The 43560-nt window shown below is 43.1% G+C and carries 42 protein-coding genes and 3 pseudogenes; 30 read left to right on the forward strand and 15 right to left on the reverse strand.

Annotated elements, in window-relative coordinates:
• Positions 1 to 1159, reverse strand: a pseudogene (locus AC55NX_RS16920) (MFS transporter); the annotation flags it as partial.
• Positions 1160 to 1258: 99 nt separating this feature from the next.
• Here AC55NX_RS16920 and AC55NX_RS16925 point away from each other — a divergent pair.
• The 6 genes and pseudogenes from AC55NX_RS16925 to AC55NX_RS16950 all read left to right on the forward strand — a co-directional run bounded on the left by AC55NX_RS16925 (position 1259) and on the right by AC55NX_RS16950 (position 5119).
• Positions 1259 to 2026 (forward strand): AraC family transcriptional regulator, encoded by a 768-nt coding sequence (locus AC55NX_RS16925; RefSeq protein WP_496996803.1) that lies wholly within the window; start codon positions 1259 to 1261, stop codon positions 2024 to 2026.
• A gap of 156 nt (positions 2027 to 2182) precedes the next feature.
• On the forward strand, positions 2183 to 2710 hold the full coding sequence (locus AC55NX_RS16930) for a Crp/Fnr family transcriptional regulator (RefSeq protein ID WP_496996804.1): 528 nt from the start codon (positions 2183 to 2185) through the stop codon (positions 2708 to 2710).
• Between the two features lie 197 nt (positions 2711 to 2907).
• Positions 2908 to 3381 (forward strand): annotated as a pseudogene (locus AC55NX_RS16935) (cysteine hydrolase family protein); the annotation flags it as partial.
• A gap of 179 nt (positions 3382 to 3560) precedes the next feature.
• Positions 3561 to 4034 carry a dual specificity protein phosphatase family protein gene (locus tag AC55NX_RS16940; protein WP_496996805.1) on the forward strand — a complete coding sequence of 158 codons (474 nt, stop codon included), beginning with the start codon at positions 3561 to 3563 and terminating at the stop codon, positions 4032 to 4034.
• 51 nt (positions 4035 to 4085) lie between these two features.
• Positions 4086 to 4298 (forward strand): annotated as a pseudogene (locus tag AC55NX_RS16945) (riboflavin-specific deaminase); the annotation flags it as partial.
• Between the two features lie 563 nt (positions 4299 to 4861).
• The gene (locus AC55NX_RS16950; RefSeq protein ID WP_496996806.1) at positions 4862 to 5119 is read left to right on the forward strand and encodes a hypothetical protein; all 258 of its coding nucleotides are present in this window, start codon (positions 4862 to 4864) and stop codon (positions 5117 to 5119) included.
• Positions 5120 to 5242: 123 nt separating this feature from the next.
• Here AC55NX_RS16950 and AC55NX_RS16955 read toward each other — a convergent pair whose 3' ends face one another.
• Entirely contained in the window at positions 5243 to 5668 is a 426-nt protein-coding gene (locus AC55NX_RS16955) for a VOC family protein (protein WP_496996836.1), read from the reverse strand.
• 336 nt (positions 5669 to 6004) lie between these two features.
• Here AC55NX_RS16955 and AC55NX_RS16960 point away from each other — a divergent pair, with 336 nt between their 5' ends.
• Positions 6005 to 6418 (forward strand): GFA family protein, encoded by a 414-nt coding sequence (locus tag AC55NX_RS16960; RefSeq protein WP_496996807.1) that lies wholly within the window; start codon positions 6005 to 6007, stop codon positions 6416 to 6418.
• A gap of 210 nt (positions 6419 to 6628) precedes the next feature.
• On the opposite strand, the gene AC55NX_RS16965 is transcribed toward AC55NX_RS16960, so the two are convergent.
• Positions 6629 to 7255 carry a helix-turn-helix domain-containing protein gene (locus AC55NX_RS16965; protein ID WP_496996808.1) on the reverse strand — a complete coding sequence of 209 codons (627 nt, stop codon included), beginning with the start codon at positions 7253 to 7255 and terminating at the stop codon, positions 6629 to 6631.
• A gap of 315 nt (positions 7256 to 7570) precedes the next feature.
• Between AC55NX_RS16965 and AC55NX_RS16970 the strand changes: the two genes are divergently transcribed.
• Entirely contained in the window at positions 7571 to 7999 is a 429-nt protein-coding gene (locus AC55NX_RS16970; RefSeq protein WP_496996809.1) for a GNAT family N-acetyltransferase, read from the forward strand.
• Positions 8000 to 8001: 2 nt separating this feature from the next.
• Here AC55NX_RS16970 and AC55NX_RS16975 read toward each other — a convergent pair whose 3' ends face one another.
• Positions 8002 to 8667, reverse strand: coding sequence for a phage repressor protein CI (locus AC55NX_RS16975; protein ID WP_496996810.1), 666 nt, complete (start codon positions 8665 to 8667; stop codon positions 8002 to 8004).
• Positions 8668 to 9021: 354 nt separating this feature from the next.
• On the opposite strand from AC55NX_RS16975, the gene AC55NX_RS16980 reads away from it, so the two are divergent.
• From AC55NX_RS16980 to AC55NX_RS16990, 3 genes are all read left to right on the forward strand, one after another.
• Positions 9022 to 9795, forward strand: coding sequence for a hypothetical protein (locus AC55NX_RS16980; RefSeq protein WP_496996811.1), 774 nt, complete (start codon positions 9022 to 9024; stop codon positions 9793 to 9795).
• A 166-nt stretch (positions 9796 to 9961) separates the two neighbouring features.
• Entirely contained in the window at positions 9962 to 11908 is a 1947-nt protein-coding gene (locus AC55NX_RS16985; RefSeq protein WP_496996812.1) for a sensor domain-containing diguanylate cyclase, read from the forward strand.
• A 344-nt stretch (positions 11909 to 12252) separates the two neighbouring features.
• A complete protein-coding gene (locus AC55NX_RS16990; protein ID WP_496996813.1) occupies positions 12253 to 12459 on the forward strand; it encodes a hypothetical protein in 207 nt (68 codons plus the stop codon).
• Positions 12460 to 12533: 74 nt separating this feature from the next.
• Here AC55NX_RS16990 and AC55NX_RS16995 read toward each other — a convergent pair whose 3' ends face one another.
• A complete protein-coding gene (locus tag AC55NX_RS16995) occupies positions 12534 to 14207 on the reverse strand; it encodes a SulP family inorganic anion transporter (RefSeq protein ID WP_496996814.1) in 1674 nt (557 codons plus the stop codon).
• A gap of 183 nt (positions 14208 to 14390) precedes the next feature.
• Between AC55NX_RS16995 and AC55NX_RS17000 the strand changes: the two genes are divergently transcribed.
• Positions 14391 to 15380 (forward strand): 2-hydroxyacid dehydrogenase, encoded by a 990-nt coding sequence (locus AC55NX_RS17000; protein WP_496996815.1) that lies wholly within the window; start codon positions 14391 to 14393, stop codon positions 15378 to 15380.
• Positions 15381 to 15719: 339 nt separating this feature from the next.
• Here the strand turns inward: AC55NX_RS17000 and betA are convergent, their stop codons facing one another.
• The 3 genes from betA to AC55NX_RS17015 form a co-directional block, all read right to left on the reverse strand.
• Positions 15720 to 17375, reverse strand: a complete 1656-nt coding sequence (betA, locus tag AC55NX_RS17005) for a choline dehydrogenase (RefSeq protein WP_496996816.1) — start codon at positions 17373 to 17375, stop codon at positions 15720 to 15722.
• A 95-nt stretch (positions 17376 to 17470) separates the two neighbouring features.
• Positions 17471 to 18211, reverse strand: a complete 741-nt coding sequence (locus AC55NX_RS17010) for a FadR/GntR family transcriptional regulator (protein ID WP_496996817.1) — start codon at positions 18209 to 18211, stop codon at positions 17471 to 17473.
• A 530-nt stretch (positions 18212 to 18741) separates the two neighbouring features.
• Positions 18742 to 18987, reverse strand: coding sequence for a LysR family transcriptional regulator (locus tag AC55NX_RS17015; RefSeq protein WP_496996818.1), 246 nt, complete (start codon positions 18985 to 18987; stop codon positions 18742 to 18744).
• A gap of 117 nt (positions 18988 to 19104) precedes the next feature.
• On the opposite strand from AC55NX_RS17015, the gene AC55NX_RS17020 reads away from it, so the two are divergent.
• The 7 genes from AC55NX_RS17020 (at position 19105) to AC55NX_RS17050 (ending at position 27115) form a co-directional block, all read left to right on the forward strand.
• Positions 19105 to 20433: a 6-phospho-beta-glucosidase gene (locus tag AC55NX_RS17020; protein ID WP_496996819.1), complete on the forward strand. Its 1329-nt coding sequence runs from the start codon at positions 19105 to 19107 to the stop codon at positions 20431 to 20433.
• Between the two features lie 111 nt (positions 20434 to 20544).
• Positions 20545 to 21906, forward strand: a complete 1362-nt coding sequence (gene celB / locus AC55NX_RS17025; RefSeq protein ID WP_496996820.1) for a PTS cellobiose transporter subunit IIC — start codon at positions 20545 to 20547, stop codon at positions 21904 to 21906.
• A 19-nt stretch (positions 21907 to 21925) separates the two neighbouring features.
• Positions 21926 to 22234: a PTS sugar transporter subunit IIB gene (locus AC55NX_RS17030; protein WP_496996821.1), complete on the forward strand. Its 309-nt coding sequence runs from the start codon at positions 21926 to 21928 to the stop codon at positions 22232 to 22234.
• A 77-nt stretch (positions 22235 to 22311) separates the two neighbouring features.
• Entirely contained in the window at positions 22312 to 23484 is a 1173-nt protein-coding gene (locus AC55NX_RS17035) for a mandelate racemase/muconate lactonizing enzyme family protein (RefSeq protein WP_496996822.1), read from the forward strand.
• Positions 23485 to 23537: 53 nt separating this feature from the next.
• Positions 23538 to 23831, forward strand: coding sequence for a PTS lactose/cellobiose transporter subunit IIA (locus AC55NX_RS17040; protein ID WP_496996837.1), 294 nt, complete (start codon positions 23538 to 23540; stop codon positions 23829 to 23831).
• A 328-nt stretch (positions 23832 to 24159) separates the two neighbouring features.
• Positions 24160 to 24678, forward strand: a complete 519-nt coding sequence (locus AC55NX_RS17045) for a GNAT family N-acetyltransferase (protein ID WP_496996823.1) — start codon at positions 24160 to 24162, stop codon at positions 24676 to 24678.
• A gap of 337 nt (positions 24679 to 25015) precedes the next feature.
• Positions 25016 to 27115, forward strand: a complete 2100-nt coding sequence (locus AC55NX_RS17050) for a TonB-dependent receptor (RefSeq protein WP_496996824.1) — start codon at positions 25016 to 25018, stop codon at positions 27113 to 27115.
• Between the two features lie 68 nt (positions 27116 to 27183).
• Here AC55NX_RS17050 and AC55NX_RS17055 read toward each other — a convergent pair whose 3' ends face one another.
• The 7 genes from AC55NX_RS17055 to AC55NX_RS17085 form a co-directional block, all read right to left on the reverse strand.
• Complete coding sequence (locus AC55NX_RS17055; protein ID WP_496996825.1) at positions 27184 to 27996, reverse strand: IucA/IucC family C-terminal-domain containing protein; 813 nt, start codon at positions 27994 to 27996, stop codon at positions 27184 to 27186.
• The gene (locus AC55NX_RS17060) at positions 27977 to 28798 is read right to left on the reverse strand and encodes an ABC transporter ATP-binding protein (protein WP_496996826.1); all 822 of its coding nucleotides are present in this window, start codon (positions 28796 to 28798) and stop codon (positions 27977 to 27979) included. The genes AC55NX_RS17055 and AC55NX_RS17060 overlap by 20 nt, the downstream gene beginning before the upstream one ends.
• 32 nt (positions 28799 to 28830) lie before the next feature.
• Positions 28831 to 29859, reverse strand: coding sequence for a FecCD family ABC transporter permease (locus AC55NX_RS17065; RefSeq protein WP_496996827.1), 1029 nt, complete (start codon positions 29857 to 29859; stop codon positions 28831 to 28833).
• Positions 29852 to 30865 carry a FecCD family ABC transporter permease gene (locus AC55NX_RS17070; protein ID WP_496996828.1) on the reverse strand — a complete coding sequence of 338 codons (1014 nt, stop codon included), beginning with the start codon at positions 30863 to 30865 and terminating at the stop codon, positions 29852 to 29854. Before AC55NX_RS17070 ends, AC55NX_RS17065 begins: the two co-directional genes overlap by 8 nt.
• 1 nt (position 30866) lies before the next feature.
• Positions 30867 to 31832: an ABC transporter substrate-binding protein gene (locus AC55NX_RS17075; RefSeq protein ID WP_496996829.1), complete on the reverse strand. Its 966-nt coding sequence runs from the start codon at positions 31830 to 31832 to the stop codon at positions 30867 to 30869.
• Positions 31833 to 32133: 301 nt separating this feature from the next.
• Positions 32134 to 34554: a flavocytochrome c gene (locus tag AC55NX_RS17080; RefSeq protein WP_496996830.1), complete on the reverse strand. Its 2421-nt coding sequence runs from the start codon at positions 34552 to 34554 to the stop codon at positions 32134 to 32136.
• 5 nt (positions 34555 to 34559) lie between these two features.
• On the reverse strand, positions 34560 to 35168 hold the full coding sequence (locus tag AC55NX_RS17085) for an NADPH-dependent FMN reductase (RefSeq protein ID WP_496996831.1): 609 nt from the start codon (positions 35166 to 35168) through the stop codon (positions 34560 to 34562).
• A gap of 149 nt (positions 35169 to 35317) precedes the next feature.
• Here AC55NX_RS17085 and AC55NX_RS17090 point away from each other — a divergent pair, with 149 nt between their 5' ends.
• From AC55NX_RS17090 to AC55NX_RS17140, 11 genes are all read left to right on the forward strand, one after another.
• A complete protein-coding gene (locus AC55NX_RS17090; protein WP_496996832.1) occupies positions 35318 to 36247 on the forward strand; it encodes a LysR family transcriptional regulator in 930 nt (309 codons plus the stop codon).
• A 20-nt stretch (positions 36248 to 36267) separates the two neighbouring features.
• Positions 36268 to 37200: an FAD:protein FMN transferase gene (locus AC55NX_RS17095; RefSeq protein WP_059122351.1), complete on the forward strand. Its 933-nt coding sequence runs from the start codon at positions 36268 to 36270 to the stop codon at positions 37198 to 37200.
• Between the two features lie 181 nt (positions 37201 to 37381).
• Complete coding sequence (locus AC55NX_RS17100; protein WP_496996833.1) at positions 37382 to 38452, forward strand: NAD(P)H-dependent flavin oxidoreductase; 1071 nt, start codon at positions 37382 to 37384, stop codon at positions 38450 to 38452.
• An 88-nt stretch (positions 38453 to 38540) separates the two neighbouring features.
• Entirely contained in the window at positions 38541 to 38852 is a 312-nt protein-coding gene (locus tag AC55NX_RS17105) for a putative quinol monooxygenase (protein WP_496996834.1), read from the forward strand.
• Between the two features lie 410 nt (positions 38853 to 39262).
• Entirely contained in the window at positions 39263 to 39460 is a 198-nt protein-coding gene (locus AC55NX_RS17110) for a hypothetical protein (RefSeq protein WP_077334990.1), read from the forward strand.
• Positions 39461 to 39811: 351 nt separating this feature from the next.
• Positions 39812 to 40396: a type VI secretion system PAAR protein gene (locus tag AC55NX_RS17115; RefSeq protein ID WP_404820044.1), complete on the forward strand. Its 585-nt coding sequence runs from the start codon at positions 39812 to 39814 to the stop codon at positions 40394 to 40396.
• On the forward strand, positions 40396 to 40971 hold the full coding sequence (locus AC55NX_RS17120; RefSeq protein WP_077334992.1) for a type VI secretion system amidase effector protein Tae4: 576 nt from the start codon (positions 40396 to 40398) through the stop codon (positions 40969 to 40971). The genes AC55NX_RS17115 and AC55NX_RS17120 overlap by 1 nt, the downstream gene beginning before the upstream one ends.
• A complete protein-coding gene (locus AC55NX_RS17125) occupies positions 40953 to 41387 on the forward strand; it encodes a hypothetical protein (protein ID WP_235862860.1) in 435 nt (144 codons plus the stop codon). The genes AC55NX_RS17120 and AC55NX_RS17125 overlap by 19 nt, the downstream gene beginning before the upstream one ends.
• A gap of 496 nt (positions 41388 to 41883) precedes the next feature.
• Positions 41884 to 42081: a hypothetical protein gene (locus AC55NX_RS17130; RefSeq protein WP_077334990.1), complete on the forward strand. Its 198-nt coding sequence runs from the start codon at positions 41884 to 41886 to the stop codon at positions 42079 to 42081.
• A 290-nt stretch (positions 42082 to 42371) separates the two neighbouring features.
• Positions 42372 to 42911 (forward strand): type IV toxin-antitoxin system AbiEi family antitoxin, encoded by a 540-nt coding sequence (gene abiEi, locus AC55NX_RS17135; RefSeq protein ID WP_077334988.1) that lies wholly within the window; start codon positions 42372 to 42374, stop codon positions 42909 to 42911.
• A partial coding sequence (locus AC55NX_RS17140) for a nucleotidyl transferase AbiEii/AbiGii toxin family protein (RefSeq protein ID WP_496996835.1) occupies positions 42904 to 43560 on the forward strand: 657 nt, incomplete at its 3' end. The genes abiEi and AC55NX_RS17140, both read left to right, overlap by 8 nt.

The following is a 43560-nucleotide window of genomic DNA, read 5'->3' on the forward strand; positions in this document are numbered from 1 at the left end:
GGAGTTTTCACTTTCTAGCAATAGTGATCGGCGTGTGTAGTAGGTGATTCGTAAGGCCAAGAGTAGTAAAAAGAGGCTAGATAGCGTCAGAACTATCCCCAGATTCTGCGACAACCCGACCAATATCAAACCACAGCCTAACATCAAGTAATACATCAGGCCTAAGATAGCACCGGCAGTTCCCATACACTCTTTATAATGGCGAAGAGCCCGAGCCAATATGTTCGGTATTGCGATGCCGTATGCCATCACTACTAAAATCATCGGTAGTACAAACCATACAGTTCTTTCAAACAATGCTACCAAGATAGCTCCACTAAGAGAAAGAGTACAAGCCAATGTTAGCTGCGAGGGAAACTGCCAGTTTTTACTGATCAAGAGTTTGTTAAGTGTCGCACCAACACCAACACCAGCAGCCAAAACTAAGCCTGTGTATCCAAACCACTTAGCAGGGAGCCCAAGTGTAGAAAAAAGAAACGGAGCGAGTTGATAGTAACTGAACATGCAAATATTAAACAATGCAACCAACAATGCGCTAATCCAAATATCGTCATCTTTCAACATTCGAACTAAAGTGCTTAAAAATGAATTCGTAGAGACTTGCTTTGGGCGCGTTTCTGGTAGTTGGCAAAATGCATATCCTAAAAGCACTGCCGCTAGAACCGCCAATCCACTAAAAACTCCTTTATATCCCCAATTGTGCGAGTACAGCACCACTCAAAACACCCACCGCTGGGCTTACGGCCATAGCAATTCCCATAATTGAGAAAACTTTTGCCAACTCATGTCCATCAAAACGATCACGCATCGCCGTCTGTGTACCGACAGATCCAACCGATGCTCCAAACGCTGCCAGCATGCGCGAACCTAACAATACGATGAAGCTACCGCTAAGCAAAGCGACGATTGAAGCTATCAAATAGAGTATCAAACCCAACAAAATAGTAGAACGCCTTCCGATGACATCGCACATGCGCCCCCAAAAAACAACTCCTAACGCAAAGGCAAAAAAATAACATGATAACGTTTGTGCTGCCACTTCAGCACTGACATGAAATCCATCAGCAATATGAGTCAAAGCCGGGCTGTATATAGTTTCAACGATTTGAGGAAACATCATCATTGAAGTCGCTAAGGTAAGTGTAAGTCTACGTTTCATAGAAAATCCATATTTAAAAATAAGGCCTATACGGTAGCATCTTACCCACAATGACTATTACAATAAAAAAGACAATAAATTTATAAAATAGGACATCATATGGCATGGCTTCAGGCACAGGATAGTTTTAACCCAGATGAATTAGACAATAGCGTATTAGGAATTGCCGCTGAATTAGGACAGCATGATTCAGGAATTCATAGGCACGATATGGGACAAATGCTATTTTGCAAACAGGGTAGTATGCGAATAACTCTGGAAAAAAGCCTCTGTATGCTCCCTCCGGCAAGGGTAGCCTGGATTCCACCTCAGATGGACCATCGTGTTAAGGTTAACGAAGTTGTGGGCTATCGTTCAATTTACATGAATTGTAAGCGCTATAGTTGTTTGCCTGAACAGCTTACCGTCTTAACTGCTTCACCGCTGTTGCGTGAGACACTGGAACGTATTGCGGTAGCGCCGTTCAACACAGACTGGGAATCTGGTTCTTACGCTAACATTCTAGCCGTATGTCTTGATGAGATCGCATCAGCTCCGCTTGAACTAACCTTACTCCCCCTGCCAAATGATCGGCGTCTACGCCACCTAATTACTCTAGATATGCCCCCACCACTGTATGTGTTGTCACGTGATATCGGAGCTTCCGAAAAAACCATTAGCCGAATTTTTCGGCGTGAAACAGGCCTTAGTTACCAACAGTGGCGACAGCAATGGCGGTTGAACAAGTCTATTGAAATGCTATCAGAAGGCAGGAGCCAATCTGCAGTCGCTTGCAAGCTGGAGTTCTCCAGTGACAGCGCCTTTACAACTTTTTTCAAGAATATGGTAGGCTACCCGCCTAAAGTCTATATGGAAAGACGCAGGTAAACTCATTTTTGTCCCGAAACGAGTTAGAATTATTGCTCATACTATTTTTTGAAATTGGATTATGTATTATTTTATCTTATGTCTAATGTTGAGTTTCTCTCTTAAAGGTCAGATATGGGGTATCCCAAATATAGAGTAGTGTTAAGCGATTTAGGTATGTCTTCTGCTCAGCTTAATCATCTTGTTTCCTGCTTTCGTCCCAGTACGTTAGATAAAGATCAAACAATATTGAATATTGGTGACCAATTTGACGAAGTGCTGATTGTTATGCAGGGGGCAGTTCGTTGCTATTATTTAACACCTGAAGGTGAAGAAAGTAATAAGTTGTTCTTTTTCGAAAATAATATCGTATTTCCAGTTGCTCCGATTGCACGTAACCAGCCGAGTCTGTTTGGGATTGTTACTTGCGAGTCGTCATTGGTATTGCGTATGTCTTTTACTGAATTTAAACAATATTTGGTGGCTATGAATATTTGGCAACCTTTTTATCTGACTTATCTGGAATGGTTGGTAGATAGCAAAGTTCAGCGGGAACATCGACTCCTTACGCTTAATAAAAATCAGTTGATCCATAACATTATTGAAAATGAATCACAGGTAATAGACAGGATTAATGATTACCATATAGCCAGTTATTTGGGAATGAGTCCGGTAACCTATTCTCGCCTGAAACCCCGTTCTTAACATTTGATAAGGCATTACATTTTGCACTGTCTTACACTCTTCCTCAAAATAACTGAGTAAGGAACGAAGACATGGATGAATTACATTCATTCTCAGAAAAGACTGCCTTAGTGTTAATTGAATACCAAAACGAATGGGTGAGTGAACAGGGGTATTTACGTAATCATGTTGTTGTAGATTAGGCACAGTTTGAAGATGCTATTAAGCATTCAAAGACTGTACTCTCATTAGCCAGAGAAAAAGGATTTTCCATTATTCATGTCACATTACAACCAGATGAAAATTATCTCGCTTTTGGTAAAGCTAAGTATGGTATGCGGTATGTCATTCCGGAAAAGAAAACGTGGTTAGGCTTTCAGGGAGAAATACATCCGGATTTTGTACCGTTTTCTCACGAACATTTGATTTCCGAAAGAGTTGGTTCTAGTGCTTTTTCGGGAAGTAATCTTGATATATATCTACGAAATAACGGGATAGTTAATGTTGTACTGATAGGCTTTGCTACCCACGTTTGTGTCGAGTCTACGCTTCGACAAGCTCATGACTTAGGTTATAACACGTATGTTGTTACTGAAGCCACAGGAGCCTTTACTATTGAGCAGAAGCAATATTTTAGTCGGCATGTGATTCAACATTTTGGTAAAGAGATATCAGTTAGCGATTTAGCTTGATGATAAATGACAAGGGTACGACGTTGCAGGGGGAGCTAGCTAAAAGAGGTATGCCCCATTATGGTTTAAAGTAGAAGTTCATACACATTCTGATAATGTGCATTTTCTCTTAGTAAAAGTTATCCGAAGGAGTTTATAAACCTCTTAAGCTGGGAATGAGATAAATAGAGAGATAATTGATGAGAGAGTTGTTTTTCGTTGAAAAATCGGTAGCTGGAAGATGTGGCCCAGACAGTTTCAACTGGGATCTGGATAAACTTGGAGAGAATAACATTGTGGCTATTCTTTCTGTTAATGATGGTGAAATGGTACATGTTTCACGGCTGAATTCTTTGGATATTGCCTATCGTAATATACCTCTCTCAAACAATGCACCAGTTCGAAAGGGGGATTTAGAATTCTGCCTAGAAGTATTACCTCAAATAGTGGAGTTTATTAACGACTATAAAAACAGAGGAATTGTCGTGGTCCACTGTAAATCTGGTAAAGACCGAACAGGTTTAGCTTTAGCAGCATATCTCATGCTCACCAAAAATATCGAACCAAAGATGGCTATTGAAGAAATTAAAGCTGTGCGTAGTATTGCTTTTACCGCTCCGGGATGGGATCTGTTTTCACTGGAAGTTCTAACGGCATTAAATGATGCGTCATAAAATTATATTACATCCCAGGTGGGATGTGCCATTCACAGGAATACGGAATAAATGTCTGAAAAATACATGCTAAGAGTGCTAGCAATTTCTAAAAATGCGTTACCTAATTGTGTTCCTCATCCTCCTGTTGGGTGTGTTTTGGTAAAGAATGAATCCATCATATCTGAGGGATTTACCCAAACTATTGGTGGTAATCATTCGGAGGTTCAAGCACTCAACGCATATTCTGGTTCAATGGATGGTGTAACTGCATTTGTTACTCTAGTTTTCTACATTCCATTTATGTCTTATTCTGATAAAGTTTAAGTAAAACAATTTGTCATGTTCATTACCAAATGTGCAATTACTAATTATATGGAACTACTCTTATATAACGGTTCTGTATAACAACTGTTATTGTGAGGCTTATGCCGACGGGTATGTAATTAATGTGGTGGGCACTTAAAACAAATGACTCTGCAATTAAGTTTTATTTGAATGTAGGAGCTCAAAAATTAGATGAAATCTCAGTATTTCGGTTAAATCAACCTCAAATTGAGAAGTTACTAGAAGATAACAAACCAATGCACGCGACACACGCGTGATTGAAGCGTTATGTTTTTAAGATGAAAAGGGAATTCAGATGAAGATTGCATTAATTTACTTTACTCATACAGATGTCACTGGAAAGTTAGCATCATTGAGTCAGCTAAATCTGTGCTGTCTCATTTGTGCCCCAATACCTGCTAGCAACTAGGAAAAATTCTTTCTGGATGCGTAATCACCTTTGGACGAAAGTAAGTTAGAGTTTTGCTTTAGCTTGAATTGCGCTAATCATTATAAAGCCATTGGTAGTTTCAAAAATACAGGTCACCTTAATCAAAGCTCTTTTGGCTAAGCGTTGTGATGCGATGTTGGCTAATGAACTGGCCATTAATAATTATTTGGAGAAAATGGATTTATCACCAGAGTTATTTAAGATTTATCCCAATATGGATAAGCCCCTTGGTATTGATTGGTCAAATACTTATTTAGCTGAAAATCCTGAATTTCTGGAAACCTTTAATTATTTCGTTAAGCAATATAAAGCAGCTGAAGGTCACTAACGTGCGGATATTTATTTCATAGTTGCTATAACAGTTTTAGCATACTACTGATAATATGAGTTTGATGTTTTTGACAATATACCGAACCGTTCGGGCCCGGTATATTGTTGGTGATTCAGAGCATTAAACCGTACTGTTTCTTTCACTGACCACGTCACTCATATACTCAACAAACTCAACTTCAAATCCTGCCGGGTCAATAAAGTAGATATTTTTCCGGTGGGGGTGTGGCACGCCATCTTTTGCGATTTCAAATCCGGCATCAGTCAGGCGAGAGATGACCGCGTCAAGATTATTGGTGACATAAGCAAAATGAGCTAATCCAACCTGATGACCGGTCAAATCTCGGTTTTCTCCTTCGCCATTGTCACTGAGCGCCAGATACTGATAATCGTCACCAAAATGAAGCCATGTCCGGGGTTTACCATACCAGTCCGAGATGCCCTGATCTCTGATATGCCAGTGGGGGAAAACTGCCTGATAGAACTTCAGCATGGCAGGAATATCGGCTTTTCGGACAACCAGATTAACGTGCTCTAAATGAATCATCATGAACTCCTTATTTATTTTGAGAAATGATTGCCAGATATATGACTCAGCTTGGCATCAACACGTCTCATTACTCATTATTGCTAATCCATGAGAGAATATAAAACCTCAAGCTAACTTGAGGTAAAGTGTTTTTTTAATCTTTTTGATTGAACGGGTTGCAGTTTTTGAGATGGAGCACGTGTTCAGCCGGTTTTGATGGATCAGATATAATGTGATTGAGTCCAATGTACGGTTCTGCGATGATGATTTGGTCTGGCTTCGATAACGTCCGATTTCAATGTATACGTGTTCGTTTGTACCAGAAAATATGAATGAATCGAGGAGCAATTTAAGATGGAATTTCCTATCCATGGTGCCTGCCAGTGTGGTCAGGTGACTTATGAATTACTAGCTGCACCGCAAAGAGTGGCCGCTTGCCATTGTCAAGAATGTCAAAAGCTGTCCAGTGCGCCTTTTAGTGTCACTGTTATGGTGTCTGCTGAAAATATTCGTTTCTCCGGGGAAATGAAAGAGTGGTCTCGGATTGCTGAAAGTGGCAATACCAATATTGCTAAATTCTGTCCCGATTGCGGGGTTCGAATTTATCATGTCAATCCGGCGCAACCGGATGCGATTAAATTAAAACTGAAGCCAACAGGATTAGCCGATGACAGTTTGTTTGCACCGTCACTCCATCTGTGGGTAAGTGAAAAGTTAAGTTGGGACACCATTCCGGAAGGAATGCCAACCTTCGAAAAGCAAGCTTGAACGAATCGGGATTTCGTCTTGAAAGACAATCCTGATTCTTGCTGAATACCGCGAATGAAAGGCAGCCACTGTTCTGGCTGCCATTGTGATTGAAATAAGAGGGTGATTGAAATAAGCAAATTGTTGAAATCAGTCGTTGTTTAGTCTGTGTATGTTCACTTATCAGCCGTTTGGTCTGATTTGGTGTTCCAATCGGCTATGACGGTGAGTTCATCCACGGGACATTCGTAGCACTATTTTCCCGGACACTTTCAACGCATGCTCCCCGACAACCAATGGTGAACCATTAAAATCAATGGCCAGTTGTTGGTCGGGTAACCGCTGAATATCGTTGACCGAATACAGACCGTCGAAATCGATGAGATAAGTTCCGGAAACAGCTTGTTGCGCTTCCTGATCGACAATATAGGTATGACCTTCCTCGCGAATAGCAATCACGTTCGTAATGGACAATTCATCTAACAGAAATTGCTCCAGTGTGATCGTTCCATTTTGAGCCAGCTTGCCATTTTTCAACCAAAAGAGATCAATATCGATCAGCTTTTTGACCTCACTATCTTCTCCCTGATAGGCATGGGTTGCTGCATTCGGATAGGGGGTTCCTTCTCCCAGTAACAGCCACTTTAACGATATACCTTTATGCAAATGAGACCGGATAGCCAGATCAAATGGACATTTTTTACGCTGATGCCAGGTGGTAATGGTTGAAGAAGACATCTCTGCATTTTCTGCCAGAGCCCGTACACTCTTGATATCTAAGACTTCTCGGATTCTATCAGTGACTTGTTTACCAACCTGATAGTCGATTGGTGGTAATAAAACTTGTTTTTTATTCATATGCGATCAATAATGAACTCAATTGAGCATGAAGACAGAAGGGCAAGCCTGTTTCCATGCTGAACAAACAGTGCGAATCAGAATACCATCGATTGTAGGAGGGACGTAGTATCAGGTTAAATTTATTTCATATGCAAATGTGTTCTGCGATCAGTGACAAAGTTTCTGTACCTGAAATGGCGTAATTCACTTGAGTTTTAGATCCTTGATTTTGACTCAGAAAATGGGATGATACCTTGATGTCTTCTCACGTATGACTGCTTCACACAGAAGCGTCGGTACGGTGTTGTCTGATGTTTTTTCAGGGAGGAAAGGATGCAGGGATATTACATCAGCTCAGATAAAAAGGATCTCAATTTTGAGGTTATCTATTCCTATTTATCAACAAGTTACTGGTCTAAGGGCATTCCGAAGTCCGTCCTTCATAAAGCGATTGAAAATGCTTTGTGTTTTGGCGTGTACTTAGATTCCGGAGAGCAGGTTGGATTTGCCAGAGTGATCACGGACCACGCCACTTTCGCTTATCTGGCGGATGTGTTTATTCTGGAAGCGCATCGCGGCAAAGGGTTGAGTAAATGGCTGATGGCAACGGTCCTTGAGGCCCCCGACTTGCAGGGGCTGCGACGTATACTACTTACAACAAAAGATGCGCATGGCCTTTATTCACAATATGGTTTTGTTCAAGTTGAACATCCCGAAAGGTTAATGCACATCTGGCATCCCGATATATACTCAACCACTTGAAACTACACCGCGTCGCCTGTCTCGTAGAGCATCTCGGTCAATGACTGTCTGCGAGACATAAATAAGACAACTTGTCCGGCGACTTTGACGTCAGACTCGTTAACGGTCAAAGCTGAACCATCAAAGTTCAGTGCCAGTTGTTTACCCGGCAGACGTTGTAGAGTGTTAATTGATAACAGGCCATCGACATTGAGCAGATAAGTTCCGCTGACTGCTCGGGTCGCCTCCTGATCAACCAGATAAGTAATATCTCCGTCTCGGACCGCAATGACATTGGAAATCTCCAATTCATCTAAAAAGAACTGATCCAACGTCATCGTTCCGCGATGATTGAGCTGTCCATTCTTCAACGCAAACAAGTCAATGTGTACCAGACGTTTTGGCTCATCATTCACATGATACTCATGAGCGGCAGCATTCGGATAAGGATCTCCTTCATCGAGCAGCAGCCACTTTAAAGAAATCCCCTTATGTAGATGTAATCTTATTGCCAGCTCATAAGGGCAGACATTTCGTTTATGCCATGTCGCGAAAGTCGATGTCGGGACGTTGAGTTGCTCGGATAGAGCGCGCGTACTTTTGACATTTAGTATGTTGCATAGCTTTTCTGTGACCTGCTTCCCAGCAAGATAGTCAAAAGGCGGCAATGAAACTTGTTTTTTACTCATATGCGATCAATAATATCCTCAAATGAGCATGTTATGTAGAAAGGCAAGCCTGCATTACATGCTGAATAAACAATGACTTAACAGGATAACATGATGGCTTTGCTGCAAATAGCCTTAAATACACTTTTTATGAAGTCACTCCATAATCTACGCATTTGAATCAATAAAATGTTCAATTGCTATTTCCTGCGATAAGGAAATCCACAACCCATTTTGCCGAAACTATGCTGAATCGGATGATGACGGAACCCTTTCGCCTATTCCGGTCGTTGTTTTGCCCTCATTTGAGGGCTTTTTTCTTCAGCCCGGTTTCAGCGATAAATGATTGAATGACATTTTGTCTTGGGAATGATGATGATCAATGAATTCGATTTAGATACTGAAACGTCTGCGTGTGTTACCAAGAAAACGCGAAAGGGTCCAATTTACTGGAAACATTCGCCAATTTACTGGCCGGCACTTTCTTCACAACAAGCCGCACGAGAAATTCCGCTGAAGTTCGTCTCCGATAAGGTTGATATCACCATCTTATCTCCGAAGGAATGGTGGGAATTTTTGTCACTGCTGTATAGCAGAAAGCATCGACGGTCGCCTGACCATCGTAAGATGTCGCCTGATCCTCTTGCGTTATGTGCGGAATTGGGTATCACGGCTTACGTCACAACTTATAATCGTGAAACTTATCTGGTGTTACCGGGGTATCGGAAACATCTCATGACTTTACTCGCGGGTGACTACTTTCGTCACCGACATCCACAGATTTTGACTTTAGGGCTGGGCGCTTTAAGTATTGAAGCCGATGTTTCTTTGGCAACACATGTCATCTCATCGGTAGAAATATTAATCGGAGAATCGCTACATATGTTGCAATACCTTATCAACGATGAGCAACTGTTAAGTCAGTTAGGGCTTTGGCATGTATCACTGCTGGCTCAGTCGATCACCACCGCCGGTGCATCGCTATCTCTGGAAGAGTCTTTCCCTGTCTCACTCTGTGTTGGTTTAGGTTTGGTGTTGGTCAGTGTCGCTTCACCGGTATGGGAAACTGACCGTAAAACGATTTTTGCACAAGCAATGGTTGATAAAATGTCAGAGCTCGTGATCAGTGAGGCCGAACTACCGGAGTAGATTATCCCCGTTGTTACCGGTCTGACCGAAAAATTAATCAGATATTGTGTTATTGTGATGATGCACCATACTTAATTTATACGAAAAGCAGTCAATGCTAAATTTTAGGGCTAGGAAGTTTATGGATCATAATTCATAAAAATTCATTCTGATGAGAAGCTCTGAAGTGATACAGAATAAAAAGTTTCCTAAACTACTTTTGCTTTATATTTTATTGGTTGGTTTATTCCTATCATTGCTATCGACTCTTTATCGCGTTGAATTAAATGAAGTTGATACGAATCTGATTAACAATGCAACCAACCAAGTATCCAGTGCTGAAAAAGCGCTGCAAAACGCCCTGAGATGGCGTGTGAGTGATCTGGATTTTTTTGAAAAAACACTCACTCGTGCGGAGTTCGATCAATCCGGGCATCTGAATACTGAAAAACTTGCGTCGTTATGGCGAACATTTATTCAATCCCGACGAGTCTATACAGAAGTAAAATGGGTTAATTTCTCCGGGCAAGAGCAAATTAAAATAAATTATAAGCAGGGGCGACTCTTGGTTGCCCGGGGAGAGAATTTAACCAATATAAGTCAAGCGTCTTACTTTAAAGATATTATGACATTCCCTCGGAAGAAATTATTTATTTCGTCACTCAGTATTAACATCAAAGAGAGTGTCAATGCGATTGATGATGTGCCTGTTTTGGTATTTGGAGAAAAACTAGAACAAATGCCGAAAAATACGCATCTGCAAGGAGTATTGATTGTTAGTTATAAAATCGATGATTTGTTAAGTCGTTTATACAATATTAATGAGGACCTTTGGCTTTCAAATCATATCGGTCAATGGTTTAAAATTGCTTCGGATGATTCACTTGAGAAGAAATATCGACTGAAATACCAAATTAAAATGCTAATCGACCATCTTCAAGTCTGGAAAAATATCAGTACAAAAACATCAGGAACATTTGTTAATGACTATGAGTTCGGGGTTTTTGATACATTATTGACAGTGGAAAAGAGTGGCAAGCTCCAAGGCACTAGATTTTATGTCAGCAATTCAGAACGTTTGTCGCCACATTATCCATGGAAAATTATTTATTACATTGAAAAAGATAAATTGGATGTCTTAAAGAAATCAATCCATCGCTATCATGTCGTGATGATTGGGGGATTTTTCATTTTTTTCATTTTCTTTGGATTTTATATCTTCTTCATGTATTTCAAATCACAGAAGACGATTAATAAGTTATTGGTGGCAAATAAAATTATCGATAATTATGTCATTTATGCTACCGCTGATTTGAATGATCATCTTGAATCTGTGTCTGAGGCTTTTTGTCAAGTCTCCGGGTATACTGCCGAAGAGCTACAGGGTCAGTCATATTACCGACTTTGTCACCCAGATACATCTGAGGAGCTTCCGGTTGACATAAAAGATAGCATTTTGGCAGAACAGCCTTGGAGCGGGGAGATCAAAAAGCGCAGTAAAACGGGTAAGGAATATTGGGTGCTTGCTTATATTGAACCGACTCACGACGTCAATGCGCGTCTGATAGGATATACCGCCGTGGAACAAAATATTACCAACCGCAAGCATCTTGAAGTGTTGTCAGTTACGGATCGACTGACCGGTATGCATAACCGCCTGAAATTGGATGAAGCACTGGAGAAAGAAGTCTCCCGGGCAGACCGTCACCAGCGTCCTTTATCGATCATTATGTTAGATATCGATGATTTTAAAGTGGTGAACGATACCTTTGGTCATCAGGTAGGGGATGAAGTGTTATGCAAAATTGCCGAACTATTAAAACATCATGTGAGGAAGACTGACATTCCCGGCCGGTGGGGGGGTGAAGAGTTTCTGATTGTTTGCCCGGAAACCGATATCTATGGCGTACAGATTCTGGCAGAAAAAATTCGCCAATCGATCATGAACTACGATTTTGATGTTGTGGGGCAGTGTACCTGTAGTTTCGGGGTGGTGAGCCACATAGATCATGAAAGTATCGGGCAAATGATAGAACGTGCTGATATTGCCCTCTATACCGCCAAAGACAAAGGTAAAAACCGAGTCGAGTCAAGGAGCGACCTTGCGGATCTAACGCATCAGCATGATCGCTGATCACGCTACGTTATGTGTATCGTATGACCGGTTGGTTTATCGCGAATTTTGACAGTACAATACGGTCATATATCGATTTTATTGTAATTTAAAGGTCACAAATTTGTGAATGACCGTGTCAGAATGAACATGAAGAGGATAAAAAACACATTGTGATCGGTTGACCATTGCGACTTTAAAATATAAAAATACCTCCATTTGAGAAACGAAACCGCTAGAGTTTTGTACCTTGGCTTATCTTATATGCGTTACGAGTATCGCATTCACATCTATAATTTATTATGAAACTGGCGATACGATCAGTTCACAAAAACCAGTTCACAAAAACGTTGGCAGGTATAAACATGAAAAAAAATTATTCGGAATATTCCGAGCAGGCAGTCAGGAATTTTATGGCTGACCTGTTTGAAACGTTCGATTCGCAGATCAAGGAGAGTCAAGATCCTCGCGTTGAGCTGGAATTCTTCGGTGGAACCATCGAAATCCGCTTACTCTCTTTTGAAGGTGTCTATAAACCTCAGCTTGTCGCTCTTGAACAGGAATCTTCCTGAGCTTCTCCGTTGAGCTGAGAGACTTCAGGATGGAATGTCCTGTCCTGAAGTCTTACCCTGAAATCTTACAAACGTTATGCTTCTGTTGATGGGTGTGATGCAGACTCAATGATTTGTAATGCGGCCTGTAGTGCTGCCTGAAATTCAGTGAAATAATAATCTTCCCCAATCTGTTGGATGATGCCGACTTTTTGTAGTTTGTACGTGACTCGGGCATTGGCCCCGGAGATCATCACCCGGATATTTCGGCGTCTGAAATCCTGAACCATCTCTTCCAGCGTCTGTAAGCCAGTCATGTCCATAAACGGCACCCATTTCAGACGTAAGATCAGAATTTGCGGCTTGTCCGGAATACTATGCATGACCCGTTCAAAAGCATCGGCAGCTGCGAAGAAAAATGGCCCTTCCAGTGCATAAACCGCCAGTTCCGATGGCAACTGAGAGATGCCCTGACGTGCCAGTTCGTCAGCCAGTTCGACATTGGTACTGGCTTTGACTTCGACACTTGTCGCCATACGTTTGACAAAGTGCAAAACCGCAATAATCACCCCGATATTGACAGCAACAACCAGATCGGCAAAAACAGTCAGGAAGAAGGTAATCAGCAGGATCAGGACATCCGCTCTCGGGGCCCGTTTCAGCAGTTTGATAAAATGTCGGGCCTCACTCATATTCCACGCGACTACGAACAGGATCGCACTCAATGTCGCCAGTGGAATGTTCACCGCCAGCGGCGCGAGCAGCAGCAGGATAACAATCAGCGTGGCGGTATGTACCAAGCCAGCCAGCGGACTATTGCCACCGTTACGGATATTGGTCGCTGTCCGGGCGATAGCTCCTGTGGCAGCAATCCCACCGAATAGCGGTGATACCATATTGGCAATGCCCTGACCGATCAGCTCCTGATTTGAATTGTGTCTGGTTCCCGTCATACCGTCAGCAACCACGGCGGATAAGAGTGATTCGATCGCCCCCAACATCGCAATCGCAAATGCAGGGCCGATCAACGGGATCAAGTCGGCAAGGCTTGCCTGTGGCAGCGTCACTGATGGTAACCCCTGAGGAATACCACCAAATGCTGTCCCGATGGTGCGGATCCCATCCAGATGCAGGGTATTTTGTAACAGTGTCACGACCACCAACGCCAATAGCGGACCGGGAACTTTGGTCAGTTTAGGAATCTTTGGCCCGTAAATAACAATCACCAAAGATAACAGAGCGAGCCCGGTTGTTTGCCAGTCCAACTGGGGGAAAGCGTGATAGATCGACAGCAGTTTCTGATGAAAGTGTTCACCATGGATTTGCGGTAAACCGAAGAACTCCTGCCACTGTCCGACCCAGATAATGACACCGATGCCGCTGGTAAAGCCAACGATCACCGGATCAGGAATAAACCGAATGATGCTGCCGAGTTTGGTGATGCCCAACAGCAGCAAGAAGACGCCTGCCATCATGGTTGCGATTTGTAAGCCATTGATACCATAGTCGTGGACGATGCCGGACAACAGCACGATAAAAGCACCGGTCGGCCCTGCGATTTGAATGCGTGACCCACCGAACAACGACACAAGGATGCCGGCAATGATTGCCGTATACAGACCTTGTTCCGGTTTGACACCGGATGCTATTGCAAACGCCATCGCTAAGGGTAAAGCGACCACACCGACAATAACACCCGCACTAATATTCCGTAACCATTGAGAAGGATGAAAGAGCCCGGCTTTATAGGACTCATAACAGGCAATCATGACAATAACCATTAAAAGGGAAAGGAGAACCGATCTTACAACGATGTTTTACACTGTAAAGAGCAACTAGTAATAATTTTATGATTTCGGTATAAAACCAGAGCGGATGGCAAAAGATACTCAACATAAACTCAATACAATAACAACTGCTGCCGTTTATTGTTCAGTCTGAGGAATGAAGTTATGAAAATATCAGTTTTTAGCTCGAAAGCTTATGATCAGGCCTATTTTACCCAAGCTAATCAGGAGCATGGATTCGAGCTTGAGTTTTACGAAGTCCGGTTAGATAAAAAAACCGCCCGGCTCGCGCACAACAGTCCGGTGGTCTGTGCATTTGTGAATGATGACTTGTCTGAGCCGGTGCTACAGACCTTAGCTGCCAATGGCACCCGATTACTGGCAATGCGTTGTGCCGGTTATAACAATGTCGATCTGGAAGCCGCCAAAAAGTACAACATCACTGTAGTTCGTGTACCGGCATACTCTCCTGAAGCGGTGGCAGAGCATACCGTCGGCTTAATGATGACGCTTAACCGGCGGATTCATAAAGCCTATCAGCGCACCCGTGATGCAAATTTTTCACTCGATGGATTAGTCGGGTTCAATATGCATGGCAAAACCGCCGGTATTATCGGGACCGGAAAAATCGGTATAGCAACCCTGCGGATTCTGAAAGGATTCGGCATGCGGTTATTGGTGAATGACCCTTATGAAAACCCAGCGGCACTGGAGCTCGGGGCAGAATATGTTGATTTAGATACCTTATTGCAAGCGTCGGATGTGATTAGCTTGCACTGTCCGCTATTCAAAGAGAATCACCATATGCTGGATGCTCAGGCCTTTGCCAAAATGAAAAAGGGCGTGATGATCATCAACACCAGCCGGGGCGCATTACTCAATGCTCTGGATGCAATCGAAGCCCTCAAACAAGGCGTTATTGGTTCTCTGGGGCTGGATGTTTACGAAGAAGAACAAGAGCTGTTCTTTGAAGATAAATCCAACATTGTCATTACCGATGATGTGTTCCGCCGTCTATCGGCTTGCCATAACGTGCTGTTCACCGGCCATCAGGCGTTTCTGACTAAAGAAGCATTACTCTCCATTGCCAACACCACATTCGATAATGTGCATTGTTTCCAACAAGGCGTTCTCAGTGGCAATGAAGTTGAGTAGTTTTGCAAAATAAAAACAGATTTGCATTTTAAGAATGGCATATGAGTTTTACTGTATTGCGAATAGGTTGATATTTGTACGAGTTATTTAAAATCAAATAGTTAAATTAAAAATAAAAAGTTGGCACGTATACTGCATTAACTAAAGTGACCCTTATTAAGCCGAGGGTCACCTAGCCAACTGACGTTGTTAGTGAACCTAATTTGTTCATATTGATAGCCAATCACAATCTTTGTGGTTGGCTTTTTTTATTGGTGAAGATAGAAGTGACCCCAAGCCAATCACAACTTTTGTGACTGGCTGTATTGATAGAATATGGGTCGCTATGCCATTTAAACGCTAGGCGGCATGTTCTTCTTTCTGATGTCGGTAAAAGTCAGCGTCTGTCGCGGGCTCCAGCGCATTACCCAGAATGATATCCGCGGCTTTTTCTGCGACCATGATGGTCGGCGCATAAAGGTTGCCGTTCGTGATCGCCGGGAAGATGGAAGCATCAACGACACGAAGGTTATTCACGCCATGCACTTTGAGTGCAGCGTCTACGACTGCCATCTCGTCATAACCCATTTTACAGGTACAACTTGGGTGGTAAGCACTTTCACCTTCACGGGCAACAAAATCCAGAATCTCTTCATCTGTCTGAGCACTGGCACCGGGGGCCAGCTCTTCACCGCGCAGATCATCAAACGCTGGCTGAGCAATAATATTACGGGAAACCCGAATCGCCTCAACCCACTCTTTTCTTTCCTGCTCAGTAGACAGGTAGTTGAAGAAGATTTCCGGTTTTTGCTTTGGATCCTTAGATTTGATTTTCACATGACCGCGTACGTCAGTGTTCATCGGGCCGACATGCAACTGAAAACCGTGTCCGGAACGCGGCGCGCTACCATCATAACGAATGGCCAGCGGGAGGAAGTGGAACTGTAAGTTGGGATAGTCCACTTCGTTATTGCTACGGACAAAACCACCGGCTTCAAAATGGTTGGTTGCCGCAGCTCCTTTGCGTTGGAACAACCAGTCAAACCCAATTTTCGGCTGGTTATACCATTTCAGTGCCGGATACAGACTCACCGGCTTTTTACAGGCGTACTGAACATATAACTCTAGGTGATCCTGAAGATTTTCACCGACGCCGGGCAAATGGTGTACCGGGGAGATGCCCAGAGTTTTCAGCTCTTCTTCATGACCAATACCGGACAGTTGTAGTAACTGAGGCGAATTAATCGCACCGCCACAAGAAATTATCTCACCGCCATACACAGTCTTGGTCGAGCCGCGTTTGGTATATTCAACACCAATGGCAGTTTTTCCGTCAAACAGGACCCGGTTTGCGGTTGCACCCGTAATCACCGTTAAGTTTTCCCGGTGCATAACCGGATGCAGGTAAGCTCGTGCAGCACTATAACGACGTCCCCGATAAATATTCTGGTCGAAGATACCAAAACCTTCCTGTTGATAGCCATTTACATCATCAGTCAGTGGATATCCGGCCTGCTGACTCGCTTCAAAAAAAGCATTAAACAGTGGGTTATCGCAATTTGCCGTTGTGACTTTTAGCGGCCCATTTGAACCATGATACTCGTCAGCACCTTGCAAGCGGGTTTCACACTTACGAAAATAAGGTAAACAGTGTTTATAACTCCAGTCTTCCAGACCTTCTGACTTTGCCCATTTTTCGTAATCCATGGCATTACCACGGATATAGATCATACCGTTAATACAACTGCTGCCACCCAGAACTTTCCCTCTCGGCTGAGCAATCTTACGGTTATGCATATATGGTTCAGGCTCTGATTCATACAGCCAGTTATATGTGCCGTCTGTCAGCAAATAAGTCAGTGCTGCCGGCATATGAATACGGAAATCGAATCGGTGATCCGGACGACCTGCTTCTAAGACTAAAACCTTGTGCTTAGGATTTGCACTCAGCCTGTTTGCCAATACACAACCCGCTGAGCCACCGCCCACGATAATGTAATCGTAAGTCTGTGCCATTAAGTATCCTCCATCGCTTTATTTGTTTTTTCCAAGTGCTATCTGCCCGGGCAATATGTGCCCAGAGCGATATGGCTTGGAGTCATATTGATTTCTTAGTTTGAATGCCGATCCAGACATTCCTGCAATAATAAGTAGTGGCGGCTAATCGACGCCTGAAGTTTGAGCGGCTCTCTGTTAATAATCTGCTCGGCGGTATGACGCCAGTTTTCGACCGTCTTACGCAGAAAATCGGGATCGTTGTAGAGGTTGTTATCATAAGAACCAAACCCTTGTTGCATCGCGTGCATGACCCATTCAAAAATGGCGTTATTGGCCATTTCAGCCATGAGTATATTCAGCCTGCGATCAGCTTCTGCCAGTTCACCAAAATCCAGAGAAGGCTGGGCGGCGATATTTTCCAGATGCTCGACGCATTCCAGCATTTGTGATTTCTGCTTTTCTGTCGCACGCGATACAGCGAACAGTGCAATACTCTGATCGACACTTTCCCGGAACTCAGCTATCTCATAAGCATCGATATGCTTTTGTTTCAAAAACAGAGCCAAAGACTCACTGATGTTCGAAACATCGACCTGCTTAATAAATGCGCCACCTTTAGGGCCTTTGCGTATTTCTATCAGCCCTTTTTGTTTCAAAGCTCTGATCGCTTCTCTTATCACGCCACGTCCGGTTCCGAACTGGATCTGCAACTCCCGCTCACTGGGAAGAGAGTCACCGGGAAGTAAAGTCTCATTCAGAATGGCTGATTCGATCTGAAGAGCGATATCTTCACTTGCTCGCCCAACCTGGGCTGGTGTGAACAAATTGTCTGTTGTCGATCTATCTGCTGCCAAATTTCCACCTGCACTATCTTGTTTGCTGTATTCTTATTGGTACTACCAATATACTAGCAATTGTGAGGGTTACTTTGCAAATTCGCTAAAATTCGTTAAATAAACATTGTTTTGGTACTACCTTATGGTTTTATACATGTAACATTTTGATTTATATGCCTAATATCCGGGAATGAATACCACTTTTAATGATTAGAGTTCTGATGAAGATTATTAATGAAATTAATTTTTTACTATAAAAAACAATTAATTATAAATATTTTATAATGTTTAATTCATTAGACACACAAACTAAATATATTTGATATAAGCTTCAGAACATGTGATGAATCGCCATAGTCAATGGCAATATCAACAGGCTGATTTGGGAAATTTAGCTGACTTGCTTTCACGCGTATTTTCACATCGAGGTAAGGATATTATTCTGAAAGTTGGATAAATTTGGCACCAGCCATAAATGCACAAAAAAAGTAGGTGTTACACCTATATACAATTCTCCTCTTAATTCATTGAAGCGAATATCATCAACTTCAGTGAAGATGTTTGATAGCGATTTTCAAGGTTCTAAGTATTCTGTGATCGTCTTCTGTCAACTCCAGCTTTTTTGTTAAACGAACAAAAAGAGTGAAACCGAGATCTGCTTCAAGCTTTTTAATTCTCTGGCTTACAGCTCTTTGAGTTAGGCGCAGTTCTTCGGCAGCTGAAGTGAAGCTCAGCAATTTTGCTACAACGCTGAGAGTATAAAGGTTTGCTAATATATTTTGCTTATCTGCCATCTTCTAGAATGTGCCTATGTATTAGAATTATTAATTCATAAGCACTAAGATTTCGTTTGTCGATGCCGACTTTCTCGTATGAAATTAACACGAGGACACATGAGGGAGTAATTAGAAGTGAATAAGAAATTAAAAATTGTGGTGATTGGTGGCGGCTCTAGTTATACACCGGAACTCATTGAAGGATTAATTAATCGCTATGAAGAGCTACCAGTCGGTGAACTATGGTTGGTAGATATCGAAGATGGTCGCGAAAAGGTTCAGATTATTTCAGAACTGGCTAACCGAATGATAAAAAACAAAGGCTTATGTATCGAGGTTAAAGTAACTCTCGACCGTCGTCTTGCGTTGGAGGGAGCAGATTTTGTTTGCTCACAATTTAGAGCCGGCTGTCTGGAAGGTCGAATTCGAGATGAACGGATTTCCTTAAAATATGGAATGATTGGGCAGGAAACAAATGGTCTTGGCGGCTTTGCCAATGCTTGCAGAACGATTCCAATCACATTGGAAATCTGTAAAGAAATGGAAGAACTTTGTCCTGATGCATGGCTACTTAATTTTACAAACCCATCAGGTATGGTTACAGAAGCGGTCCTAAAGTATACCAATGTCAAAGCTATCGGTTTATGTAATGTTCCCGTCATCATGGAAAAAGGTATCGCCCAAATCATTGGTGCAGATGAAGGTGATTTCATTATGCAAGTGGCTGGATTGAACCATCTAATTTGGGCGAGAAAAATACTCCACGACGGAACAGATAAGCTAAGTGCTGTTATGGATGAGATCCTCAAAGGAAATGATCCATTGGTACCTTCTAATATTCCGCCTTTTAACTGGCCTCAAGATCTACTAAAAGACATGGGAATGATACCGTGTGCCTACTTACGTTATTACTACACCAGTGACGACATTATGCAGCAAGAGCAAGAAGAAGCCGAAGGTGAAGGAACTCGAGGAGAAGTAGTTAAAGCAATGGAGAAACGTCTATTCGATATCTACAAAAATCCAGAGCTGGCAGAAAAACCGAAAGAGTTGGAAAAACGTGGTGGACAATATTATTCAGAAGCTGCATGTGAACTAATGTCTTCAATTTACAACGATAAACGTACAGTTATGCATGTTAATACGCGTAATAACGGAGCTATTAATGGTTTGCCAGATGATTGTACTGTAGAAGTTAGCTCCCTTATTACCAAGAACGGTCCATTACCTTTAAATGTTGAGCCATTCCCATCTGATACACTGCGTCTTATCCAGCTAATGAAAGAATTTGAAACCCTTACTGTTGAAGCTGCTGTGAAAGGTGATTTAGTTGCTGCAAAACGAGGATTAATTTTAAATCCGATTGTTAACACAGGTAAAATTTTAGACGAAGCGCTTAAAGAGACAGTAAAAGAAAACTTAGATTACATGCCTCAGTTTCGTTGGATGTTTGAGAAAAGTTAATTACAAGATTTAACAACGACTAACAAGGCTATTATGTTGAAAAATATATAATATCTCTATTAATAATAACAATAAACATCTACCTCTATCTCTATTATTAAGGACTAAATTATGGCGACGACCATGGATAAATTAACAGCTTTCCTTGATCGGTATTTTGTACCATATGCTGCAAAGGTTGCTAACCAAACACATTTACAAGCAATAAGAGATGGCTTAGTGATGTCTATGTCACTAATTATTGTGGGCTCAGTATTTTTGATCATCGGAAATATTCCTATACCCGGCTATCCAGACTTTATGGCATCTATCTTTGGTAGTGGCTGGAAACAAGCACTATCTATTCCCGTGAATGCAACTTTTGGTCTGCTTGGGTTATTTGTTAGTGTGGGTGTTGCCTATCGTCTAGCTGAAAAATACTCTCTTGACACAATAACATCAGCTATCGCTTCTGTTACCGCATTTATGATCGTATCTCCATATGAAATTCAAGTGTTTATCAAAGAACTTGATAAAACAATAGATGTTACAGGGATAAACCTGAATTATATGGGAGCTAAAGGGATGTTCGTTTCCATCATAATGGCGATTATTTCTGTTGAAATTATGCGATTCTTTGTCAAAAGAGGAATTGTAATAAAAATGCCTGAGAGTGTTCCATCGGCAGTATCAAAATCATTTACGGCACTAGTTCCCATTCTATTCATCGTTCTATTCGCTCTATTGATACGCGTTGGAATCGAAAAAACGAGTTGGGAAAATGTGCATTTATTGATTCAAACATTTGTTTCTAAACCGTTACTACATGCCGGCGGATCATATTGGGGTGCTATGTTAACCACTCTTTTCATTAGTTTACTATGGGCAATCGGTCTACACGGTTCAACTATTGTTCAAGCCGTTATGATGCCAATTTGGTTAACATTAATGGACCAAAACCGAGTAGCTTTTGAAGCAGGTCAAGATTTGCCAAACGTTGTAACCTTTGATTTCTTCTACTTTTCAACCAAAATGGGAGGGGCAGGATCTACTCTGATGCTGGTCTTTTTCATGGCATTTCTGGCTAGATCACAACATCTAAAAGAAATTGGTAAACTTTCGATAGTTCCTGGTATTTTCAATATTAACGAACCAGTAATATTCGGGGTTCCAATTGTCCTTAACCCTCTATTGTTAATACCTTTTATCACGGCTCCATTAGTGGCAACAACAACAACTTACTTTGCCATGGCAACAAATTTAGTACCAAGATTAACAGGTGTAACATTGCCGTGGACAACACCTGTAGGTGTGTATGGTTTCTTAGCAACAAATGGTAGTTTTCTTGCAGTCATCCTGACTGTGTTTAATTTGCTGGTTATTGGTGCTATCTACTACCCATTTTTCAAAGTTTTTGACAAACAAAAGTGTCAAGAAGAAATGAAAAACCAACAAGATGAAACACTTATTCAGCAAGAAGAAGTTAAAGCATAATAATTAATGAGGTGACACGATGAATAAAATTATACTGTGCTGTATGGCTGGAATGTCTACAAGTATGCTAGTGAACAAAATGAAGCAAGCTGCCGTAGAAGCGAATATCGATTGTGAAATTGATGCAATTTCTGCTGACCAAGTTAAATCAAATTTAAAAGGTACAACAGTCGTTTTACTCGGGCCTCAAATTAGACATAAGCTACCAGAAATAAAGAAAATATGTGACGAAGAAAGTATTCCATGTGATCTTATAAATATGATGGATTATGGTGCTATGAATGGTAAAAAAGTTCTAGATTTTGCTTTAAAAATTTCAAAATCATAGACCAGCTATTCAACGAATAGTATATATGAATTAGTCAGTGAGGTTATACAAAGGTATAACCTCATGAGGAACCCTGAATGAAAATAACTAGTATAGATATATTTTGTGCGGACTATGATCCATCATCTCCTAATGAACCTATTTTCATTAGAATTAACACAGACGAAGGCATTAGTGGTTTTGGGGAAGCTGGGGTGGCGTATGGTAACGCCAAACGAGGTGCGATTGGACAGCTTCAAGATTTTGCAAAGTTAATTATTGGTCAAAACCCTTTATGCATTGAAAAAATTTGGGATCAGCTGTATCGAGATACTTTTTGGGGGCAAGGCGGAGGCACAGTAATTTTTTCCGCGATTAGTGCTATTGACATTGCTCTTTGGGATATCAAAGGTAAAGCGTTAAATGCTCCTGTCTATGAACTACTTGGCGGTAAGACTCGCGATACAATCCGAACTTATGCTAGCCAAATTCAGTTTGGTTGGGGGGAGAAAGAAACGCCACTTCCGGATGTTATACCGCTAGCTCAGGCAGCAAAGTGTGCTGTCGATGACGGTTATGATGCAATCAAAGTTGATCCTTTACAAAGAGACATTAACGGCGATAAAAACAAAAGGAATGATGGTTTAATATCAAACGAAAAACTTAAACTTTGTAGAGATAGGTTAGTAGCCATTCGTGAAGCGGTAGGGGATGATGTCGATATTATTTTAGAGCTTCATGCTAAGACCGATTTTAATTCGTCGTTACAAATTAATCGAATTATAAAAGATCTCAATATCTATTATATGGAAGAAGCATGTGGTTCTCTCAATGCTGATCTCGTTAAAGAATTACGCAATCAAGTTGATGTCCCGCTTGCTGCTGGTGAAAGGATTTATACACGATATGGTTTTAGACCATTTTTAGAAAATCGCTCACTTGATGTTATTCAACCCGATCTTGCTACTTGTGGCGGTATTTCCGAAACTAAAAAGATATGCGATATGGCGAGGATATATGATGTGCTTGTTCAGCCTCATATCTGTGGTGGACCGATATCTGCGGCGGCGGCATTACAAATAGAAGCTGTGATTCCTAATTTCTGCATTCATGAACATCATATAGGAAACTTAAGTAGCTTTACTAGAAGCTTAGGTGAATATGATATCCAACCAGTAAATGGTTATATTACAGTACCGAATAGACCGGGAATTGGACAAAGTATCCCTGATCATATCATTAATAAGTGCAACGTTATAAACGTATCTTAATATTTTTAGGAGAGTTAACTTTGGATACTGTTATCGATTTAGAATCTAGTATTATGGAATTAATTATTAATGCAGGGCAGTCCAAAGCTTTTGCATTTGAAGCTCTTACTTGTGCTAAGAAAGGTGAGTGGGATAAAGTCGATGTATTAATTGAACAGTCAAAAGAAGCTGCCAATGAAGCCCATAGGGTACAAACTACATTTATCGGACTAGATGAAGGATGTGGTAAATTACCTATTACTCTTGTAATGGTACATGCTCAAGACCACATCATGACTGCTATGTTAGCTCGTGAACTAATAGAAGAGCTAATAGATATTTATAAGAAAAATAGTACTTCTGATTAAGATATTTTTTAGCATTAAATAGCTTTGTGGATCCCCCAACCTGCTATAAAGTTTATTTAAATGTATTTTTATATGAGCTTAATATCAATTAAGCTCTTTTTTATTTTTAATATTATGATTTTTATCAATTATTATGGTGGTCGTCCTAAAAATATGCTCTCTGCTTACCTATTTGGTAACTTAAGAGGTGTGCTGACCATTCTCGTATATGATGATGTGTCTGTATCTGAGACTAAAAAAGCGATAATCCTACGGCAGGAGTTGTTGACATACAGCCTTCGCTCCCAGTAAAAATATGGTTCCTTTTAAAGATTAAGGAACCATCAAGGTGACGATTCAATTGCAAACCCGACGGTTGAAAATGAGACAAATCAATACAACTGATTGGGATTTTTTTTACTTCCTGCAAACCGACCCCGCAACGATCAAATATAGCTTTGATCGCCGCACGGAGGCTCAAATTCGGCAGCGATTCGAATCTCGTTTACCGCCGTGGACACCGGCATCTGATTTTTGGTTATGCCTGATGTTACAAGAAATCTCCACCGATCAGCTCGTCGGCCTCACCGGATTTTATTTGCATAATGGTGTGGCTGAGCTGGGGTATATGATATCTCCGCATGACATTGGGAAGGGATATGCAACCGAATCTTTGAATGGTCTGCTTGAGTTTGCCAACAACTGCGGTATTCACCGTTTTCAAGCCAATGTCACAGAGGGCAACCATGCATCTGAACGCGTGCTGTTAAAATGCGGTTTTCACTGTGATGAAGTGGTGGCACAAGATGTCGGAATCGGTGGCACGATGTATGACGACCTGATTTATAGAAAGATGATCAGTGACTGACTTTGCCACCATCTTGGGTCGATGAAGTCTGTCTCACTTTCGGTAAAGTGGACAACCCCTAAGATATTTGCAACCTAAGAGGTCCCATTCCATGAAAGATGGAAGAGCGATGTTGGAAAAGACAAAAGTAGGGATGGCTACAGGCCTATGGCCGCTGGCAACTCCCATCAACATAGTGATGGGGCTCCGTGACCGAGAGCCCGGATTTAATTGACCTCTATAAATCACGCAGCTTCATCTCTGTGTATGAATTGATTTTTCTGAAACATTATATATGGAAATAATAATAATTATCATTATAATGCGTATTATAAATAAGATAGTTAGGCAGTTTTAAATGAACATATCGAAAACGAAGCTTTTGTTACCGATTACGGCTTCAATCTTAATGCCCATTTATGCAGTGGCTCAAGACCAACAAACTGAGACTATGGTTGTTAAGTCGAGCCGAACCAACTTGGCTCAGGAAGACTCTTCACAAGTTGTCACGATTATCACACCAGAGCAAATTGAACAGCAATTAGCTATTAGCAGTGATAGTTCGCAGGTATTATCAAGCCTATTGCCGGCCTATTCTCCCAATACCCAAAAGCTCAACAATAGTAGTCAGACATTCAGGGGGCGGTCAGTTCTGTATATGATTGACGGCGTTCCTCAGTCGAACCCGTTGAGGGAAGGGAGCCGTTCAGCACACACAATTGATTTGTCGATGGTCGAAAGGATTGAAGTTATCCATGGTGCCACTGCAATTCACGGACTTGGTGCTACGGGTGCCATTATTAACTTTATCACCAAATCAAATGATACCAGTGAACCACTTAAACAACATTTTGATGTGCAATTAACCACACCGACTAATGATTCAGACACAGATTCACTTGCTTATCGTGCGAGTTATAACGCTAAAGGCTCCAAAGATAATTGGGACTATCTGGTCGGAATGACTGGTGATATTCAGGGTATTTACGAAGATGCCAATGGCAATGATGTCGGCTCAGCGACAGTTCGCGGGGATCTGATGGACTCTCGTAGCTATGATGGATTTGTGAAATTAGGATATTGGTTTAGTGATAGTAAAAACCTGCAGTTTGCTGTGAACCAATATAAAATAAAAGGACAAATGAACTATACCGGAGTATCTGGAGATAGGGAAAATGGTATTGCTACATCCTCTGTTAAAGCTACCCCAGTTGGTGAAGCTCCTTTTAATGACGTGCAAACATACAGTTTGGTTTACACCGACACTGATTTTTCTGGAATGTCATTAACAGCACAAACATATTATCAAAGCTTTGAAGGGCGTTACGGGGCATCAACTTCTTCAAGTTTCCAGGATCCAAGCACAACGGAAACGATTTACGACCAGTCCCAAAATGAATCGGATAAGATTGGGGCCAAGTTCAGTCTATTGAAGGAAGGACTGTTTGATCAAACCGTAAATATTACGGGTGGTATTGACCTTTTAAAAGACACTACGAGCCAGAATCTAATTTTAACTGGCCGTACTTACGTTCCAGAAACCACCTATTACAATTATGCACCTTTCCTACAACTAGAATATAAACCGATAGCGCGTTTGGTTCTACAAGCCGGTGCGCGATATGAGAATGCAAAGCTTAAGATACCAACTTATCAGACGGTTGCCGCCCAAAATGGGGTAACGGTTGACGGTGGTTCGCCGAGCTTTGATAAGACAGTGTATAACGTAGGGGCAGTGTTTAAGTTGACGCCAAGTGTCAGTGTCTTTGCCAACTACTCTCAAGGCTTTGGTATGCCGGATGTCGGTCGAGTACTTCGTGGTGTAAACCAAACCGGGCAAGACGTAGATAATTTGATAGACCTTTCACCGATCATCACTGACAACTATGAAGGTGGTTTCCGTATAAAGAAAAACAGTGTTTATTTTGAAATCAGTTACTACGAATCGATATCAAAGCTAGGAAGCCGTATTGTTGAAAATGACGGTTTATACACGGTCAGCAGGGAAAGAAAAGAGATCAAAGGTGCTGAGGCATCAGTGGGTTATCAGTTAAACGAGCAGCATAAATTTGTGACAGGTTATTCTTATATCGAAGGAAAATCAGACACGGATGGTGATGGCCACGTTGATACCAAACTGACTGGCGCAGACATTCCGCCTAACCGTTTACGAGTCGCTTGGACGGCACAGTGGACAGAAGATCTATCAACCATGCTACAGGCTAATCATAACTTTGACAGAACTTTTGATGACGAGGAACTCAATTTTGATGGTTACACGTTAGTTGACGCATCAATGGGGTACAAGCTACCGGTCGGGACGTTAAAAGTGTCTGTTGCTAACCTTCTTAATGAAGATTACTTCACATACTATTCACAAAGTGCTTATAAGAATGATGATTTCTACTTTAAAGGTCGGGGTCGAACGCTCACGATTGGATATGGTGTAAATTTCTAAGCATTTCATGATCTGACACGCCATCTTCATTCAATTGAAGATGGCGTTTTTTTAGATTTGAGCTCCGGTTACCGCTTTTTTTTACATAGTAACGGACAATTACCACAGAAAATCATTGGATCGGTTGCCTTATAGTAATAACAACAAGTACGCCGAATTCTTACCAACTCTGATTGGTGTTCAGGAATGGACTTATCTGCGTAATAGCGGGCGATAGGATTGGTCGGTGTATTGTATATTTCCGTGGTGCTCTGATTGAGTAAGTAGGACAAATCAGATTGTGCGAGAGCCACTTGTTGGTCTTGGCAAAGGCTAGTCATGATTCGTCTTTCATAAATACCGAAAATACGCACGGCAATGTTTTCCCACAAGACGGCTTGTGGTACTCGGGTTAATCGATGTAACTGTTTGACAAGTAAAGATAAGTTTCCTTGAAAGGCCTGCGTTAACAATCTTTGACGCCAAGAATCTCGCGCTGATGATTGAACGTGAGATGGAAAATCAGACGGAAAGCTGACCTGCACATTTTTAAGTGGCATGTTGGATCGCCACAATCGGTTTTCTAACGGGTATTCAAAAATGCAATTCTCAATCGATACATCTAATCCTTTGTTGTAACAGGACATCGCATAAAGCATTGGCGCTAAGGTGAGAAACGCGATGCGTTTGATGACCAGAGAAGCCGTGACTTTTAAGTCAGGGGCACCAATTTCAGGCTGAATTTGTTTGAGAACGTGAAGGCATGTGTCATCGTTCAATAGCGCACAGGTATCAATCGATGGCAAAGCGACATTGTGACGGTCTCTTAGCCCGAGTTCGCTCAATTTATCCCATTCATCACTGCGTAGGGTATGATTTTCGTTATGCGTGATTGATGTCATCTGAAATACAGCGTCCTTTTCCGTATGGGATACACATTGGGGTACCAAACAGAGGATCTTGCGTGATATGGCATTTCATACCAAACACCGCTTCAACCATCTGCACATCGAGAATCTCTTCGGGAACGCCCTGACGAAAAATTGAGCCATCCTTTATCGCAATCATTTGGTGTGCATAACGGCAGGCTAAGTTGAGATCATGCAGTACCATCAGAATGGTTGTTTGTTGTTTCTGGTTCAATTCATACAACAAATCCAAAATTTCGATTTGATGGGTGAGATCTAAATAAGTTGTCGGTTCATCAAGTAACAAGACATCTGTGTCTTGTGCCAAAGCCATCGCTATCCACGCTCGTTGACGCTGACCGCCAGACAACGATTCTACGGGACGTGTTGCGAACTCCAACATGTGGGTATCTACCAAGGCTTTATGTACCAACCGTTCATCTTCTTCACGCCAGTTTTGTAGCCAGTTTTGATGGGGGTATCGTCCTTGTCTGACTAATTGTTCAACGGATAGCCCTTCTGGCGCAACGGGGCCTTGTGGCAGAATCGCCAGCCGTCGAGCCACTTCTTTACCAGACTGCTTATTCAGGCGCTTATCATAGAGAAATATCTCGCCCGCCTGAGGTTTGAGCAGGCGGGCCAGTGACTTGAGTAAGGTCGATTTACCACAACCATTCCCTCCGACCAGTGCGGTGATCTGATGGGGTTGGATCGCTAAATCAAGCGAGTTGATGATCGGGCTTTTACCATAGCCAAGTAACAGGCTTTCGGTAGTTAATGGCGGTGTTGTTTGCAAAGAAGTCACCTATTTCAGTTGTATTTCTCGTTTTAAAAACGTTGACGGTATAGTAAATAAATGAAGAATGGCGCCCCGATAGCCGACACAAATACACCTGCCGGTATATCTAACGGTTGAAATAAGGTACGGCCACATAAATCAGCCAGCATCACCAGACATGCACCCGTGAAGGCAGTCGTTGGCATTAATAAAGCAAAACTTCTTGTGACAAAACGACGGGCAATATGTGGCGCGATTAAACCCACAAAGCTTACCGCACCCGCATAAGCGATGGCCGGAGCTGCCATTAAAACGCTTAAAAATAACAAGCTGATCCGGGTTGATTGCAACGGAATACCCAGACCGACAGCCGTTTGGTCCCCCAGCTCTTGTGCATTGATTCGGCGTGCAAAAAACAGAGACAGGCTCAGACTGACCAATACCCACATAAAGAGTTCTTTCACGTCACTCCAACTGGCCCCATAAACACTGCCTGTCAGCCAGATATAGGCCGTGAGACTGGTTGACTCCGAGCTGACCGCAATCAGTAAGGTTACAATCGCACCCATCGCGGCCGATACGCCGATACCAACTAAAATCAAGCGCATGGGCGTAACCCCATGACGCCACGACAAAACATAGATCAACAAGCTGGCAGAGAACGCGCCACAAATAGCAAAGACAGGTAACCATTCGATACTCAGTATCGCTTGGAAAAAAGATAGAAAGCATACCGCTGCGGCAGATGCGCCACTGGTAATGCCGATAATATCCGGGGAAGCAAGTGGATTTCGGATCATCGATTGAAGCACAAGCCCGGAACATCCGAGTGCCGCGCCAACCAACGCGGCCATTAGCATACGAGGTAACCGTAATGTTTCTATCACAAATGGTTGTGCAGAGTCAGGATGTAGCAATCGAAGTAAGGCATGGCTGACGTCTACATTCAACGTGCCGATCGATAGAGAACACCACATCACCGATAAAGTGAGTAAGAACGAGAGTAACAGTACGATTAAATCTGAAAACGCTACGGAAAAGGACAGCCAACGATGACGTACTATGAATTGTTTATCCATGTTGATGTCCTTTCCGGGCGAGGAAAATGAAGAACGGGGCACCAAGTAATGCCGTCATCACACCAATAGGTATCACTTGTGGTGCCCAAATTATCCGGCCAACGACGTCGGCCAGCAGTAATAATATTGCGCCCCAAATTGCGCTCAGAGTCAGTAACCACTGGTGATTGTTCCCCACCAGTGCTCGTACCATATGCGGGACAATCAAACCAATAAAGCCAATGTTTCCTGCGATGGAGACACAAATACCGGCAAGACTGACGATCAAGAGACTCAGTGCGATTTTCAGCAATAAGGTATTTTGTCCAAGCCCCGTCGCGATATCGTCTCCGGATAGCAAAATATTGATATGTGGGGAAAGTAAGATGGAGAACAAAATCGCGACATATATATAAGGCAAAAAGGGTGATACGGTGGATAATTCACGCCCGGATACCGAGCCGGCAACCCAAAACAGTACACTGTCTAATCCTTCTTGCCCGATGATCAGGAGTCCCTGAGTGAAGGCCATAAACAGCGCTGAAATGGCAGCGCCGGCAATCACCACCCTCACGGGCGATAAACCATCATGGCCCATACACCCTAATCCATACACGAGTAATCCGGCGAATGCCGAACCTGCAAAAGCGATCCAGATATAGTCATCCAGTGAACCAACACCAAAATATTCTGTAAACAAAACGATAAAGAAGACTGCACCGCTGTTCACACCGAAAACTGCCGGAGAAGCTAACGGATTGCGGGTCAATGACTGCATCAGCACGCCGGACACAGCAAGCCCGGCCCCGACTGAACAGGCAATCACGCTGCGGGATAACCGGGTGGTGGTGAGAATGATGTGATCAATATTGTTGGGGTTGGTTGACCAAAGTGCTCCCCATATCTTGGTAAATGGGATAGGGTATTGTCCCACTGCCATACTGGCTGTGAATGCGATGAAAAGCAACAGGAGCGATAAGGCAACGAGACCTGCGCGATAGCCATAATGCGATGGATTGAATATCATACTATCTCACTGCTGACTTCAGATGATAAAGACTGGCGATTTGATCGAGTATCCGATTGGCACCTAAAATACCGCCAGACAATAACCAGCTCGTTCTCTCTACGGTGTACACCGCATTATTTTTAGGTGCATTGAGAACCTTCCACAGAGGATGGTGACTCCAGATCTGGAAGTTCTGTTTAACGGCTGCACTGTCGGAATGGGGAATGATGAAAAACACATCTGCATTTAAGGCGGGCAAAGCTTCTTTTGATTTCAGCTTGATCCCCCAGTTTGCGGAACCATTTACCTTTGGCAACTGGAATCCAATCGCACGGAGGACCATGCCCGGAAAACTATCTTGTAGATATAAACGTAAATGATCAGCCCTGACATTGATGATGGAGGCTGTTATTGGCCAATTTGGAATGCTCTTCTGTAGCTCGGATCGAAACTGTGTAACCCGGTTTTGCCACTGTTCTAAAAGTTTCTTTCCTTCTGACTCACGCCCTGTCGCTTGGGCGGTCAGTTCCAATGTATGTTTAAAGTCGGAAACATTTTCAGTAAATATTGTGGGTGCGATTTGTGAAAGTTGAGGATAAATTTTCTCATGACGCGATTTCGAACCGATAATCAAGTCTGGGTGAAGGGCGGCGACTGTTTCCAGATTCGGCTGTGTTTCCAAACCAACATGTACGACGTCCTTTAACGGCTCACGTAAATAGCGGTAAGTTGGCTTTTCGGCCCAAGAGTCGACAACGCCTATCGGATGAATACCCAGTGCAACGGCAGAATCTGTCGCTCCCTGAAATAAAGTGATGACACGAATAGCGCGCTGAGGTATTGCAGTGACGCCCATCGCATGGACCACAGACTGAGGTGCAATCTCTCCTGAATAGGAAAAAAAACTGGAACACAGGAATAGGGGAAACAGGAGCGCATAATTCAAAATCATTCTACTCACGACAGCAACACTGCGAATACGCATTGAGAAGGCCTTATCTAATGTTATGGTTATGATAGTGATAAGTATTCCTATTTACAGTTTTTCTGCCCTATAGTCAAATTTGTCACGATTAGAGGGGGAATTCATCGAACGGAATGGATGATTCAAACCGAAGGAATGATAGGGAGTTAACAGGCATTGGTTGTGCGCGACTTTGATGCGTTCAAAGCACGAGAAGGCGGCACGCGAAATGTGGTGAAATGAGAGAGCGAGTATTCGTCGCTCTCTCTGAGTTGCCTGAGCGCGTTGCTTGAACGCAGCGCGGCTGAGTTCATTTCACTGCTTAGTCCATTTCACTCATGGCTGTTTTTCCGGCAATACGGCCGAAAGTAAAGATATCTGCCAGTGCATTACCGCCAAGACGGTTGCCCGCATGAATCCCACCGGCGACTTCACCCGCAGCATACAGGTGCTTGATTGGTCGGTTGTTTTCATCCAGAACTCGCGTGGCGGTATCAATCTTAAGCCCGCCCATTGTATGGTGAACCGCCGGTTGTCTGGGCGTGGCATAGAAAGGCGCTTTTTCCACTTTCAGGCTAAAGGTATCCTTGTGGAATTCAGGATCGTGTCCTGCGTCTACATAGCGATTGTATTTGTTGATGGTTTCCACCAAGACTTCCGGTTCCATGCCAACCTGAACGGCCAGCTCTTCAAGGGTATCAGCTCTGAACAGCGTTCCCGCTTCGACTTGACGGTCAATTTTCTCCTGACTGGTGTTCGCCGCGGTTTTCTTAATCTCATCATCTGCAATCAGATAGAAGAGGCCGCCTTCTGCCAATGCCGCTTTGGTTAATACATCTCGTCCGGCAAATTCATTAATGAAACGTTTCCCTTGTTTATTCACAATGACGAAGTTCTCCGGTGGTACTTGAAGGCCACTGAAGAGTTCACCGGTATTCGGATCTGCGACGGGCATCATCTGCGTGAAGCCCATACCGGTTAAACCTGCACCGACGGACTGGCCCAGCACAATGCCGTCTCCGGTCATCGCATAGGAGTTGGTGGTTTTGATATCGTCAGCAATGTGGCTCCAGTACGTGTTATATTGTTGGAGCATCTTGGTATTGGCACCAAACCCGCCACTGGCCAGCACAACCGCTTTGGCATGAATGGTAATCTTCTGGCCGTTGACGCCGGTCGCAATCATCCCTTTAATTTCACCGTCTTCAATGAGAAATTCTTTGGCCGGACTATCGGTAAGAATGGTGCCTGACATCGATTCAATATAGCGGCTTAAGGCAAGAATAAAGGCAGTCCCGTATCTTTTGACGGGCTTATGTCCACGCCGCCACAGGGCACCGACTGGGGCAAACACGATATCTTTGTCATACTCAACCCCGATATCTTCCAGCCACTGCACACTTTCCAGTGCATGGTCGGTTAAGATTTTAACCAGATCGTATTGCCCGTAGATGCTGTTGCCTTCAAGGTCAGTCCGTTTACCACCGAAATAAGTTTGCATTCTGTGCAGCAGTGGTGAATCAAACAGATAGCCTTTTTGATCGCCGAACTGCTGCTGATAGGCCGCGAATTCCTCTTTCAGTGCTCTGAAGTCAGCCAGATATTCCGGGTGAATCTCGCTTTCATCGGTGCTTAACAGCGCTTCAATGGTATGCCTTTCCCCCGGGTTTTCATCGAAAGTACGCTGCCATTCCGGGTCGGCAGCATTAATCGGCCCACCGGTACGAATGGTGTTACCACCGACTGCCGGGAATTTTTCCAGCACAATCGCACTTTTACCCGCTTGTAAAACCGTTGCTGCGGCACTCAAGCCAGCACCGCCGCCGCCAATCACAACCACATCACAGCTGTATTCTTCGTCCTCTCGATTCAAGCTGCTGGCCGGTTTCGGCCGTTTTTTCAGGATATCAGGGTTAACACCAGCCAGTTTCACTGCTTTGGCAACCCCATCAATCACGGCATGACTGGTTTCAGATGCGCCTGACAGGGCATCCACGTTCAGCGTTTGCCCCTCGATGATCTTGTCCGGGATGCGCACAAATACCACATCCGCCAAGCCTTCTGTCTCACCGGCGGTGTCAATATGAATGCTTTCAATTTTCTTCTCGCTGAAGGAAACCTGCATCGGCAGCGCACCACCGTGACCCAAAGCATGGACTTCATAAGTCCCCGGGGTGAAAGAGAAATCCTCTTCTACATTCAGTTGGTTTGAGATCTTGGCAAAGCGCATAAATCTGAAAAAACAGATTTCTAAAAAGTCGATTGTTCCTTCGTTGTTCAACTGACCCTGGTCATCAAAGGCTTGATGAGCATTGCCCAGTAAGAATTCGTATCCCGGCATCACATTGGCGTTGACTCCGGGTGCATCCAATATCTGACGCAGGTGCAATTGCGCCCGGGAGGAGCCCTGAGCATCGATAGACGCGCCCAAAATCATCACCGGCTTGCCATCCAGCGGGTGAAGCTCGTAGCTGAGCCATTCAAGCACGCTTTTCAGGCTTGACGGAATCGAGTGGTTATATTCTGGGGTCGCAATAATCACGCCGTCACTGGCGATGATTTTTTGATTGATTTCCAAGAGCTGTGCGTTGGTAGACGGTTGGTCTTGATTGAACATGGGGACTTGATCAATCTCCAACAGTTCAATGTCTGCTTTATCCTTGAAATGCGCTTGCATAAACTGCAGCAGTGTCCTGTTGTAGGACTTTGGCGATGTCGTGCCGACGATTGCTGTAAATTTCATTGCTCTCATGCCTCCCGGGTTTGCCAAGCGTATTTTTTAGCTTTTTTAATGACCGTTTTCTCTGATAAGAGTTTTGTTATCATTTCGGTAAACAGCACAAACTCTCTGAAAATCTCATCGAGTTCAGCCTGCTTATGTTCATCGGTTAATTTGCCGCTGGCATTAAAGGCAGCTTGTGATTTTCCGAGCAGAAACTCGCTGCTGGGCATCAGACGTGCGGCGAGTTCCGGGGAGTCAAGAATCTGGCGAAGGTGGGCTTGAGCACGTGAAGATCCGAGTGCACCGTGGGAAGCACCGACAATTAAAACCGGCTTGTCGGTGAGTGCCTGACTGGTGTAACTGATCCATTCCAATGCACTTTTTAACACCGCCGGAATAGCATGGTCATACTCCGGTGTCGCAATAATCACGCCATCTGCCTGACGGATCTTGTCAGATAAGCTGGTGACTTCCTGAGGGATTTGGTCATCGTCCGCTTCATAGAAAGCAGGCAAATCTCTGATCTCATAAAGCTCCAGTTGCGCTTGTGCTTGAAAGTGCCGTTGCATGAATTGCAGTAGCATACGGTTTGTTGACACCTCAGAATTCGTGCCAACGATAGCTAAGTAGTTCATATCGGTGGGTTCCTATACTGTTAAAAACCATATTTAATTTCTGGGTATTGTTTTAACACAGTATGAAAAATCTATCTAATAGCTATATATTCATCCTTAATAAGTAATTTGTTATCATGGTCAGGTTGTTGCGCAGAATCGGGGATGAGATGTCAAAATATCACAATCAACACACCTTATATTATATTGATGCGTTGCTTAAGTTTAGCAATTACAGCAAGGCGGCAAATTTCCTCTATATCTCTCAACCCTACTTAACTCAGGTGATTAAACGGATCGAAAACGAGTTGAATTGTCAGATCATTAACCGAAATGAGCTGCCTTACCGTTTAACCGAGCAAGGAAAGATTTACTATGACTATCTTGGCTCGCTCGATACGGTGCACGCCAATATGCGCAGGCAAATTGCCGCCATCACTGACAAGGATAAGCAAACCATCAAAATCGGGATCTTAACCAGTATTGGGACGTACCTGATTCCGTTATTTTTACCTAAATTTCTGGCACGCTATCCTGACTGTCAAATCGAGCTGGCGGAAGATATACCGGAAAACAATGAGAAGCGACTGCTAAAGGGTGAAGTGGACTTTTGGATTGGGCAGAACTCAAGCAGTATTGCGCCCAATCTGCTCGCTGTTTCATGGGGCAAGCATGGCTATTTTGCCGTGATCCCCAAATCCTGCGAACTTTATCAGGCAGGCATTGCCACGATTGGAGCTGGACGAGTTGCGATGGAAGATTTATTGCGACAAAGGTTGGTGTTGACCGCGAAAGGATCCGCCATCAGAGCGCAGTTGGATCATTTATTCAGTATTTACAAAATCAAGCCCGATATCGTGTTAGAAAGCAGAGAAATTGCTACCGTCAAACATCTTGCAATGGCTGGCTGCGGGATCACGTTCGTTCCCGAAAGTTTGCCCGTTACTCCTTGTCCCGCAGAGTACAATATTTATCCGCTGCCGATTGAGCAATTAAACTTAGATTATTTCATCGCTCATCACGGTAATCGGGAGCTTTCCACAATGGAGCAAGGGCTGCTGGATTCATTCTTACGTTATAACGATACCGCCAAATACTGATGATACGGAAAGGAAAAGACATGACTGAAGGCTCACAAGAAATCCAGCTGATGGGAACCACCATTCGCCTGTACTTTAAAGGTAATCAGGCGGAACAGTGGTTAAATCAGGCGGTTTCAATGTTGAGGCGCTATGAGGCCGTCTTTAGTGCCAACAGCGAGCAGTCTCAACTGTTTGCGTTGAAAAACGCTGCCGTGAATCAACCCGTCGTCGTTGACCATGATTTATATGAATTAATCAAGATCGGCAAGCAGCACAGCCTTGATGCCGATAGCTTTTTAAATATTGCGATTGGCCCGTTGATTAAGCTGTGGCGGATTGGCTTTGCAGAAGCTAGGGTGCCCGATCCAACCGAAATACAGCAGGTATTGGAGCGCTTAAATCCTGCGGATATTGTGCTGAACGATGCACAACAATCGGTCTGTTTTACCAAGCCTGGTCTGGAAATCGATCTGGGTGCGATTGCGAAGGGATATTTCAGCGATCAGATCATGGCTTTCTTCAAAGAAAAGCAGCCCGTCTCCGCCATGATTGATATTGGTGGCAATCTGCTGGTGTATGGTGAATCCCCGAAGCATAATCTCGATTGGGATGTGGGTATCCAGAATCCTTTTTTACCCCGAGGCCACTGTGTTGCCACGGTGAAGATCCGAAATCAGTCCGTCGTCACTTCCGGGATCTACGAGAGAACCTTTCAATATCATGGCAACCGCTACCACCACATTTTTGACAGCCACAGTGGTTATCCGGTCGATAACAATGTGGCTTCTTTAAGCATTATTTCGGATCACTCGTTGGACTGCGACATCTATACCACCAAACTTTTTGGCTTAGATGCCAGACGTATTTTAACCACCGTTAACCAGATTGATGGCATGGAAGCAATCGTGATCACCGGAGACGGGCAATTTGCCACGACGCCGAATCTGAGAGACAAGGTCACTATGGCGTAGTTACAAATGATATCGTTACAAATGACATAGTTAAAATATGCGGCTATGTTACTATCGAGCCTATTGCCGCAGGCGCGAAAGGAAAACGGCACAGCATGGGGCAGCAATCACACAAGCAATTCTGATATATTCAAAGCAAATTACAGCGCCAAGTGATCAACTTACACTGAGGTGAATCGCCATGAAACAGAATCCTCTGACCTCCCGTTTAAATATACATCCAATCATTCAGGCTCCGATGGCGGGAATCTCTACGCCTTCATTAGCCGCCGCTGTCTCAAATGCCGGTGCTTTGGGCTCTATTGCTCTGGGTGCAAGCGACGTTCACCAAGCCGATATTCTGCTCAAAGAGACGAAAAAACTGACGACTCAACCATTCAATGTCAATCTATTCTGTCACAAACAGCCGGAGCGGGATCAGCACAAAGAAGCACGATGGTTAGATTTTATCAGCCCTCTTTTCAAAGCGTTAGGCGCTGAACCACCCAGCGCTTTAAATGAGATATATCAAAGCTTCATACACGATACAGAGATGTTTTTGCTACTACTCAAACATAAACCTCGGGTGATTAGTTTTCACTTTGGGCTGCCGCCAGCAGAGTGGATTAAGAGATTGAAGGAAGAAGGTATCTTTCTGATAGCGACGGCCACCAACCTGCAAGAAGCAAAACACATTGAAACACTCGGTGTAAACGCGATAGTCGCGCAAGGCATTGAAGCCGGAGGGCACCGGGGGACGTTTGATTCCACCATATTTGATACCGACATCGAAGACGACAAACTGAACACGGCTGATTTGGTCAGTCTTTTAGTCGCCAATGTTTCTGTACCGATTATTGCTGCCGGTGGCATCATGAACGGCAAACATATCAACCATTTTATGACGCTGGGCGCTTCTGCTGCACAGCTCGGTACAGCATTCATCACCTGCCCGGAATCCGCTGCAAGCCAAAAGAATCGCGATATGCTACTCAGTGAGCGGAATCAAGAAACTATTTTAATTGAGGGGATATCAGGCAGAGCGGCCAGAGGCCTGTGCAATAAGTTTACTTCATTTCTGGAATCTGCTCATGCGCCTAGTGTACCGGACTACCCATTAGCATACGATGTCGCCAAAAAGCTATCGCTTGCCGCACTCAACCAGGGAACAGATGAATATACCGCCTATTGGGCCGGGCAGGGCGCCCCTTTGATTCGGGAACTCACCGCCAAACAACTCGTAGAAGTTCTTATTTTAGAAATGAACGGCTGAAAATATTACCCAAGGTATTTTAGATGGACAAGTGCTGCCAGACGTTGTTTGATAACGGTTATATATTTTCATAGCTAGGGAGATAAATTTGTTAACCATCATGGCGCAATTAAAAGTAAAGGAAGAAATGCTTGACGAATATTTAGAAATAGCGTCAATGCTGACGGCAGAAACAGTAGGTAAACGCAAAGGTTGTATATCTTATTCGTTCAATCAAAGCATTGATCAGCCGACGGATTTCGTACTTTATGAGCAATGGGAATCAGAAGAAGATTTAAATGCACATATTGAATATTTAAAGGTACTTTTAGGCCCTGCCAAACCGGGAGGTTTTTTGCCGGAAAGGCTGATAAATATGTATGAGTCAGGGCGTCCTTGTTACTATAAAGTGATCGAATAAATATATAACAACCGATCAAGGCATCGACATCCTTTTCCTAATCTGACGGAAGCGTTCCAGATCACTGGCACGCTTTCGTCTACATCAGCTAGCCAATGCTTCCCAGCTCGCAAAATCTCATACTTTTTTCATACTTTTATCGAAATAAAACCTGATAGCCTGTGAATGCACTGGCAAAATTCAGTGCCGGGATTGAGACCCCTGTATTTTCTTCACAAGACATGTAAAACTCCAGCTTTGCTGAGGTTTTCATGTAACTTCAGCACACCTGAATTATGGTGGGCTGGATAGGGGCGCTTTGGCGCACCGTTTCTTGTGAGCGGCTGTCTCAAACCTGTCCAGTTCGCCACCCAAAGTTTGAGACCTTTGTGTGGTGAGATATCATCCATCACAAGAAGAGGTGACAACCTATGTACGAAACCATTCCTTACAACCACGAATTTGCCCAGAAATCCCGTGAATATCTGCGTCAGTTAGAAGAAATCTTTGAAGCCGAACAGCGGCACAATAGTCAAGAGCTGCGCAATGTGCTGCTGTATCTGAATAACCTGATTACCACCCATTACGTGCGCTACCATCAAGAGATTGACGGGGAACATTTGGTGTAGTTATTGGTGATTTAGATTTCGAGCCGCAATTGCGGCTCGTTTTAGAAGGGGGGGCTTTGTTTCAGTTCAGAATTGAGTTTGAAGGCTAGTTCAGTTATCACCTCTCATGATCACGGATAACGACGATGGAAACTAACCAGCTTGCTAAATCAACGAACCGAAAATACTTTTGTCGTGGTCAACAACAATTAAGCACGGTTTTATTTAGAGCTTTTCCAATATCATTGTTCTGACTTATCTATCTCAGTATCACCTATCTGTCAGTGATATGCATTCAGGTTTAAATATTTCCAAATTGCCATTAGTTGCATATTTATTTAACAATAATTATTTAAGTGACAAGGATGCATGATGGCAAAGGCAGTTAGAGTTGGAGATACAGGTACTGATCACGATGGTTTCCCTCCTACGCCAGTGACTGCTGGCTCACCTGACGTGAAATTTGATGGTATTCCTGCGGCGAGAGTCGGTGATCCTCTGGCACCTCACAGCAAGCCCAAACATCCTCCACATAATCGTAGTATTGCCTCAGGCTCTTCTACGGTTTCTATTAATGGGAAATCTGCTGCAATCACTGGGGGTGATATCAGTTGCGGTGGTGTTACCATCGGTGGGGGCACAGTTAACATCGGAGATGTTCCATCTACCGGAGGTGGCGGTGCTGCTCCACTGAATGTGGTTGCTACTAAGACCATTACCTCTGTTTACTTTTCTTATGGGCCTGATTGCCAGCTCATTTCAGGAGTTTCACGTCACTATACTGATATTAATGTTCATGCGAAAACAAGTGGTTATCTTCCCGGTGAAACTGTTTCCATCACACTATCTGGACCAGTCAATAAAACCGTTTCTGGCTATGTCGATGGAAACGGTGAAGTTTGCATAATAAATGCTCTGAAAGGTACTCGCTTGGAATTTGAAGGGAAGGACATGTGATGGGAAGTTTAACGGCAAGTGCTGGAAACTCAGTAACGACAGTAGATATCAAGCGACCTAGATTTTCCGATTTATGGTCTGCCTACTCTGAGGTTGGCTTCATGTCTGCTCCAAAAGTGTATGAGCTAGTGGGTGGGAGAGTCTTGGAGCTATATCTTTCTGATAGTGAAAGTTACGCGAATGCCTGCGCACTAAGGATGAGTCGTGGTTTTAACTATGGGGGTTTTCTTGTTCCAAGTGGCACAATTATTGAGACCTATCCGATATATCGCGTCCGAGGTGCTGATAATAAAATCTACATCCTTCGAGTCAAAGATTTAGTCAAGTATATTGAATTTAATTGGGGTAAGCCCGAATACGATATGAACCCTTCTGATATATCATCGATATCTGGTAAAAAGGGATTAATTATTACTGAAGTCAGCGGATGGAACGATGCTTATGGGCATGCAACACTTTGGGATGGCTCATCTACAGGGGATGGAAGCCGCTATCACGAGTTGGATTACTATAAAGAACACTATAATGGGGCTGTTATCCCCACAAGGGTAATGTTATGGGAATTAAAAGACTAATCTATCCTCTGCTTTTCGCGGTGCTATTTTTTTCAGTAGGGTGTGTCGCATCTTTCGAGACCTTGAATAAGCAAGTGCTTGATGCCAGGAATAAATTAAAAGATTATGCTCTGGTCTCTTGTCTGATTGCAATTGATCCTGATAGCAAGCTGGGGAAAGACTTAAAATATAGTAAACGCGCGCTCTCTTTTATGGGCAAGGGTGAGTATATGATTGTTCAAAATGAAGAGACGCTTGAAACGGAACACGATCCATATGCTGAGGCGGTGAGCGTTTTGGTTGGTGAGGCTAAGCAATCTCGTGGTTATATGAAAAATGGTGAGATATCTGAAAGTTATGGGTGTTTTAATGCTTATCAATCAAAAAATTTCAATGAATTCATTGCTGGGCAAGATGCGTTTATAACCGCAAAATAGTGCTCCCAAAGAATTAATCCAGAATTTCTTCATCATCTAAAGCCGCGCTCAAACAAGACGTGGCTTTTTTGTTGCGCATAGTTCAGATATACCAACGAGCATCAACTGCGATAGCTGCATGGCTGTCGTTTTTTTGTAAAGAATGGCAGGGGAGGTCAAGCTTACAGCGACTGTAGCCAATGCTTCCCCGCTCGCAAAATCTCATACTTTTTTCATACTTTTATCGAAATAAAACCTGATAGCCTGTGAATGCACTGGCAAAATTCAGTGCCGGGATTAGGAACCCTGTCTTTTCTTCACAAGACATGTAAAATGCCAGCTTTGCTGAGGTTTTCATGTAACTTCAGCACACCTGAATTATGGTGGGCTGGATAGGGGCGCTTTGGCGCACCGTTTCTTGTGAGCGGTAGTTCCTAAACCTGTTCAGTTCACCACTCAAAGATTAGGAACCTTTGTGTGGTGAGATATCATCCATCACAAGAAGAGGTGACAACCTATGTACGAAACCATTCCTTACAACCACGAATTTGCCCAGAAATCCCGTGAATATCTGCGTCAGTTAGAAGAAATCTTTGAAGCCGAACAGCGGCACAATAGTCAAGAGCTGCGCAATGTGCTGCTGTATCTGAATAACCTGATTACCACCCATTACGTGCGCTACCATCAAGAGATTGACGGGGAACATTTGGTGTAGTTATTGGTGATTTAGATTTCGAGCCGCAATTGCGGCTCGTTTTAGAAGAGGGTTTGTGGTATTCCGATAATAGACTGGAACTTACTAGGGGTACTTTTCTTAGCTTGAACGCAAAAACAAAGTATATACTTATACTGCCTATAACTGTAATAAGTATTTACTTAAGTATCATTTCTAGAAATAAGTCATGGGTTATACTGCCTTTACCTGTAATAAATAACCACTTGTTGATTTTCTGATAAGTGGTGACTTATACTGCCTATAACAGTAATAACTATAGACTTAAAACTATGAGACAAGAATTAGCGATTAGCAGACTTAACGAGCTGGATTCAAAGGGTCGTTATGTCTTTTTGCACCGAGATTTAGCCAAAATTTTTCACGAAGATTCCCCCCGTTCATTGAACGATAGCCTAGCTCGCCTGGTAAAAACAGGATTACTAGAGCGACCAGCGAGAGGGGTCTACGTATATGGCTTATCAAAAAACAAAAACACCTCAAAGACCATTGAGCTTATTGCTACCGCTCTAAGAAGAGGCGAGTACAACTACGTAAGCCTTGAGTCGGCATTGTCTTCTTATGGGGTTATTTCTCAAATCCCAGTAGACAGACTTACCTTGATGACAACAGGAGCCAAGGGAACGTACAAGACAGATTACGGAGTAATCGAGTTCACCCATACAAAACGCTCAGTTTCAGATATTTTAAGTCAGGTGATCAACACCGATAGGCCGCTTAGGGTTGCATCAAAGGTTGCCGCATTAAGAGATTTGAAGCGTGTGGGTCGTAATACACATTTGATTGATATGGATGCAATGACACATGACTAAGACGAAAGAAGATTTTGATGCGCTAGTGGAGATGGCGCTCGCTCAGGGTGGCACAAAGGATATGCGCCCTGTAATTGAGAAGGAACTCCTTCATTACGACATCTTGTTTGCACTAGATGAATCGAAGTTGCTAGATCGGCTAGTTTTTCAAGGCGGGACTTCTTTACGTCTATGTAGAGGCTCCAACCGATATAGTGAAGACTTGGATTTCGCTGGCGGGAAAGATTTCAGTAGCAAAATGTTAATTGAAATGAAGGAGGTAATTGAAAAATACATCGGTGAACGTTACGGGCTTGAGGTTACAGTCAAGGAGCCAAGCTCGCTTAAGCAAGATCCGAAGTATGCTGAGCTGAATATTGATAAATGGCAAATTGCGGTAGTGACTTCACCGGGGCAAAAACACTTAGCTAAACAGAGAATTAAACTAGAGATAGCAAATATCCCTGCCTACACCAAGGAGCCATTACCTCTAGGTAAGAACTATGATTTTCTTCCGGATGGTTACTCATCAACATTAATTTACACGGAAACCCTTGATGAAGTTATGGCTGATAAAATTATTTCCCTCCCTGCTACACAGAAATATATCAGGTATAGAGATGTTTGGGATCTGGTGTTTTTGAAGCGAAATGGTGCCGTGCTGAATATT

The organism is Vibrio rubrogenes (genome assembly GCF_059641415.1).

Bases quoted from the DNA above. Each gene is read 5' to 3' on its own strand.
- AC55NX_RS17130 (WP_077334990.1), top strand. From the start codon at position 41,884: ATGTACGAAACCATTCCTTACAACCACGAATTTGCCCAGAAATCCCGT.
- AC55NX_RS17065 (WP_496996827.1), bottom strand. From the start codon at position 29,859: ATGGATAAACAATTCATAGTACGTCATCGTTGGCTGTCCTTTTCCGTA.
- AC55NX_RS17035 (WP_496996822.1), top strand. From the start codon at position 22,312: ATGAAAATAACTAGTATAGATATATTTTGTGCGGACTATGATCCATCA.
- AC55NX_RS16940 (WP_496996805.1), top strand. From the start codon at position 3,561: ATGAGAGAGTTGTTTTTCGTTGAAAAATCGGTAGCTGGAAGATGTGGC.
- AC55NX_RS17050 (WP_496996824.1), top strand. From the start codon at position 25,016: ATGAACATATCGAAAACGAAGCTTTTGTTACCGATTACGGCTTCAATC.
- AC55NX_RS17075 (WP_496996829.1), bottom strand. From the start codon at position 31,832: ATGCGTATTCGCAGTGTTGCTGTCGTGAGTAGAATGATTTTGAATTAT.
- AC55NX_RS17110 (WP_077334990.1), top strand. From the start codon at position 39,263: ATGTACGAAACCATTCCTTACAACCACGAATTTGCCCAGAAATCCCGT.
- AC55NX_RS16955 (WP_496996836.1), bottom strand. From the start codon at position 5,668: ATGATTCATTTAGAGCACGTTAATCTGGTTGTCCGAAAAGCCGATATT.
- AC55NX_RS17090 (WP_496996832.1), top strand. From the start codon at position 35,318: ATGTCAAAATATCACAATCAACACACCTTATATTATATTGATGCGTTG.
- AC55NX_RS17100 (WP_496996833.1), top strand. From the start codon at position 37,382: ATGAAACAGAATCCTCTGACCTCCCGTTTAAATATACATCCAATCATT.
- AC55NX_RS17030 (WP_496996821.1), top strand. From the start codon at position 21,926: ATGAATAAAATTATACTGTGCTGTATGGCTGGAATGTCTACAAGTATG.
- AC55NX_RS17070 (WP_496996828.1), bottom strand. From the start codon at position 30,865: ATGATATTCAATCCATCGCATTATGGCTATCGCGCAGGTCTCGTTGCC.
- AC55NX_RS17080 (WP_496996830.1), bottom strand. From the start codon at position 34,554: ATGAAATTTACAGCAATCGTCGGCACGACATCGCCAAAGTCCTACAAC.
- celB (WP_496996820.1), top strand. From the start codon at position 20,545: ATGGCGACGACCATGGATAAATTAACAGCTTTCCTTGATCGGTATTTT.
- AC55NX_RS16960 (WP_496996807.1), top strand. From the start codon at position 6,005: ATGGAATTTCCTATCCATGGTGCCTGCCAGTGTGGTCAGGTGACTTAT.
- AC55NX_RS17115 (WP_404820044.1), top strand. From the start codon at position 39,812: ATGGCAAAGGCAGTTAGAGTTGGAGATACAGGTACTGATCACGATGGT.
- AC55NX_RS17120 (WP_077334992.1), top strand. From the start codon at position 40,396: ATGGGAAGTTTAACGGCAAGTGCTGGAAACTCAGTAACGACAGTAGAT.
- AC55NX_RS17015 (WP_496996818.1), bottom strand. From the start codon at position 18,987: ATGGCAGATAAGCAAAATATATTAGCAAACCTTTATACTCTCAGCGTT.
- AC55NX_RS16990 (WP_496996813.1), top strand. From the start codon at position 12,253: ATGAAAAAAAATTATTCGGAATATTCCGAGCAGGCAGTCAGGAATTTT.
- AC55NX_RS17000 (WP_496996815.1), top strand. From the start codon at position 14,391: ATGAAAATATCAGTTTTTAGCTCGAAAGCTTATGATCAGGCCTATTTT.
- AC55NX_RS16995 (WP_496996814.1), bottom strand. From the start codon at position 14,207: ATGATTGCCTGTTATGAGTCCTATAAAGCCGGGCTCTTTCATCCTTCT.
- AC55NX_RS16925 (WP_496996803.1), top strand. From the start codon at position 1,259: ATGGCATGGCTTCAGGCACAGGATAGTTTTAACCCAGATGAATTAGAC.
- AC55NX_RS16975 (WP_496996810.1), bottom strand. From the start codon at position 8,667: ATGAGTAAAAAACAAGTTTCATTGCCGCCTTTTGACTATCTTGCTGGG.
- AC55NX_RS16965 (WP_496996808.1), bottom strand. From the start codon at position 7,255: ATGAATAAAAAACAAGTTTTATTACCACCAATCGACTATCAGGTTGGT.
- AC55NX_RS17095 (WP_059122351.1), top strand. From the start codon at position 36,268: ATGACTGAAGGCTCACAAGAAATCCAGCTGATGGGAACCACCATTCGC.
- AC55NX_RS17055 (WP_496996825.1), bottom strand. From the start codon at position 27,996: ATGACATCAATCACGCATAACGAAAATCATACCCTACGCAGTGATGAA.
- AC55NX_RS17125 (WP_235862860.1), top strand. From the start codon at position 40,953: ATGGGAATTAAAAGACTAATCTATCCTCTGCTTTTCGCGGTGCTATTT.
- betA (WP_496996816.1), bottom strand. From the start codon at position 17,375: ATGGCACAGACTTACGATTACATTATCGTGGGCGGTGGCTCAGCGGGT.
- AC55NX_RS17040 (WP_496996837.1), top strand. From the start codon at position 23,538: ATGGAATTAATTATTAATGCAGGGCAGTCCAAAGCTTTTGCATTTGAA.
- AC55NX_RS17085 (WP_496996831.1), bottom strand. From the start codon at position 35,168: ATGAACTACTTAGCTATCGTTGGCACGAATTCTGAGGTGTCAACAAAC.
- AC55NX_RS16980 (WP_496996811.1), top strand. From the start codon at position 9,022: ATGATCAATGAATTCGATTTAGATACTGAAACGTCTGCGTGTGTTACC.
- AC55NX_RS16930 (WP_496996804.1), top strand. From the start codon at position 2,183: ATGTCTTCTGCTCAGCTTAATCATCTTGTTTCCTGCTTTCGTCCCAGT.
- AC55NX_RS16970 (WP_496996809.1), top strand. From the start codon at position 7,571: ATGCAGGGATATTACATCAGCTCAGATAAAAAGGATCTCAATTTTGAG.
- abiEi (WP_077334988.1), top strand. From the start codon at position 42,372: ATGAGACAAGAATTAGCGATTAGCAGACTTAACGAGCTGGATTCAAAG.